The organism is Streptantibioticus ferralitis, assembly GCF_029223525.1.
Taxonomy (GTDB): Bacteria; Actinomycetota; Actinomycetes; order Streptomycetales; family Streptomycetaceae; genus Streptantibioticus_A; species Streptantibioticus_A ferralitis.
In genome coordinates, this window is record NZ_JARHTQ010000004.1 from 1 (window position 1) to 57,114 (window position 57,114).

At 69.8% G+C, this 57,114-nt stretch carries 49 protein-coding genes and 3 pseudogenes (1 of these 52 only partly in view); 29 read left to right on the top strand and 23 right to left on the bottom strand.

The window, feature by feature from the left end; translation table 11 throughout:
- Positions 1-128: 128 nt before the first annotated feature.
- Together P2L57_RS07280 and P2L57_RS07285 are read right to left on the bottom strand one after the other, a co-directional pair.
- Positions 129-284, bottom strand: a pseudogene (locus P2L57_RS07280) (3-oxoacyl-ACP reductase); the annotation flags it as partial.
- Positions 281-1,177 (bottom strand): NAD(P)H-binding protein, encoded by an 897-nt coding sequence (locus P2L57_RS07285; RefSeq protein ID WP_275811125.1) that lies wholly within the window; start codon positions 1,175-1,177, stop codon positions 281-283. The pseudogene P2L57_RS07280 and the gene P2L57_RS07285, both read right to left, overlap by 4 nt.
- A gap of 69 nt (positions 1,178-1,246) precedes the next feature.
- Here P2L57_RS07285 and P2L57_RS07290 point away from each other — a divergent pair, with 69 nt between their 5' ends.
- From P2L57_RS07290 to P2L57_RS07315, 6 genes and pseudogenes are all read left to right on the top strand, one after another.
- Positions 1,247-2,056 carry a LysR family transcriptional regulator gene (locus P2L57_RS07290; RefSeq protein WP_275810172.1) on the top strand — a complete coding sequence of 270 codons (810 nt, stop codon included), beginning with the start codon at positions 1,247-1,249 and terminating at the stop codon, positions 2,054-2,056.
- Positions 2,057-2,317: 261 nt separating this feature from the next.
- Positions 2,318-2,587 carry a hypothetical protein gene (locus tag P2L57_RS07295; protein WP_275810176.1) on the top strand — a complete coding sequence of 90 codons (270 nt, stop codon included), beginning with the start codon at positions 2,318-2,320 and terminating at the stop codon, positions 2,585-2,587.
- A 124-nt stretch (positions 2,588-2,711) separates the two neighbouring features.
- Positions 2,712-3,971: an MFS transporter gene (locus P2L57_RS07300; protein WP_275810179.1), complete on the top strand. Its 1,260-nt coding sequence runs from the start codon at positions 2,712-2,714 to the stop codon at positions 3,969-3,971.
- Positions 3,972-4,021: 50 nt separating this feature from the next.
- Entirely contained in the window at positions 4,022-4,849 is an 828-nt protein-coding gene (locus P2L57_RS07305; RefSeq protein WP_275810182.1) for an SDR family oxidoreductase, read from the top strand.
- Between the two features lie 197 nt (positions 4,850-5,046).
- On the top strand, positions 5,047-6,006 hold the full coding sequence (locus P2L57_RS07310; protein WP_275810185.1) for an SMP-30/gluconolactonase/LRE family protein: 960 nt from the start codon (positions 5,047-5,049) through the stop codon (positions 6,004-6,006).
- Positions 6,007-6,068: 62 nt separating this feature from the next.
- Positions 6,069-6,203 (top strand): annotated as a pseudogene (locus tag P2L57_RS07315) (hypothetical protein); the annotation flags it as partial.
- On the opposite strand, the gene P2L57_RS07320 reads toward P2L57_RS07315, so the two are convergent.
- The gene (locus tag P2L57_RS07320; RefSeq protein ID WP_504986851.1) at positions 6,175-6,756 is read right to left on the bottom strand and encodes an MmyB family transcriptional regulator; all 582 of its coding nucleotides are present in this window, start codon (positions 6,754-6,756) and stop codon (positions 6,175-6,177) included. The pseudogene P2L57_RS07315 and the gene P2L57_RS07320 sit on opposite strands and share 29 nt — an antisense overlap.
- Before the next feature lie 140 nt (positions 6,757-6,896).
- Here P2L57_RS07320 and P2L57_RS07325 point away from each other — a divergent pair, with 140 nt between their 5' ends.
- Genes P2L57_RS07325 through P2L57_RS07335 form a run of 3 tightly spaced genes read left to right on the top strand, consistent with a single transcriptional unit; the run spans position 6,897 to position 9,242 of the window.
- Positions 6,897-7,805, top strand: a complete 909-nt coding sequence (locus tag P2L57_RS07325) for an NAD(P)-dependent oxidoreductase (protein ID WP_275810188.1) — start codon at positions 6,897-6,899, stop codon at positions 7,803-7,805.
- A 31-nt stretch (positions 7,806-7,836) separates the two neighbouring features.
- The gene (locus P2L57_RS07330) at positions 7,837-8,466 is read left to right on the top strand and encodes a nuclear transport factor 2 family protein (RefSeq protein ID WP_275810191.1); all 630 of its coding nucleotides are present in this window, start codon (positions 7,837-7,839) and stop codon (positions 8,464-8,466) included.
- Positions 8,463-9,242: an SDR family NAD(P)-dependent oxidoreductase gene (locus P2L57_RS07335; protein ID WP_275810194.1), complete on the top strand. Its 780-nt coding sequence runs from the start codon at positions 8,463-8,465 to the stop codon at positions 9,240-9,242. Before P2L57_RS07330 ends, P2L57_RS07335 begins: the two co-directional genes overlap by 4 nt.
- Before the next feature lie 317 nt (positions 9,243-9,559).
- On the opposite strand, the gene P2L57_RS07340 is transcribed toward P2L57_RS07335, so the two are convergent.
- A complete protein-coding gene (locus P2L57_RS07340; protein WP_275810197.1) occupies positions 9,560-10,735 on the bottom strand; it encodes an alkaline phosphatase family protein in 1,176 nt (391 codons plus the stop codon).
- A gap of 625 nt (positions 10,736-11,360) precedes the next feature.
- On the opposite strand from P2L57_RS07340, the gene P2L57_RS07345 reads away from it, so the two are divergent.
- Positions 11,361-13,421, top strand: a complete 2,061-nt coding sequence (locus tag P2L57_RS07345) for a phosphocholine-specific phospholipase C (protein WP_275810200.1) — start codon at positions 11,361-11,363, stop codon at positions 13,419-13,421.
- A 1,287-nt stretch (positions 13,422-14,708) separates the two neighbouring features.
- Positions 14,709-15,542 carry a class II glutamine amidotransferase gene (locus P2L57_RS07350; RefSeq protein ID WP_275810203.1) on the top strand — a complete coding sequence of 278 codons (834 nt, stop codon included), beginning with the start codon at positions 14,709-14,711 and terminating at the stop codon, positions 15,540-15,542.
- Positions 15,543-15,853: 311 nt separating this feature from the next.
- Here the strand turns inward: P2L57_RS07350 and P2L57_RS07355 are convergent, their stop codons facing one another.
- The 3 genes and pseudogenes from P2L57_RS07355 to P2L57_RS07365 all read right to left on the bottom strand — a co-directional run bounded on the left by P2L57_RS07355 (position 15,854) and on the right by P2L57_RS07365 (position 19,909).
- Entirely contained in the window at positions 15,854-16,930 is a 1,077-nt protein-coding gene (locus P2L57_RS07355; protein WP_275811128.1) for a glutamate--cysteine ligase 2, read from the bottom strand.
- A 336-nt stretch (positions 16,931-17,266) separates the two neighbouring features.
- Positions 17,267-17,431: pseudogene (locus tag P2L57_RS07360) on the bottom strand (family 2 encapsulin nanocompartment cargo protein terpene cyclase); the annotation flags it as partial.
- 321 nt (positions 17,432-17,752) lie between these two features.
- Positions 17,753-19,909, bottom strand: a complete 2,157-nt coding sequence (locus P2L57_RS07365) for an FUSC family protein (protein WP_275810206.1) — start codon at positions 19,907-19,909, stop codon at positions 17,753-17,755.
- Between the two features lie 317 nt (positions 19,910-20,226).
- On the opposite strand from P2L57_RS07365, the gene P2L57_RS07370 reads away from it, so the two are divergent.
- Complete coding sequence (locus P2L57_RS07370) at positions 20,227-21,078, top strand: LLM class flavin-dependent oxidoreductase (RefSeq protein ID WP_275810210.1); 852 nt, start codon at positions 20,227-20,229, stop codon at positions 21,076-21,078.
- A gap of 485 nt (positions 21,079-21,563) precedes the next feature.
- Here the strand turns inward: P2L57_RS07370 and P2L57_RS07375 are convergent, their stop codons facing one another.
- From P2L57_RS07375 to P2L57_RS40135, 3 genes are all read right to left on the bottom strand, one after another.
- Entirely contained in the window at positions 21,564-22,001 is a 438-nt protein-coding gene (locus P2L57_RS07375) for a hypothetical protein (protein WP_275810213.1), read from the bottom strand.
- A 128-nt stretch (positions 22,002-22,129) separates the two neighbouring features.
- Entirely contained in the window at positions 22,130-23,110 is a 981-nt protein-coding gene (locus P2L57_RS07380; protein ID WP_275810215.1) for a hypothetical protein, read from the bottom strand.
- Positions 23,111-23,417: 307 nt separating this feature from the next.
- On the bottom strand, positions 23,418-23,771 hold the full coding sequence (locus P2L57_RS40135; protein WP_308292440.1) for a hypothetical protein: 354 nt from the start codon (positions 23,769-23,771) through the stop codon (positions 23,418-23,420).
- Between the two features lie 325 nt (positions 23,772-24,096).
- Between P2L57_RS40135 and P2L57_RS07390 the strand changes: the two genes are divergently transcribed.
- Both P2L57_RS07390 and P2L57_RS07395 read left to right on the top strand, forming a co-directional pair.
- Positions 24,097-26,523, top strand: a complete 2,427-nt coding sequence (locus tag P2L57_RS07390; protein ID WP_275810218.1) for an acyltransferase family protein — start codon at positions 24,097-24,099, stop codon at positions 26,521-26,523.
- Positions 26,524-26,573: 50 nt separating this feature from the next.
- Complete coding sequence (locus P2L57_RS07395) at positions 26,574-27,821, top strand: glycosyltransferase (protein ID WP_275810221.1); 1,248 nt, start codon at positions 26,574-26,576, stop codon at positions 27,819-27,821.
- Here the strand turns inward: P2L57_RS07395 and P2L57_RS07400 are convergent.
- Both P2L57_RS07400 and P2L57_RS07405 read right to left on the bottom strand, forming a co-directional pair.
- Positions 27,748-28,563, bottom strand: a complete 816-nt coding sequence (locus P2L57_RS07400; RefSeq protein WP_275810224.1) for a hypothetical protein — start codon at positions 28,561-28,563, stop codon at positions 27,748-27,750. The two genes, P2L57_RS07395 and P2L57_RS07400, sit on opposite strands and share 74 nt — an antisense overlap.
- Before the next feature lie 9 nt (positions 28,564-28,572).
- Positions 28,573-29,028: an Lrp/AsnC family transcriptional regulator gene (locus P2L57_RS07405; protein WP_275810227.1), complete on the bottom strand. Its 456-nt coding sequence runs from the start codon at positions 29,026-29,028 to the stop codon at positions 28,573-28,575.
- Positions 29,029-29,245: 217 nt separating this feature from the next.
- Here P2L57_RS07405 and P2L57_RS07410 point away from each other — a divergent pair, with 217 nt between their 5' ends.
- Positions 29,246-30,262 (top strand): asparaginase, encoded by a 1,017-nt coding sequence (locus tag P2L57_RS07410; RefSeq protein ID WP_275810230.1) that lies wholly within the window; start codon positions 29,246-29,248, stop codon positions 30,260-30,262.
- A gap of 55 nt (positions 30,263-30,317) precedes the next feature.
- A complete protein-coding gene (aspA, locus tag P2L57_RS07415; RefSeq protein ID WP_275810233.1) occupies positions 30,318-31,847 on the top strand; it encodes an aspartate ammonia-lyase in 1,530 nt (509 codons plus the stop codon).
- A 214-nt stretch (positions 31,848-32,061) separates the two neighbouring features.
- On the opposite strand, the gene P2L57_RS07420 is transcribed toward aspA, so the two are convergent.
- The gene (locus P2L57_RS07420) at positions 32,062-33,012 is read right to left on the bottom strand and encodes an LLM class flavin-dependent oxidoreductase (RefSeq protein WP_275810236.1); all 951 of its coding nucleotides are present in this window, start codon (positions 33,010-33,012) and stop codon (positions 32,062-32,064) included.
- A 361-nt stretch (positions 33,013-33,373) separates the two neighbouring features.
- On the opposite strand from P2L57_RS07420, the gene P2L57_RS07425 reads away from it, so the two are divergent.
- Both P2L57_RS07425 and P2L57_RS07430 read left to right on the top strand, forming a co-directional pair.
- On the top strand, positions 33,374-33,610 hold the full coding sequence (locus tag P2L57_RS07425) for an ATP-binding protein (RefSeq protein WP_275811187.1): 237 nt from the start codon (positions 33,374-33,376) through the stop codon (positions 33,608-33,610).
- Positions 33,611-33,779: 169 nt separating this feature from the next.
- Positions 33,780-34,082 carry a DUF5994 family protein gene (locus P2L57_RS07430; RefSeq protein ID WP_275811131.1) on the top strand — a complete coding sequence of 101 codons (303 nt, stop codon included), beginning with the start codon at positions 33,780-33,782 and terminating at the stop codon, positions 34,080-34,082.
- A 96-nt stretch (positions 34,083-34,178) separates the two neighbouring features.
- On the opposite strand, the gene P2L57_RS07435 is transcribed toward P2L57_RS07430, so the two are convergent.
- Positions 34,179-34,433 (bottom strand): SCO5918 family protein, encoded by a 255-nt coding sequence (locus P2L57_RS07435; RefSeq protein ID WP_275810239.1) that lies wholly within the window; start codon positions 34,431-34,433, stop codon positions 34,179-34,181.
- A gap of 284 nt (positions 34,434-34,717) precedes the next feature.
- On the opposite strand from P2L57_RS07435, the gene P2L57_RS07440 reads away from it, so the two are divergent.
- On the top strand, positions 34,718-34,921 hold the full coding sequence (locus tag P2L57_RS07440) for a cold-shock protein (RefSeq protein ID WP_275810242.1): 204 nt from the start codon (positions 34,718-34,720) through the stop codon (positions 34,919-34,921).
- Between the two features lie 185 nt (positions 34,922-35,106).
- Here P2L57_RS07440 and P2L57_RS07445 read toward each other — a convergent pair whose 3' ends face one another.
- Entirely contained in the window at positions 35,107-36,297 is a 1,191-nt protein-coding gene (locus tag P2L57_RS07445) for an SPFH domain-containing protein (protein ID WP_275810245.1), read from the bottom strand.
- Positions 36,298-36,325: 28 nt separating this feature from the next.
- Positions 36,326-36,544, bottom strand: a complete 219-nt coding sequence (locus P2L57_RS07450) for an NfeD C-terminal domain-containing protein (protein WP_275810248.1) — start codon at positions 36,542-36,544, stop codon at positions 36,326-36,328.
- A gap of 940 nt (positions 36,545-37,484) precedes the next feature.
- Between P2L57_RS07450 and P2L57_RS07455 the strand changes: the two genes are divergently transcribed.
- Complete coding sequence (locus P2L57_RS07455; protein ID WP_275810252.1) at positions 37,485-38,393, top strand: glycoside hydrolase family 19 protein; 909 nt, start codon at positions 37,485-37,487, stop codon at positions 38,391-38,393.
- A gap of 246 nt (positions 38,394-38,639) precedes the next feature.
- Positions 38,640-38,861 carry a hypothetical protein gene (locus P2L57_RS07460; RefSeq protein ID WP_275810255.1) on the top strand — a complete coding sequence of 74 codons (222 nt, stop codon included), beginning with the start codon at positions 38,640-38,642 and terminating at the stop codon, positions 38,859-38,861.
- A gap of 128 nt (positions 38,862-38,989) precedes the next feature.
- Here P2L57_RS07460 and P2L57_RS07465 read toward each other — a convergent pair whose 3' ends face one another.
- Positions 38,990-39,379, bottom strand: coding sequence for a hypothetical protein (locus tag P2L57_RS07465; RefSeq protein ID WP_275810258.1), 390 nt, complete (start codon positions 39,377-39,379; stop codon positions 38,990-38,992).
- A 189-nt stretch (positions 39,380-39,568) separates the two neighbouring features.
- Here P2L57_RS07465 and P2L57_RS07470 point away from each other — a divergent pair, with 189 nt between their 5' ends.
- The 6 genes from P2L57_RS07470 to P2L57_RS07495 all read left to right on the top strand — a co-directional run bounded on the left by P2L57_RS07470 (position 39,569) and on the right by P2L57_RS07495 (position 48,834).
- Positions 39,569-41,947: a HAMP domain-containing protein gene (locus tag P2L57_RS07470; RefSeq protein ID WP_275810261.1), complete on the top strand. Its 2,379-nt coding sequence runs from the start codon at positions 39,569-39,571 to the stop codon at positions 41,945-41,947.
- A gap of 15 nt (positions 41,948-41,962) precedes the next feature.
- Entirely contained in the window at positions 41,963-43,405 is a 1,443-nt protein-coding gene (gene pgsB / locus P2L57_RS07475; protein WP_275810263.1) for a poly-gamma-glutamate synthase PgsB, read from the top strand.
- Positions 43,406-43,888, top strand: coding sequence for a poly-gamma-glutamate biosynthesis protein PgsC/CapC (locus P2L57_RS07480; RefSeq protein ID WP_275810267.1), 483 nt, complete (start codon positions 43,406-43,408; stop codon positions 43,886-43,888).
- Between the two features lie 113 nt (positions 43,889-44,001).
- Positions 44,002-45,015 carry an NlpC/P60 family protein gene (locus P2L57_RS07485; protein WP_275810270.1) on the top strand — a complete coding sequence of 338 codons (1,014 nt, stop codon included), beginning with the start codon at positions 44,002-44,004 and terminating at the stop codon, positions 45,013-45,015.
- Between the two features lie 54 nt (positions 45,016-45,069).
- Positions 45,070-46,974 carry an ArnT family glycosyltransferase gene (locus tag P2L57_RS07490; protein ID WP_275810273.1) on the top strand — a complete coding sequence of 635 codons (1,905 nt, stop codon included), beginning with the start codon at positions 45,070-45,072 and terminating at the stop codon, positions 46,972-46,974.
- Positions 46,975-47,499: 525 nt separating this feature from the next.
- The gene (locus P2L57_RS07495) at positions 47,500-48,834 is read left to right on the top strand and encodes an alpha/beta hydrolase family protein (protein WP_275810276.1); all 1,335 of its coding nucleotides are present in this window, start codon (positions 47,500-47,502) and stop codon (positions 48,832-48,834) included.
- A gap of 134 nt (positions 48,835-48,968) precedes the next feature.
- On the opposite strand, the gene P2L57_RS40610 is transcribed toward P2L57_RS07495, so the two are convergent.
- From P2L57_RS40610 to P2L57_RS07510, 3 genes are all read right to left on the bottom strand, one after another.
- Positions 48,969-51,023 carry an eCIS core domain-containing protein gene (locus P2L57_RS40610; protein WP_372515641.1) on the bottom strand — a complete coding sequence of 685 codons (2,055 nt, stop codon included), beginning with the start codon at positions 51,021-51,023 and terminating at the stop codon, positions 48,969-48,971.
- A 184-nt stretch (positions 51,024-51,207) separates the two neighbouring features.
- Positions 51,208-52,473: an RNA polymerase sigma factor gene (locus P2L57_RS07505; RefSeq protein WP_275810279.1), complete on the bottom strand. Its 1,266-nt coding sequence runs from the start codon at positions 52,471-52,473 to the stop codon at positions 51,208-51,210.
- A 10-nt stretch (positions 52,474-52,483) separates the two neighbouring features.
- The gene (locus P2L57_RS07510) at positions 52,484-52,876 is read right to left on the bottom strand and encodes a YciI family protein (protein WP_275811134.1); all 393 of its coding nucleotides are present in this window, start codon (positions 52,874-52,876) and stop codon (positions 52,484-52,486) included.
- A gap of 253 nt (positions 52,877-53,129) precedes the next feature.
- On the opposite strand from P2L57_RS07510, the gene P2L57_RS07515 reads away from it, so the two are divergent.
- Positions 53,130-53,327 (top strand): hypothetical protein, encoded by a 198-nt coding sequence (locus P2L57_RS07515; protein WP_275810282.1) that lies wholly within the window; start codon positions 53,130-53,132, stop codon positions 53,325-53,327.
- Between the two features lie 198 nt (positions 53,328-53,525).
- Positions 53,526-53,933 carry a VOC family protein gene (locus tag P2L57_RS07520; RefSeq protein WP_275810284.1) on the top strand — a complete coding sequence of 136 codons (408 nt, stop codon included), beginning with the start codon at positions 53,526-53,528 and terminating at the stop codon, positions 53,931-53,933.
- Positions 53,934-53,942: 9 nt separating this feature from the next.
- On the opposite strand, the gene P2L57_RS07525 is transcribed toward P2L57_RS07520, so the two are convergent.
- From P2L57_RS07525 to P2L57_RS07535, 3 genes are all read right to left on the bottom strand, one after another.
- A complete protein-coding gene (locus tag P2L57_RS07525; protein WP_275810287.1) occupies positions 53,943-54,779 on the bottom strand; it encodes a helix-turn-helix transcriptional regulator in 837 nt (278 codons plus the stop codon).
- A 17-nt stretch (positions 54,780-54,796) separates the two neighbouring features.
- A complete protein-coding gene (locus P2L57_RS07530) occupies positions 54,797-55,690 on the bottom strand; it encodes an oxidoreductase (protein WP_275810288.1) in 894 nt (297 codons plus the stop codon).
- Between the two features lie 529 nt (positions 55,691-56,219).
- A protein-coding gene (locus P2L57_RS07535; RefSeq protein WP_275810291.1) for an NAD-dependent epimerase/dehydratase family protein crosses the window boundary here: on the bottom strand, positions 56,220-57,114 show its 3' portion. The gene runs 47 nt beyond the window's last position; only the last 895 of its 942 coding nucleotides appear in the window; its start codon lies off the right edge, out of view — the gene reads right to left on this strand; its stop codon occupies positions 56,220-56,222.

Below are 57,114 nucleotides of genomic sequence, written 5' to 3' on the forward strand. Positions count from 1 at the left end.
GTCAAACGCCTGAAACTCAAGTACGCCGACCCGCCGAAAGGTTGGAGACGTCAACCGACTCGACGCATCCAACCCAAGATCGTCAGACTCCTCCCCAGATTGGTTTAGAGGTCAAGCAACGGCATTGCCCGGCCCCCGGACGCCTCGGCCAGGTCGTGGAGACCGGTGCGGCGACTGCCCCGGACGGTCCCGATGACGTCCCAGCCGCGGTGCACGTACTCGGTGGCGAGGCTGAGCCCGAGGGTGCGGGATGCCCCGACGATGAGAGCGGTCCTGGCGTTCATGCCTGGACCGCCGGCTTCAGGACCTCTTCACACCATTCGCGGAAGGTTGTCAGGCTCGCGGTCTGAGGGGTGCGTTGCACGCCGTCGTCGAGGCCGTCGTCCTTGGCGCGCATCATGTCGACGTAGCCTTCAACGAGCGCGTCCCCGACGCTGTATCCGGTGAGTGCGGCGCGGAAGTCGTCGAGCGACTGCCGCTCGTAGCGGACCGGCCGGCCGAGCACGTCGGACATGATGCGCGCCATATCGTTCGCCGAAAGGTCCTCGGGTCCCAGCACCGGGACCTCGCCCGTCCCCGTCCACGAGCGGTCGAGCAGCAGGCCGGCGGCGGCCTCGGCGATGTCCCGGGTGGCGGCCGTCGGTGCTTTGCGGTCGGCGGCGACGGTGTCGGTGAACACGCCGTCGTCGCGGATCGAAGCCACCTGCCGTAGCAGGTTGTCCATGAAAGTCGGGTTCGCGAGCGCCCGGTAGGCCACGCCCGTATTCGCGATGAGGTCGTCCATGGCCAGCGACGCCGTGACCAGTCCGGCGCGGCCGGCGACGGGTGTGCCGCGGCCGAGCGCCGAGACGCCGACGACGTGCTCCACTCCGTGGGCCGTGAACGCCTTCGCGGCGGCGCGGGTGAACCCGGAGTACGCGGCGTCCAGGCTCGGTGCCTGCGGGTCCGGCGGGACCAGCCAGAAGACGGCGTCCGCGCCGGCGAAGGCCCGGTCGACCACCTCGGCGTCGCCGTGCGAGCCGGTGACGACGTCGACGCGGGCGCGGACCGCGTCGGGGAGTTTCCCGGGGTCGCGCACGATGACGCGCAGCTCTTCGCCGCGAGTGAGGGTTTCGTTGAGCAGGATGTCCAGGAGTCGGCTGCCGATCTGGCCGGTGGGGGCGGTGATGACGATCATGTTTCGAGTCTCGGGGCGGGCCACCTGCGGCGTCCAATACCCTTCCTGGGTAATTGATACCTTGAGGGCATGGATCTCGATCTGCGCAAGCTCCGCTACTTCGTCGCAGTGGCCGAGCACCGGCACTTCGGCCGAGCGGCGGAGCAGCTCTACATCGCACAGCCGGTTCTCAGCCGCCAGATCAGGGCCTTCGAGCAGGAGCTGGAGTGCACTCTGCTGATGCGGACCACCCGCAGCGTGGAGCTGACCGCCGCCGGGAAGCAGCTCTACGAGGAGGCGCAGGGGATCCTCGCGGCCGTCGCCGCGGCGGGGCGGCGCGTGCGCGACGTCGATCGGGGCGTCCAACGGCTCGTTGTCGCCTTCTCCCCCGGGCTGCGTGTGTCGGAGGCGATCCGGGCGTTCGCGTCGCGCCACCCGGACGTCGTGACCGACCTCGTCCCGGCGCGCTGGTGGGAGCAGGACGCGCCGCTCCGGGACGGCCGGGCCCAGGTCGGGTACCTGCGGCGACCGTTCGACGACTCGGGGTTGCGCACCATCCCCGTCGGCCGTGAGCCCAGGGTCGCCTGCATGTCCGCGGCGCACCCGCTCGCGTGCCGTCAGGAGCTCACGTCCGCGGACCTCGACGGCGAGCCGATGCTCGACAAACCGACGCGGCGGACGTCTTCACTTGAAGAGAAGTTCGAGCTCATCGCCTCCGGGCACGGCATCGCGCTCGTCCCGCTGAGTGTCGCGCGCTCCTACTCCCGCCCCGACCTCGCCTACCTCCCCGTCACGGACGCTCCAGGGACAGAGACGTGCCTGGCCGTCCTCGCGGACCGGCGCGAGAAGCTGCTGCGCGACTTCCTGGAGATCGCCACCGCGACGCTGCGGCACACCTGAGCGATCAGCGGGCGAGGCCGCGGACGGCGCCGCGCCGGCACAGCCGCCGTCGGCCGCTCCCGGGCTACCGGCGCACACACCAGCACGACCAACAGCACCGCGGCTGGGGACGCAGTTCACCGCCCGCGCCACGTCACCGGCGACGGCACCGACCACGCCAGCCACAAGAGCAGGGCAGCACCAGCCGCCGCTACAAAACGGCCTCAACGCGTCCACGGCGCTCTTGGTGCCGCTGGTGCTCGCCCTGGCGAGCGGTGCGGTGTGCGTCGTGCGCGAGCTGCGCGGCGCCGCCCCCTGATCGACCTGCGTCTCTTCGGCCACCGCGGCTACCGACTGGCCACGGTCAACGTGTTCTGCCTGGTCGCCAACCGGCGGTGCCACCGCATGATCGTGTCGGGGGACGCGGAGGACCGGCCGGGGCTGGGCCAACCGGAACAGGTATGCGGCGGTATCGCCGTCGAGGCGCAGGTCACGGCGGGTGCGCAGGAGGTCGCCGAGTTCGTTTCCGCTCGTCGTGCGCCTCGACGGTAACGGCGCGCCGCCTGATCAGCCTGGGTGCGTCGCACCCTGCCTGGGAGGGGGTGCGGCACACCCTTCTTCGCCCAGCGCCGCCCTTCTAGCGTCGATGTCGCAACAACGCCAGGAAGGTGAAGACATGAGTCAGATAGCGGGTGTGCCCGTGACGGACGCTCCGCGGCGGACGAACCGCGCCATGACCCTCGTGTTGGCCGTGGCCTGCGGGCTGACCGTGGCCAACCTCTACTACTCGCAACCCCTGCTCGACCTCATCGCCGGTTCCTTCGGCGTCAGCCAGGGCGCCGCCACCGTGGTGGTGACGCTGACCCAGGCAGGTTACGCCGTCGGCCTGCTGTTTCTGCTGACGCTCGGGGACCTCGTGGAGAACCGCACTCTGGCCACCCGGACGCTGGTCGCGACGGCGATCGCCCTGCTGCTCACCGCGGTGTCCCCGGTCTTCGGGATGTTCCTGGCGGTCTCGGTGCTGGTCGGGGTCACGTCGGTGGTCGCGCAGGTGCTCGTCCCGCTCGCGGCTCATCTGGCCCCGGCGGACCAGCGCGGCAAGTTCGTCGGCCGCGTGATGAGCGGTCTGCTGCTCGGCATCCTGCTCGCCCGCACTATCTCCAGCCTGGTCGCCGACCTCCTGGGCTGGCGGGCGATCTACTTCGTCTCCGCGGCACTGATGATCGTGCTCAGCGCCGTTCTGCACCGGATGCTGCCGAAGCGCCGACCGGACCACACCGCGAGCTACCGCTCGCTGCTGGCGAGCGTCGGCGAGTTGGTACGGAACGAGCCCGTGCTGCGTCGCCGTGCCCTGTGCCAGGCGATGATGTTCGGCGCGTTCACCGCGTTCTGGACGGCCATCGCCTACGAGCTGATCGGCGAGCACGGTTTCGGCCAGGCCCAGATCGCGCTCTTCGCGTTGGTGGGGGCTGGTGGCGCGGCCGCGGCGCCGATCGGCGGCTGGGTCGCCGACCGCGGTCACGGTCGCGCCGCCAGCGGCGGGGCGCTGCTGCTCGCCTCACTGACCTTCGTGCTCGCCGCCCTCGGGCACCGCAGCGTGCTGCTGCTCGCCCTCGCCGCGGTGCTCCTGGACTTCGCCGTGCAGTGCCACCAGGTGATGAGCCAGCACGAGATATACGGGCTGCGCGCCGATGCCCGCGCCCGGATCAACACCGTCTACATGACCACCGTCTTCGTCGGCGGCGCGGTGTCGTCGGCCGTCACCGGCGTGCTGTACAGCGCCTACGCCTGGACCGGCACCTGCCTGTTCGCGATGGTCCTGCCGCTGGTCGGCCTGCTGGTGTGGGCCTACGGCTGGTGGACGACGCGACGCGCTCGGCCGTCGGTAGACGTCGAGCGTCTGGTCGGAGTCCGCCACACCGCTGACGTCGCGTGACACAGGGAAATCGCGCCCGCGAGGGCGTGCCGCGCACATTTGGAGTTCACATGTCCAAGGTCTGGTTCGTCACCGGTGCTTCGAAGGGCTTCGGACGCGAGTGGGCGATCGCGGCCCTGGAGCGCGGGGACAAGGTGGCCGCCACCGCTCGCGACACATCCACCCTCGACGACCTCGTTGCGAAGTACGGCGACCTGATCTTCCCCCAACGCCTCGACGTGACCGACCGTGGCTCGGCCTTCGCGACCGTAGGGGCGGCGCACGAGCACTTCGGTCGACTCGACGTCATCGTCAACAACGCAGGCTACGGGCAGTTCGGCATGATCGAGGAGATCAGCGAGTCCGAGGCACGCGACCAGATGGAGACCAACCTGTTCGGTGCGCTCTGGGTGACGCAGGCGGCGCTGCCGTTCCTGCGCGAACAAGGCTCCGGGCACATCCTTCAGGTCAGCTCGATCAGCGGGGTCTGCGGCTTCCCCAACGTCGGCATGTACGCGGCGTCGAAGTGGGCACTTGAGGGATTCAGCCAGTCGCTCGCGCAGGAAGTCGCACGGTTCGGCATCAAGGTCACACTCATCGAGCCGACCGGCTACTCAACCGACTGGCCCGGACCGTCGTCGCGTACGGCCACCCCGAACCCCGCATACGCCGACCACCTGAAGCAAGTGCAGGAGGCGCGGCGCAAGCGCAACGGGACACTGGGCGACCCGGTCGCGACCCGAGCCGCCGTACTCAAGGTTGTCGACGCGGACGAGCCGCCGCTGCGGATCTTCCTCGGCGACGGGCCGCTCGCCGTCGCGACCGCCGACTACGAGTCGCGGCTGTCGACCTGGCGCAAGTGGGAGCCGGTCTCCGTCGAGGCACACGGCAGGAAGTAGCCGCCAGATCTGCCGGCCAGTACGAGCGTGTGCACCTGGCACGGCGTCAGATGCGCCGCAAAAGGCGTCGGTCTGCCGTGCTTTGAGGCCAGACGCCGCACGAGCGCAGAACCGGCAGTGCGTGCAGGCACCCGACAGTGCCGCTCACCTCATACGCCCGCACCGCTGTGGCGCGGGATGAATCAGGAGAATCGCCAATGCAATGGGGCGAAAAGATACCTCTCGTCGCGACGGTCGCGGCCACTTCGTTCGCCGTCTTCGCCACACAGGCGTCCGCGGTGACTCCTCCGCTCAGTGACCCGCAGATCGTCAGGCACCTTGACCTGGCGGCTGGCCAGCAGCCGGAGAACCTGACGACCGAAGCGGACGGTTTCATCGATATGACGATGTCCTTCGCGCACCAGATCGATCGGCTCACCCCGGACGGCGAGCTGCACGTCCTGGCCACCCTCCCGGCCCCGCCGGACGGAACCCACGCGCCGTTGACCGGTCGCGCCTTCATCGGCGGCATCGTCCGAGTCCCGGACGGCACGCTCTACGTCCTCTATTCGACGGGCACCGACGACCTTACGGGGCTGTGGAAACTCCCGCCGGGCGGCACCGCGAGCCGCGTCGCCGCCATGCCGGGCAGCAGCGTACCCAACGGCCTGGCCCTGCATGACGGATCCCTGTACGCCACCGACTCCTCGCTGGGCGCCATCTGGCGCATTCCGCTGGGCGGCGGAGCAGCGGCGATCTGGAAGGCGGCGCCCGAGCTGGCAGCAGCCACACCGGGCGGCTTCGGCGCCAACGGGCTGAAGATCCGTGACAACGCCGTCTGGGTCACCAACATGGACCGGGGAACACTCCTGCGCGTCCCGATCGGCTGTCACGGTGCGCCCGGTGCCGTACACACCGTCGCAACCGGCCTGGGAACGGTGGACGACTTCGCCTTCACCGGCGACGGCGACAACGTCCTGGCCGCCAACAACCAAGGCAGCGAAGTCGAGTTGGTCCGCACCGACGGCTCGCACACCGTGGTGCTCACCGCTGCCGACGGACTGCAGAACCCCACATCCATCACGCGCCGCGGCGATACGGTGTACATCGCCAACGCGGCCTACTTCACGGCCACCGACCCCAACCTGCTCTCCGCACGGATCCTGCGCCAGCGGTAGGCACGAGAACCGGGCGCTCGGATCCGGGCTCCACGCTTCGGACCCGACCGCCCGCTCACCGAATGTGGACCACAGCCGAATCCCGGCTGGCGCTGTCAACGTGGGAATACCGATCGACGGGGAGCGACGCCCGGGCGGAGCTACGTGATCTCCAGTACTTCATCGTCGTCAGCGAGGAGTCGCACTTCGCGCGATCCGCCGAACGGCTGCACATCGGGCCAGCGGCGGTGAGCCAGCGGATCCACCGGATTCCCACAGTTCGGCGACGAGAGCGGCCTCCAGGTCGCGCCGGGACCTGGGCGTGTGCCGCACCCGTTCGCTCGGGCCGAGGAAGTCGCGCCACGCCCCGTCGCGCTGGTTGCCGCGCCAGCCGGAGGGGGCACCCATCAGGGCCGCGTACGGCGGGTTGGCCAGGAGCGGTGTCCAGGTGGCGTCGTAGACCGCGACGGGGGTGGCGGTCAGCCTGTCCAGTACGCGCTGGACGCTCGGAGTGAGGTGCGCGGGCACTGTTTCGGGGTCCGGCGGTGTGAGCCCGGCCAGCCGGGACAGGTGGCCGCGCCTGGTTCCCGACGGCTGCAGGGCCCTGGTCAGGGCTTCGACGACCTGGCTCGACGGATGGGAAGCCCGGCCCTGTTCGAGGCGGGTGACATGGTCCACGGGGATCCCGGCCAGCAAAGCCAGCTCCTCACGGCGCAAACCGGCCGCCCGCCGGGCCCGCCGACCGGCCGCCCGCGCCGCCTCGGGTGTGATCCGGTCACGTCATCGGCGCACCGCCTGCCCGAATTCCGCTGTCGTCATGGCCACCAGTGCGCCCCGCCGGTCTTGGACCTGCCTGGTACCAGCAGTCCCAGGAAGACCGGACTACTGGCTGGTCACGCTGCCACACCGGAATGTTGCGGCATGAGCACAACGAGGTCATCTCGCGGAGGAACGGTCATCTCGGCCGGTGTCGGGCGATGAGCGCGGCCACCGAGCGGCCCGCGGTCGGGTTCATCGGCCTGGGTGATCAGGGTCTTCCCATGGCGACCGCTGTCGCCGAGGCCGGCTTCTCGCTGCATGCCTGGGCCCGGCGCCCCACTTCCCTGGACGGCCTGAGCGGTGTGCCGCACGTCCGCCACGACGACGCCGAGGACATGGCCGCCGCGTGCGACATCGTCGCCTTGTGCGTCAGCACCGACGAGGATGTCCTGCAGTTGGTCACCGGCGGGCTGCTGGAGGGCCTGCGGCCGGGCTCGGTGGTGGTCAACCACGGCACCGGCGTCCCCGGCAACGCCGTGCGGCTCACCGAGGTGTGCGCGCCGCACGGCGTCGAGGTCCTGGACGCCCCGGTCAGCGGGGGACGGCCGGCCGCCGAGGCACGGAGGCTGACCACGCTGGTCGGTGGACCGCAGCCGGTCGCTGAACGCTGCGGGGCGGTCTTCGCCTCGTTCTCCCGGCACGTCGTCCATCTGGGCGGCGCTGGAGCGGGACAGACCGCGAAGCTGTTCAACAACGCGCTGCTGATGATGAACCAGGCCAACATCTCCGAGATCGTCGAGCTGGCCGCCCCGCTGGGGCTGGACCCCGCCCGAATGGTGGAGGTACTGAAGCTGGGCAGCGCCTCCAGCGCAGCTCTGACGCTGCTGAACACCATGGTGACCCTTGAGAACGTCGAGCACCCCTCGGGTGTCGAGGCGCTGGACATGGAGCTGTTCGACACCGCCATGCGTGACGTCGGCGTCGCCGCCGAGGCCATCACCGCACGCGGGCTGGCAGGCGCCCACCGGCTGCCCGAACTGCTGCGCCGCCTGAATCCATGACACCCCACCCCATGAAGAAGGGAGGTCCGCCATGAGCGCAGACGACGTCACACAGCTGGTGCTGGGTGAGCGGCAGAGCCGTGACCGCGGCCGGTACGACCAGACGGCCGAGTGCTTCGCCGAGGAATCCGTCGTCGAGATGAGCTGGTTTCAGGGCAGCGGAGCGGACTTCGTGCGCGAAACGCGTGGCATGGCCGGGCGCGGCGATCACGCGGTGCACCGGCTGGGCCCGCCGACCGTGCACGTCCTCGGGGACCGTGCGCTGGCAGAACTGCCGCTGATCATCGAGTGGCGGGTCGACATCAGCGGCGTCGCGGCCGATCTCGCCACCTCCTGCCGGTCGCAGTACCGGGCCCAGCGCGGCGCCGACGACGTCTGGCGCATTGTGCGGATCACGTCGATCTACGAGAAGGACACCCTCACCCCGGCACTGCCCCATACCCGCCTCGACATCGACCCGTTGGAGCTCACGGCCTACCGACCGTCCTACCGATGCCTGGCCTGGTACATGAACCGCAACGGCTACCGAATAGGACCCAACCACCTCGGCGACGACCAACCAGAAGCCGTCGCACGCCAGTACCAGGCGGAAATGACCTGGCTCCACGAGAGCCGCACTCCGGCCGCAACGGCCAACGTTCGAAGGGAACAGCAGTCATGAGCAAGCTCGCACTCGTCACCGGCGCCACCTCCGGGATCGGCAAGGCATTCGCCGAGCGCCTGGCCGCCGACGGCTACGACCTGGTGATCGTGGGCCGCCGGCAGGACCGCCTGGAAGAGTTCGCCACCTCTCACCCGAACATCAAGGTCCGCAGCCTGGCCGCCGACCTGTCCACCAACGACGGAGTGGACGCGGTCGCCGAGGTGTGCGCGACGGAGCCGCTGACCATGCTCGTGAACAACGCCGGCGTGGCGCACTACATGCCGCTCGCGGAACTCCCTGCCGACAAGGCCAGGGAACTCGTCCACGTCAAGGTCGTCGCCCCGACGATGCTCACCCGCGCCGCGGTCGCGGGCATGCAGGAGCGAGGCGAAGGCACGATCATCAACGTGGCCGGCATGATCGCCTTCAGCGGTCCTGCCCCGCACTCCCAGCTGCCCCGACGTGCCGTCTACGCCGGCACCCTGGCCCACCTGGTCGCCATGTCCCAGACTCTGCACGCGGAACTCCAAGGCACGGGCGTCAGCGTGCAGGTTCTCTGCCCCGGCGTGGTAGCCACCGAGTTTCACGAGCGTCAGGGCCTCGACATGAGCGTGGTGCCCCGCATGACGGCCGACGACGTCGTCACCGCCGGCCTGCGCGGCCTCGAACTGGGCGAAGTCGTCTGCGCCCCCGGCGTCGAAGACGCCAGCCTGCTGGACGCCGTCTTCAAGGCCGACCTCGCCGCCTTCGGGGCTCAGAGCCCCGAACTCGCCACGCGCTACCAGACCAGCTGACCCCGCGTGCCCATGCGGCCCGGGCTCCGTACGGCGCGCCGCCTGGTCGGCCAGCTCGAAGCTCTCGGCTACGACGTCCACGCCGAGCCGGCGTCAGCCGCTTCCTGAAGGCCGTCAACCAACCTGATCCAACCCGTTTTCTCTTCAGTCCAGCTCGATCGGGAGTAACACGGAGACCGGACGCGGACGGCGTGGCCGTCCGCGTCCGGCAGTGAATTCTCGCTTTGACCGCCGCTTGCTGGCACATCGGGCTGACTGACCAACCCGTCAGACGCTCACTGACTGCCTGCGATCACTGATTCCTTGGAATCGGTGATCTAGCGGGCGAACAGGTCCCGCAGCGAGCCGGAGGTGCGGGGCGAGCAGGTGTTCTTCAAGCAGCCGAGGTGCCACATGCGCTCGATCGTCGCGAGCACGGTGTAGTGGTCGGCGGAGACGCTGGAGTCCTTGTGCGGGCCGCGGTGGGAGTTGATCACGATCAGCGGCGCGTCCCCGCCGCCGAGTACGGTGCCGTTCGCGCCTACCGGGCTGCCGGGCCCTCCGGAGTAACCCGAGTAGTCGTTCTCGTCCCAGTTGATGACGATGCTGGAATTACTCGACCGCCACGTCGGGGAGTTCATGATCTTGTTCACCGTCTCGCGGAGGAACTGGTCGCCGAGCCGGATCGCCCCGTGGTCGAGGCCCGAGCTGGGGGAGCCGCAGTCGGGAAGACCGACCATCGCCGCCGCGTTCGGGGCGATCCCGTGCATGTCGTGGCACTGGTCGGGGCTGATCCAGGAGAAGTTGGGGACCGTGCCCGCGGCCAGGTCGGCGTCGAAGTTCTTCTCCAACGGCACAACCTGCTTCAGCCGAGGATTGCCGGGCGAGTTGATGTCCGAGAAGTACATGAACGGGTTGTGCTTCTGCGCGTACAGCTTCACCGTGGTGCCGTTGACGTTCCCCGGCGCGTACTCACCCTCGAAGCCCGCCTGCGGCATTGACTGCATGTACGCCTTCCAGGTCAGCCCCTTCGCCTCCAGCTGGTCGACGAGGTTGCGGCCGGAGAACATGTGCGGTGTCTTGCTCGCACTGGCCACCTGGGCGGGCGTCAGCGACGCGGTGTCGGTCGCGTCACCCGAACCCGGGACGAACTCCTCCGGAGGACAGGTCACCTTCGCTCCGGCCTTGCAGTCGTCCCATATGCCCTGGAAGGACCCGGAGAAGGCGGACAGGTAGTTGGGCAGGCTGGGGTGGGTGACCCCGTGGAAATCGGACGCCGTGTTGTAGCGGGTGGCGAGCTGGTTGATGTAGGGGGCGTCGGCGGTGTTGCCGATGATCTGGGACTTCCCGTGGTTCTCCATCATGATGTAGAAGATGTGCTGCGGCACACCCTCGCTCTGCCGAGGCTCCACGGGAGACGCGGCGGCCATCCCCATGAAGGCACCACCCATCACCAGCGCCGCCGCCGCGGCACCCGCCGCGGTCTTCTTCCAGCCGAAGGCCGTTCCGCGCATGCTCCACACTCCAGTCAGCGAAAGTTGTACGCAGGAAGATTGGCAGCGAGCACCAAACCGTTCGAGGCGCTCCCGGTGAGCAGTGGGTGAGGCACACGTGAACAGGGTTCGAAACCAGTCGACACGTCGCTGGGCTGGTACTCCTGGCGAGGAGGCCGGTACCTCTGGCTGAACACCCAGTTGCCGAGGACGGTGCCGACTGGGGGCAAAGGGGCGCAGGTTCGAATCCGGCCGACGACCTCGCAGTGGCCGATCTCGCCCGGCATGCGCATCTGAGCACGCTCGTCACGGGCGGCGGCTCGGGCATCGGCGCCGCCACCGCTCATCGTTCAACGTCGCGTTCGAGGGTCCCGACCATCACACCCGAACGCTCCGCCGCGGCCTCGTCTGCATCCAACGGCGTCCGCACCTGATCGACGGCTGCCTTGCCGAGACCGGACCAGAGATCACCACACCCGCCCCGACGCCACCCCGAAACGGTAACGAGTCCGGGCCGGACGTTCGCATTACTTCATCTCGCCGCCACTTTGTTACCCGGCGGTAGACACCTGACGGCCCGACAGTGCCTTGCTTGGGGTCGCACCTCGTCCCTTCACCGTCCCGACCGCCATTACGGAGGCCTCACGTGGCGCCCGTCACCCGCCGTACCTTCCTCGGATCCGCCGCCGCCCTCGGCGCGGTCCTCGGCCTGGACCCGCTACCCGGAACCGCACCCAAGGCGGCTGCGGCGACCACCGGTACGATCGCCGATGTCAAGCACGTGGTCGTGCTGATGCAGGAGAACCGTAGCTTCGACCACTACTTCGGCTGCCTCAAGGGCGTGCGCGGGTTCGGCGACCGCGCGACGATCGAGTTGTCCGGCGGCTACAGCGTCTTCGACCAGCCCAACGGCAGCGGCCGGCAGTACCCCTGGCAGCTCAGCGCGACCGACACGTGGTGGTGGGGAGCGAGCGGGGAGCAACTGGCGCAGTGCGACGGCTCGCTCGATCACTCCTGGTCCACGCAGCACTCGGCGTGGAACAACGGGAAGATGGACAACTGGGTCTCCGCCAAGGCTTCGGTCCGGACGCTGGGCTTCATGAACCGCTCGGACATCCCGTTCCACTACGCGCTGGCGGACGCCTACACGATCTGCGACGCGTACCACTGTTCGATCCTGTCCGCGACCGGCCCCAACCGCACCTACCTGTGGTCCGGCATGATCGACCCCTCCGGCACCGCCGGCGGCCCGGCCTACGACGGCGGTTCCGAGTCCGGCCTGCACTGGCAGACCTACGCCGAGGCCCTGCAGAACGCCGGAGTGACCTGGAAGGTCTACCAGAACGCCAACGACAATTATGGCGACAACGCCCTCGCATACTTCAACCAGTTCACCGGTGCGCCGAGTTCAAGCCCCCTCTACCAGCGCGGCATGAGCTCGGTGCCCTCAACGGGCTCCACCCCCGACGACATCGCCGCGGCGATCAAAGCCGACTCGCTCGCCAACACGCTGCCCCAAGTCTCCTGGGTGGTCTCCAACCAGCTCTTCTCCGAGCACCCGGACGGCCCGCCGGAGAACGGCGCGCACTTCGTCAACCTCGTCATCCAGGCCCTGGCGGCCAACCCGGACGTGTTCAACTCCACCGCCCTGTTCCTCAACTACGACGAGAACGACGGCTTCTTCGACCATGTACCGCCGCCCGCCGCGCCCTCGGGCACCACCGGCGAGTTCTACAACGGCACCAACATCGGCCTCGGCTTCCGCGTCCCGATGATCATCGTCTCGCCCTGGACGCGAGGCGGCTGGGTCGACTCCCGCGTCTACGACCACACCTCCGTCCTCCGCTTCCTGGAGACCTGGACCGCCGCCATCGGGACCCCGGCGGTATGCCCCAACATCTCCACCTGGCGCCGCCAGGTATGCGGCGACCTGACCGGCGCCTTCGACTTCGCCAACCCCGTCTACGGTCTGCCGTCACTCCCCGACACCAGCGCCACCATCAGCCAGGCCACCGCCAACACCATGATCAACCCGAGCCCGGGCACCAACGCCATGCCCACCCAGGAGCCCGGCACCCGCCCCGCCCGCGCCCTGCCGTACCAGCCCAACGCCTGGCTCGACCACATCGAGTACGACGCCGAAGGCAAGACCCTGGTCTGGATAAAGATGGCCAACCAGGGCCCGCAGGCCACCACTCACGCCCATTACTCCATCTACGCCAACGCCTACCGCACCGGCGGCCCGTGGCAGTACACCGTGGCCCCCTACAGCAACGGCACCGACGGCAACACCATCGACTTCTTCAACGTCGGCACCAACTACGGCAACAGCCAGTACGACCTCACCTGCGTCGGCCCCAACCGCTTCCTCCGCCGCTTCACCGGCAACACCACCACAGCAGGCAAGAGCTGCGAGGCCACCACCTTCTACGCTCCGGCGCCCGACACCGGCAAGGAGGCGCTCTGGTTCACGATGACCAACACCGGCACCAGCACGGTCACCTTCACCATCACCTCCACCAACTACCGCACCGACGGACCGTGGACCTACCAAGTCGCCCCGGGCACCACCGCCTCGGACCACTTCAACGCCGTCGCGTACACCAACGGCTGGTATGACTTCACGGTCACCGTCAGCGGCGACTCCAGCTGGAGCCGCCGGGCCACCGGCCACATCGAGGCCGGCTCCGCCAGCGTCAGCGGCTGACACCCGCCTCCACCGGTGCGTCCCCCTGCGCGGGGCGGAGGCGGCACCAGACCCACCCTCCAAACACCCTGGGGCCGACGCGGACAGATACCACTCTGCTCCTGATCGACGGCTGCCTTGCCGAGACCAGACGAGAGATCACCACACCCACCCCGACGCCACCCCGAACAGGTAATTGCGGCATCGGCGACCGAATCGGTCTCCGCCCACTGCGGCTACGCTCCGGCGGTCTCCGACACGCTCGGGTCTTGCGGGGCGAGGTGTTCTTCGGGTGCCACGGGGTGGTTGGCGGCGCGGCGGTCCAGGAGGTGCCGATCAGGACGAGGGCGGCGCCAAGGTCACCGAGTGCAGAAGGGCGCCTTTCGTTCGCCCTGGTCATCGGCCCCACAGGCGTCGGCCTTGGCCACGATGGCACGCTCTACGTGGCCGACACCATCAACAGCCGCATCGCGGCCATCCCGCAGGCACTGAACCGCCACTCCAGCGCGGGCACCGGCAAGAACGTCAGCGTCGGTGGACTGCTCGATGGCCCTCTAGGGCTGGCCATCGCGCCAAACGGCCACATCCTCACCGCTAACGGTGGAGACGGCAAAATCGTCGAAACCACCCCGCGAGGTGAACAGTTGACGTTCCGTCAACTTGACTCGAGCGGCACACCACCGGGCGCGGGCGCTGTTCGGGCTCTCGGTGGGACCGGACCGCCACTCGGTGTACTTCGTCGACAACGCCACCAACTTCCTGGACGTGCTGCACTGACCGCTCACCGTGAGACTTGCACCGAACGACGGCACACCGGAAAGGGGAGATGCCCGAAGCCTCCCAGCACACCCAGCTCCAGCCCTCCGGTGAGGTGCGCGATGCTCCCAAGCGTCGCGCACCTGTCGACGCCCTGAAGTCGACTCATCCATCAACAGCACGGCAGTACTTCACACGACCAGTTGCACCCTGTGCCGCTGGAAAGGTCGTCGCCGCAGGTGGGCAGGGTAGGGTCGGTCCACTGGGATCATGGCCGCGCGATCGTGCACCAGGTGCCTGCTACAAGCCCGGCCAACGCTCTCGCCTGATCTACCGCCCGCTCGTCCATCCCGATCAAAAAGAAGGCAGGGCGGGGGAAGGCCGAGCGCGACTGCCAGCGTGATGGTCTTACCGAGACCGAGACCGAGACCGAGACCGAGGCCGAGGGTGTCAGCGGTGTGCGGCTCAGCGCCGGTCCAGTGGATCGCTGGGCTGGGGTGCGGCGATACTGGTCATGAGGGCGGTGCTCATCCAAGGTGAGGAGCGCGCGTCATGTGCCGATGGCTCGCCTACTCCGGGTCGCCGGTCCGTCTCGAGGATGTGGTCTACAAGCCGGATCACTCGCTCATCGACCAGAGCCTGCGCGCCCGTATGGGTGTGGAGACCACCAACGGCGACGGATTCGGAATGGGCTGGTACACGGAAGATCGCCACGTGCCGTCGATCTACCGCGACATCGGCCCGGCCTGGAGCAACCGCAACCTGCGCGAGCTGGCCGCAGCGGTGAGCTCGGGTCTGTTCTGCGCCCACATCCGAGCCTCCACCGGGACCCCGGTCCAGCAGACCAACTGCCACCCGTTCCGGTACCGGCAGTGGCTGTGGATGCACAACGGCCTGATCAACGGCTACGCGAGCGTCCGGCGCGACCTGCTCCTGGCCGTTGATCCGGAGCTGTTCTCCGGTATCGAGGGCACGACCGACTCGGAACTGATGTTCTTCCTCGCGCTCAGCCTCGGGCTGGAAGAGGACCCGCCGGGTGCGGTGGAGCGCATGGTGGGTCTGGTGGAGCGCACCGCGCGCTGCCACCGCATCGAGTACCCGGTGCAGATGACCATCGCGCTGAGCAACGGCGAGTGTCTGTGGGCTTTCCGCTACTCCACTGAGCGCCAGTCCCGTTCACTGTTCCACAGCCTCGACGTGCAGTGCCTGCGCGATCTCCACCCCGACCACGAACTGATCCAGCAAGCATCGGCGGACGCCCGCCTGGTCGTCTCCGAGCCGCTCGGGGATCTACTGGAGGCGTGGCAGGAAGTCCCCGAGTCCAGCTACACCGTGGTACGCCGTGGTGGGAATGAGATCCGCACCTTCACTCCGCAGTCGGCGTGAAGGTGCGGACGGAGCACCTCGGTGGGCCCTCGGCGGCGCCGAGTCGGGCCCAGGATGACCCCTGTACCTCGGAGCGAGGTCTGCCTCCCGGCCGTCATTCCCGTCCGGCGAAGGCTGGTCGCCAACGTGCTGCGCACGCCTTCACGCCGCTCAGCGGATCCGCCGTGCCACTCGTGTGGGTGAGGGGCTGCCGGAGCGGGCGGCCCGGGCCAAGGTCGTCGGCTCCGGCAGCCTTCAGGCGGTGCGGCGCGGGAACCGGAGGCGAGGTGGATGTCGCGCGCGGTTCGGCGCGGGTGCGCGGGACGGGCGGCTCACCATGACGTCGTACGGTCGATCGCGGTCAGCACCACGTCGGTGAGCGAGCCGCGCTCGGCGTACGCGGCACGCTGCGCCTGGACACCGCTGCCCCGGCAGAGCAACTGGCTCAGCAGCTCCTCGGCCGGGTCCAGGTCCCCCAGGTCGCGCAGCGCGGGTGTGACGTACCGCAGCAGGTGGCGCACGACATCGGCGGCCGGGGCCGGAGTGTGTGACCTGGGGTGCAGCAGCCGTCCGGCGAGCCCGGACCGGCTGGCCCGCCAGGCCGCCAGGCGCAGTACCGGGGCGGGCACGGGGTCGGGGGGACGGCCCGCGCGCCAGTCCCGAGCCGCTGTCTCCACCAGCCCCCGCACCAAACACGCCAGCAGCACGGTGTCGTCGGCGTACAGGCACACGTCCGCCACCCGCACCTCGACCGTGGGGTATCGGTGGGAGAGCCGGGCGTCGAAGTAGATCATGCCCTCGTCGAGGGTGGTCTGCGTCGCCAGCAGCGCCCGTACGAGGGACTGGTAGGCGGCGCCCGACCCGAACAACTCGGTCGGGCCGGCTGTCGGCCAGCGGCCCCACGCCTGGTAGCGGTAGCTGGCGTAGCTGCTGTCCCGGCCCCGCCAGAACGGGGAGTTCCCGCTCAGCGCGATCAGTGGGGCCAGCCAGGGCCGGATACGGTCGATGACCGCGACCCCTTCGTCGGTGGAGCCCACCTCGACGTGGATGTGACAGCCACAGGTGAGCTGCTCGTGGGCGGTGAGCCCGAACGCCTCGGCCATACGCCGGTAGCGCGGTGTCAGGGTGAGTGTGGGATCGGCCGGCAGCGGTGAAGTGGCGAGCGCGACGGCCTCGGCGCCCACGCTGCGGGCCTTCTGGGCGAGGTGGGTCCGTCCCTCACGGATCTGCTTGGCGAGCTCCTCCAGCCGCGTGCACGGGCGGGTGGCGAACTCCAGCTGCTCGCGTTGCAGCTCCGCCTGCAGCGCGTCGTTCCCCCTGTGGGCCAGCACCTGGCCCGCGACGGCCTTGACCGTCCCGGTGCCGGGATCGACCAGCAGGAGCTCCTCCTCAACGCCCACCAGGCGCACGGACACCGCCTCTCCGGCCGGTCACGTCCCGGCCGCCGTACGCCGGCGGTCCTCGGCCGACCACGTCACCAGCGGCGTGTCCGGGTCCCGGACGTCTCGCTCTGACCCACGCACCGAAAAACTACACCTCGCGGGGTTCGCGATCGGGGACCCGGAGGAGTCGGGTCCGTGCCGCACGCAACGGTTCTGGCCGCGCCCACCAGTTCGTCCGCAAAGCCCACGACCTCAGCGTGGCGTCACCTCGGGCCGCTCCCGGATGAGGTCCATCCCGGTGAGGGCATGATGAACGGCACGTGGGACGGGCGGATGGGGCCCCGGAGGCGATCGCGAACGCATGCGGTCGACCTCCTTGACCTTCTCGGGGTCGGCGGGGGCGGCGGGCCGGTACCTGAGCCCGGGGATCGCCCCACCACGCCGGGTGCGCACGGTGCGGGCGAGGTTCGGCGGCCCGCGCAGCGGGTGCGTGGCACCAGCGTTCGGGGGAGCGCTGGCCTCGAACAGGACCTGGCCGGCCCGCACCTCGACCGGCGAGCTCCGATGCCGGTGGGCAAAGCGGCGCTGAAGGCCTGTTCGAGGCCGGAACGATGACGGAACAGAAGGCCTGGCTCCCTGGACGATCTCGCAGCGTCGGGCTTGCTTTCTCTCGACGAAGCGTCACTTTGCCCAAGGCGAACGAGCAGTGGAGAAGTTGCCTCTCCAACGATTGAGGAGGACGGGTAACAGCCGGGCTTCGAGTCCGGAGTTGCTCGGCCTCAGCCGATGGGGAAGGCGATCACGACACCACCTGTCGCCGCGGCCGGCTCGTCCGGCTGGGACGGTGTCTCATGGCGGTGTGGGATCGCGGCGCAGGACGGCCTCCAGCGTGTCGACTGCGTTGACCATGCCGTCCGTGATGTGCACGAGACGGGAGTCGGGCGTTGGCGACTGGTCGCGCACGGCCGCCTGGAGCTGGCGCAGCGAGGGGAGCCCGTCGGGTGGCCGCAGTGATCTGACCGCCTCGGCCAGCGAAGTCATCGCGATGCCGAAGGCGGTGCCCAGGGCATCGAGTCGCTTGGTGTCGGCGTCGGTGCTTCGGCTGCCTTCCTTGCCGGGGGCCGGAGCGGGAGTGGTGACGAGGGCGTGAAGCGACAGCTCGGCGTGGGCCAGCCGGGTGACGGCAGCGACCAGCGTCCGTGCCACAGCTGGGGTCAGTGGCGGGTTCGGCGGCTCGTCGGTCAGCCGGGCAGTGGATGCCTCGGCTTCGGTGCGGGCGCGGCGGGCGGCGGCTTGAAGGCCGCGCAGTCGCGCCGACGTGACCTGTCCGGGATGTGCGCACTCGTCGAGCAGGGCCGTTGCGTACTGGCCGTGGGCCTCCATGAGGCGGGCGAACTTCTCCTGCGCCGTCAGACCTTCCCAGGTCGGCCACACTGCGTAGGCGACGAGTGCGAGCACGGCCCCGATCGCGGTGCAGATCAGGCGGGATGTGGCGGTGGTTGCCGCGGGGAATCCGAGGATCTCGAGAAGGACCACGATGTAGACGGTGAGGGAGGTGCTGAAGAGTAGGTAGTTCACGTCAAACAGGGCGTAGGCGGCCGCCACGGCGATTGCGGCCGCACTCACAAGGCCTTCCGTGGCCGAGTGGGCCAGCAAGGCTGCCGCCGCGCCGAGCCCGGCTCCGACGGCCGTGCCGACCGCCCGGTAGATGCTCCGGTGCACCGTTGAGTTGTAGTCAGGTTTGAGCACCAGGAAGATCGTCAGCACGATCCAGCGGCCCTCGAACAGGCCGGTGGCCAGCACGATCACCTCGGCGAGCCCCGCGACCACGGCAAGGCGCACAGCGTGCCGCCCGGCCTCACCGGCGGGGGTGAGGTTGGCGCGCAGAGTGAGGGCCGTCCATTTCCCCAACTCCTGTGCCGGCGCAACGTGTGCGCTCAGCGCGTCACCCGCCGTCCCTGCCGAAGGCACCGTGTCGAGGTAGGCCAGGACGCGGGTCACGGCTCGCAGTTGCCCAAGGAGCGCCTCGGCCACCCAGTGCCAGTCGGTGCCAGAGGGCATCTCCAGGCTCGCCACGAGACCGTCCAGCGTGCGGACTCGTGTGGCACGGTCTGGTCGCCTGGCGGTCAGCGCGCCCGCGATGGCCTCCAGCCCCTGGGCGGCGTCAGCGGCGAAACGCGAGGCGGCGGCCTGCGCGGGGTCATCGGCTGCGTGCTCGGCCAGCGCGGCGAGGCAGGCACGGACGCGTTCGGCCTGCTCCAGCAGGTCGAGGTAGGCCAGCCGTACCACCTGGGGCAACAGTGGATTGGGGTCGGCGAGACGGTCAGCGGCAGGGAAGGCAGTGGGCGGTGGCGGGCCGACCGGCCCAGCGGCCAGTTCGTTGGCGTACGCGGCCAGGCTCCGGTAGGACGCGGCCAGCGCCGCGCGCTCCGGATCACCTCGCCGGAGCGCCCAGGAGACGGTGACAAGGACCCCTTGGAACAGCCCCCCGGCGAGCACCAGCCCGGCTCGCAGCGCGGCCTGCGTCGGCCCCAGTGGGACACCGACCGCGATCAGCAGCGCGACGGGCCACTGAAGGACTGCCACGCTCAACCGCGGCCCCATGCACACGGCCAGTCCGGTGACATACCCCCAGACGATGACAACGAGGACCAGCAGCCAGGGAGCGGCGGCCGCGGTGGTGCTGCCGACAAAGGCTGACACCGCCATCCCGACACTGGCCGCCGCCACGGCCGCCACCCGGGTGCGGGTCACGCCCTGAAACGAGGCGAACCCGGCAGGCAACGCCCCCAGCGACGCGAAGGCACCATAGTCCACATGCCCGCTGGCCGCCCCCACCAGGAGCGGAGCCACCACACCCACGGCCACCCGCACCGCGCGCCAGGGTGCGACATCACCCCATCGGAACGGCCCGAACTGCAGCAGTCCCTGCCACTGGAACCGGCCCAGATAGCGGCCAGTCGCCCGCAGATCGCCGCGCGTTCGTCCAGGCTCATGATCGGCCATACTCGATCCCTATCGTAGGGCGACGGAGCGACGCACCCGTACGGTTCGCCCGACCCGACCCGACCCGACCCGACCCGACATCGACGGCGACGGCGACGGCGACGAGGCCGCCGAGAACATGGCGGAGATGGTCCTGCGCATGCTGGGCGCCCCCGCACAGGACGCCCGGGAGGTGGCAGCGCCCCCTGCCCCCTTCCGACTGACCTCGTGATGCCGCAGCGGATGCGGCCCTCGACGTGTGCGTGCGCGCGGTGGCTGCGGGGGAATACGTGCATTACGTGACGGACGCGTGCCCGCGTGGGAAGGAGCACGACACCATGGACATCGGCATCGGACTGCCGGCCCTGCGCCCCGACCCGGACCTGTCGATCGCGGCCTGGGCGAGACGCGCCGAGGAGCGCGGCTTCGCCACGCTCGCCACCATCGACCGCGTGGTCTACGACAACTACGAGTCACTGACCGCACTGGCCGTCGCGGCCGGAGCCACCTCCCGCATCCGGCTGACCACCGCCATCCTGCTGGCCCCACTGCGGTCGAACCACGCGCTGTTCGCCAAGTCCGCCGCCACGCTCGACCGCCTCTCCGGCGGCCGACTCGTCCTGGGGCTCGCCCCCGGCTTCCGCGAGGACGACTACAACGCCGGCGGGGTCGACTACCAGCACCGCGGCAAGCTGTTCGAGGCACTGCTGGAGCGGGCCACCCGGCAGTGGCAGGACCCCGATGACAGCATCGGACCACGCCCGGCCACGGCCGGCGGCCCCCCACTGCTGTTCGGCGGGTTCACCAAGCCCACGCTGCGCCGCATGGCCGCCCACGGTGTCGGCTGGATCGGCGGAGCCCAGGGCGTGGCGAGCTTCCGTGCCTTCTTGCCGCAGGTCTGGCAGGCGTGGCACGACGCGGGCAGGGCGGGCGCGCCCCGGCTGATGGGCACCGCGAACTTCGCGCTGGGACCGGACGGCGAGCAGCGCCTGCGCACCCGTCTCCTGGACTACTACGCCTCCGCCGGAGCCTATGCCGAGCAAAGCGTCGAAGCCGGCCTGACCACGCCCGAACAAGTGGCCCGCGAGGTCGCTGCCTACGCCGAGGCGGGCTGCGACGAACTCATCCTCTTTCCCAACGGCGGCGGCCTGGAACAGGTGGACCTGCTCGCCGACGCGGTGGGGCTGTAACCGCCCATCGGAAAGCGCCACGGAAACGTGGGGCCGATGCCCGTTGGGGAAGCCTCCGGGCAGGGCGTAGACGGGCGGCCCCCGGGCGAGTTGCCTTCGGCCTTGGTGGGGGCGACGATCGAGGTCTTCTTGAGCGGGTGGCGATGCCGCATCGCGCTTCGACGCCGTCTTCGTCTGGTCCGCACGATGATGAGGGCCATGCCCTGACACCGCTGACTGCGGCTCAGCAACTCGTATGCGCGGCGGCAGCCCGGCTCATCTGCTCAGCGACGCGCCCAGCCGGTTCGATGCCACCCTTCCGGTCACTCGGGGAGGCGGGAACGGTGATGCATACGGCCAGTGCCATCGGCCTTCCGTCTCCCGAGCGGGTAGAAGGAAACCAACCACGCGGCTCCCTCGCTGCGGTAAAGCACTTCTGGCCGCCAGCGCCCATCCGGCCTGACCACCGACCACGGGTGGGGCTGAGTTTTCCAGAGCACGGGCGTCTACTTGATCCGCACGGTCGCCTGCCAGTGCCTGCCGTCGGCCGTGCGGCTGCTGAGCCGGACGGTACCGGGTGCGGTGCCCACGAAGACCGCGGGCGTGACGCCGACGGGCGGCGTGAGCGCGCCGCCGTTGGTCGGGGCGAGGAGTTGCGGGGCGGAGCTGGCGACGGGACTCCACCGGGCGGACATCTGGGCGCTCTTGGCGGTGAGGAAGACATCGAGCTGCCCACCGACGGGAAGGCAGTACGTACCCGAGTCGGCCTGGGTGAGCGTGCCCGCGGAGTGCGGTAGTTGGGCGGGCGGCAGCGTGCTGCAGGGCGCGGGGCTCTGGGCGACGGCCTGATGACCGCATCCGGACACCGACGCGGTCAACGCCGCCAGTCCACCCAGCACGCACGGTATGCGCAGCCACCCGCGCTGCCTTCGTTCCGTAACCATTCGCCGCACACCATCACCATCCTTGCCTGTTGCCCACTGCCACCCCTAGGCACGCCTCGTACGGCCGTCGCTGCCCCGGCGTGAACGCAGTGGACAGCGACGGCACTTCACCGACCTCGCTACGGAACTCAGCCCTGGTTGCCCGAGCTGGTGTAGTGGGTCACACAACCGCCCGCGCCGCCGTTGAAGTTGTTGCTCCACAGCGACTGGACGGCGAAGGGGGCACCGTTCAGCGCGACGATGGACGATGCGCCCTGTCCACTGGAGATCCAGGCGCACTTGTCGCCGGTCTCGGACCCGCTCGAGTCGACCCAACCGCTGCTGGGTGCCGGGTCGGTGAGGGTCTCGGCGTACTCGTGGCCGCCGACGATGGTCACACCCTCGGTCGCGCCGTTGACCCCGCTGCTACCGGTCGGCACGAAGTTGGCACCGCACCCGCTGCCCGCGTCAGGGACGTAGGGCATGTTGGTGTAGGGCAGGTCGGCGCCGTTCGACGCGGTGGTGTGGTCGTGCCAGGCGCAGTAACTCGTCTTGAAGCCTTGCGGGACGACACCGTGTGGTGCGTCGACGATGATCTCGACGTTGTCGCCCGATACGCCGAAGTGGGAGGCCGCCTTGACCGCTTCGGCGGCGATCTGTGATGAACCGGGCTTCGACGGCGCCTTGGTGGAGCTGTCCAGCCAGGTGCCGGCCACGGGGTTGGACGCCGGGTGCCCGACTGCGGTACCCGCACCGCCGCACTGGGTGGTTCCGACGGCGACGCCCTCGCAGTACTGGGTCTGGCTGTTGGACCAGGTGTCGCCGCTGCCGTAGGTGCGCTGGAAGAACGACAGCTGCAGCGGGACCTCACCTGATGGGTCGTTGGTCACCGTGGAACCGCTGCCCCACTGGTTTCCCCAATAGACGATGTAGATCGTGGGGTTGGTGACGACGGAACCGCCGCCGTAAGCGAGGTTGCCTCCGGAAGCCGCGCGCTGGGCGGCGGCGGGGGAGTGGGGGGACATCGCATGGGCGGCCTTCGGGGCAGCGCCCGCGGGTGCGGCCCAGAGCAGGGCGGTTGCCGCCAGCGAGGCGGCGACGGCGGCGAGACCGGCGTGGCGCGACAGCATGTGTCTGGTGCGAGGTGTGCTCAGCAACATGGTGTCCTTCTGTGAGGATGCCAGCAGGGGGCGATCGGGTCCGTCCGCTATGGCGGGCGGGCCCCACGGCCATCGGACGACGAGCACAGGACGCGACGCCGATATGTAGTGCTCATGACATTACGAACGGCGACCTGTGGCGCGGGCGGGAACGGCCGTGGAATCCGGCGCTGAAGGGAGATGGGGGGATGGCCGGACGGCTGTGATGGTTGCTGATGGCTCTGCCACCACGGGGAGTGGTGTTCGGCTGAGAAGGTAGCGACTTGTCAGACGTCGGTCAATAGTTCAACAAAGAAGGGTGCCGCTCTCGCGAACAACGGGCGAACTCAGCCCTGTTCGGCGACTCGGCCGCGACGGCGATCGCCCGCGATCCGCCACCGTCGAACCGGTCGGCAGCGTAGTCCCGCATCCAACTGCTGGTGCTGCGGCACAAGGTCGCGGTGCTGCGTCGCGCGAACCCAAGGCCATGCTTCACCTGGGCCGATCGCGTCTTCCTTGCCGGAGGAGTTCCGGGAAAGGCGCAATGCCACTTGCTGGAGGTGCCGTGCGGCCGGTGCTTGTTGTAGAACCTCTCGAACTCGCGGAGTTCGTAAGAGCTCTCTCGGGCCAGGCGTGGGACCAGGGCGCGCATCGACCGGATGGTGGGCGGGTGGCCAGGGCGCTTGGGTACGCACATTGCGGCGTGGCGTCGCTTGAGCGGGTTCCGGTGCTGCTCGGCATGGAGCGGGCGCGGTGCGATAAGACACCCGCGTTGATCCGTACGGGTGAATTCGGAGCGCCCCTCTGGGGCGCGGCCCCTCGTTCGGGTCAATCTGGTTGTCCGCGCTGACGGGCTGCCCATACCTCCGCACGGAATCGGATCAGTCATACCCACCGATCCCGGCGACCGGTCCGCGCATCCCATGCGTGAGTGGTGGCGATGCCCTGCCGGGATGTTTTCCCGCAGGAGGCCTGCCATGTGCCAAACTCCCGGTCAGGCGGCTCGCCCTCCCACCGTGGCAGGCGGAGATTCCGCCCCTGTCAAGGCCGTTGCGCCGCCGAAGCGCGAGACGCGCTCCGGTGCCAGACGCCTGCCGTCCCTGAGCGGCCTTCGTTTCGCAGCCTCCTGCGCCGTGGTCTACACGCACAGCATGCTGCTGATCGAGCCCCGCCTCGCCGACACCCCCGGCCCCGAGGTATGGGCGGGCGGAAGCGCGGTGTCGCTGTTCTTCATGCTCAGCGGTTTTGTGCTGACCCACGCCGCCCGCCCGGGAGACACCACGGCCGCGTTCTGGTGGCGGCGCGCCGCCAAGATCCTTCCGAACCATGTGCTCACCTGGTGCGTGGCGGTGGCCGCACTCGCGGGCACGGGGGCGCTGGCAGCGAGTGTCCCCGCCATCGCCGCGGAACTGTCCAGTTTGCTCCTTGTCCAAACTTGGGTGCCCAGCCAGCGGTTCGTATCCGCGGGCAACCCGGTTTCCTGGACGCTGGCCGCTGAGGTCTTCTTCTACCTGCTCTTCCCTGTCCTGCTGCGCTGGGTCCGGAGGCTGTCAGGCCGTGGTCTGGTGGTCGGCGCGGCAACGGCCGTCGCCGTTGTCTGGGCACTGCCGGTGCTCTGTGAGGTTGTCGTGAACCCCGGCAGATCGTTCTTCATGGACTACTGGTTTTTGTACATGTTGCCGATCAGCAGACTGCCCGAGTTCGTCCTCGGCATGTTGGCGGCCCGTATCTGCAGGATGGGGGTCCGGCTCCCGCGCTCGGGTGTGCTGCTGGCCGCGTTGAGCGTCATCAGCACCATTGTGGTGAGCAGTTCGTACCTTCCGCACCCCTTCATGTTCGCCGCCGCGACCGTGGTTCCGATGGTCGTGCTGGTCCATGCGACCGCCGAGCTGGATCTGCGGGGCAAACCGTCGCTGCTGCGTTGGCGGCCTGTGGTGTTCCTCGGCGAGATGTCCTACGCGGTGTACCTCGTCCACCTCATGGTGCTGGGGGTGGCGTACGTGTCTTTGACCAGCCGGGGGTGGAGCGGGCTGCAAGCGGTCCTGGCTGCCCTTCCCATGGCACTGCTGGCCTCGTACCTGCTGTACGTGGGGGTGGAGCGGCCGTGCATGCGGCGCTTGCTGGCGCTTAGCGGCCGTGCGGTACGTCGGACCGAACCGGTCGACTCCACCCACCCGGGTAGGTCCGACACTCCGCACGGGCCGATTCCCGAGACGGCGGAGGACCGCAGCCGGGCCGATGCCGGGCACCGGCGGCGCGGGGAACGGACCACACACCGCACCCGCGCGAATGACGAGCCACCTGACGCAACCCCCCCAACGGCCAGGCGAAAGGGACCTGCCGGGATGACCACGCGAAGCAAGCGGGTCGCCGACGGCAGGCCCCGTTACCAGCAGGACCTGGCGCAGGGCCTGGAACGGTTCTTTGAGCCCCGGCAGGCCGCATGCCCCTGGTGCGGCTCGAGGTGTGTGTACCGACGGCTGCGTACTGTCGACTGTCTGCAGCGCAAGCCGGGCACCTTCGTACTCGACCAGTGCGGCAGTTGCCGGCACGTGTTCCAAAACCCTCGACTGAACGCGGCCGGGCTGGAGTTCTACTATCGCGACTGCTACGACGGCCTGGGCGAAGCGACGATGGCGCGCCTGGCTTCCTCACCCATCGCCGTCCGGCTCCACCGGGCCCGTGCCAGGGCACTGCTCCCACTGAGCCGCCCGGACCGCTGGCTGGACGTGGGTACCGGCCACGGCCACTTCTGCGCCATCGCGCGGAAGATCCACCCGGACACCGAATTCGACGGGCTCGACATCGGCGAGGGTGTCGAGATCGCAGCGCGTCGTGGTCGCATCACCCGGGCCTACCGTGGCGCCTTCCCCGATCTGTCCGGCCAACTGTCCGGACGTTATGACGTGGTGAGCATGTACCACTACCTGGAACATACCGTTGCGCCACGGAAGGAGCTGACGGCCGCGCACACCGCCTTGCGGCCAGGCGGCCACCTGCTGGTCGAGGTCCCCGACCCACAGTCCGCCGCCGCCCGGCTCTTCGGCCGATGGTGGGGCCCGTGGCTGCAACCCCAGCACCTGCACTTCATACCGATGGAGAACCTGTGCAGCGCCCTGACCGCGCAAGGGTTCACCGTCGTGGCCACCGACCGGCGCGAGCCGCACATTCCCACGGACCTCACCTCCGCGGCGGTCAATGCACTCACCTGCGTACTCCCCAGCGCCGATGTGCCCTGGCTGCCCGAGAAGCCCGGCCTCCTCAGCCGCGCGGTCCGGCCTGTGGCCCTGCTGGTCAGCGCGCCCATGCTCGCAGCCCTCTTCGGACTTGACCTGCTGCTGACACCCCTGGTGCGCGGTACCCGGTTCGCCAACGCCTACCGGGTGGTCGCGCGCCGCGACTGACCCATGCGCCGCCGAACCGTCACACCTCGGGAAGCGAGGCGCAGCCGACCATGCGCGTACTGATCGCCACCGCAGGATCGCACGGGGACGTCGTTCCCTACACCGGCCTGGGGCTGCGTCTGCGGGCAGCCGGACACGAGGTGTCGGTCGCCACCCACACGCGCTCCGCCGAACTGGTTCGTCGCTGTGGCCTGTGCTTCCATCCGCTGCCGCTGGACGATCAGGCCATGGGTGAACCGGGGCGGGGATCGGGGGATGGCGGCCGTGGCGTTCTCCTCTCCCCGGTCCAGCAGATGCGGCTGGCGCGCCAATTGGCACCGAAGATGGCCGATGCGGTGGCCGGCGCCTGCGCTTCCGGTGCCGAAGTCCTGCTGGTCTCCGGCAGCCTGGCGCCCCTGGGGTTGGTGGCGGCAGTTGGTCTGTGCCTGCCCAGCATCGGCGTCTTCCTCCAACCGCTGGCTCCCACCCGGGAGTTCCCGCCGGTCGTCCTCGGCACGCCGTCGCTGGGGAGGCTCGGCAACCTGACCGCGGGATACTGCGCCCAGTCCTTGCTGGCGTGTGCGTTCGGACCGGGAGTGCGTCATCTGCGGTGTCGGTTCGGTGTGACACGGCAGGCCCTGCGGCGCCGGTGGGCGACCTGGCAGGTGTACCACGGATTCAGTCCGGTGGTGGTCCCCAGACCCGTCGACTGGCGGCCGGGCATGGAGGTGGCTGGTTACTGGTGGCCGTCGCAGACCCTGGACTGGGAGCCCGAGCCCAGGCTGGCGGACTTCCTGCGGTCCGGCCCACCGCCGGTGTACGTGGGATTGGGCAGCATGGCGGTCGGTGACCCGGAATCGGTCGGGCGATGTGTGGCACGGGCTCTCAAACTCGCCAAGGTACGCGGCGTCGTGCAGGCAGGCTGGGCCGGGCTGTCGATCGAGGGGGACGATGTGCTCACCGTCGGTGAGGTCCCGCACGCCGAGCTGTTTCCGCGCATGTCGGCGGTCGTCCACCATGCGGGCGCTGGAACCACAGCGGCCGGCTTACGCGCGGGGGTGCCGTCGGTCCAGGTGCCGGTGATGCTGGACCAGCCGTTCTGGGCGTCGCGTCTGGTTGCCCTCGACGTCAGTCCGGGCAGTATTCCCTTGCGGCGGCTGTCCGCCGAAGACCTCGCCGCGGCCATCCGGAAGGCGGTGTGCGACCCTCGCTACCACCGGCGCGCGCGGCAGTTGGCGGTATCGATCAGAGCGGAGGACGGCGCTGGTCGCGTCCTGGCTGCGGTGGAGCGTCTGGCCGACGGAGGACGATGCCGGTAACCTGTGCGGCTCGAATGATCACCGCTTCTGGGCGAGCGACATATGCGTACTCGTTGATGACGCCGCCGAGGACGCGGGTGTGCAGGAGTGTGCGGTTGGCCGACGCAGGGACCGATGGTGCCGTGGTCGGGTTCGATGCTCCGGTGGGTTTCGGCGCGTTCGGGGCGGTCATCGCGTACCGCCGTGTCGTAGAGCTCAGTTGGCCGCCGTCGAGGCCGCGGGGGCGGCGGTGCAGGTAGTAGATCGCGGACTGGGCCGTGGCCGGGTCGGGGATTTTGGTCGGGTCGGTGTGAATGCCGAAGTAGCCTTCCAGGCCGTGTGTGGTGAGGACCGCGGTGGTCCGGGACGGCCTGGTGTCCATGCCCAACACTTCTGTGACCAGGGGTAGGCAGTCGGCCAGGTGCTGGCTGAAGGCCGTGCTGTGGACCGGCAGCACCGGCGAGCGACGGCCCTTGCGTGACAGTCGGCCGGTCAGTGGGTCCATCACCGTCCCGGCGGTGAAGTCGGCTTGCCGGGAGAGTGCGTACGAGAGGAGCGCATCGGCTCGGCCTGCCGCGAGGAAGTTCTCGAACCGGCAGATCGGCGTCGGCACGACTTCTTTGCGACCAGGCGGCGGTGCCAGCGCAGGGGTGCCGGTGACCGGGTGCGGGTAGCAGCGCGCGATAGGTGTGGTCGTCCACAGGACGGTGATCGACTTGAACGGGCGCGCTCCCGCACGGTCGTGCTTTACGCGCTCCCGCACGGTCGTGCTTCAGCGGTCGACTGGCAGGACACGTGGTTCCTTGATGCGTTTCATGATGATTTGCGAGTTGACTTCCGTGACGCCGGGCAGGGCGGTGAGCCGTTCGATCCACAGCTGCTCGTAGGCGGTGATGTCGGCGACGGCGATACGCAGCAGGCAGCCGGGGCTGCCGAAGAGTCGGTACGCCTCGATGACGTCCGGGATCTCCTGCAGAGCGGCCTCGACCGCCTCGACCGCCTCCCGGTCCCGACTGACCTCGATCGACACGAGTACCTCGAAGCCCCGGCCGACGGATTCGGGATCGATCACGGCGCGGTAGCCCTGGATGACGCCGTCCTGTTCCAGCTGGCGCACCCTGCGCAGGCAGGGGGAGGCGGTGAGCCCAACGCGTTGAGCCAGTTCCTGGTTGGGCAGCCGGCCATCCTGCTGAAGCTCGCGCAAGATTCTGCGATCAATCTCGTCCATGGCGCAATTATCCACTCCAATCACGCCTGCGACCCCGAGAATGCGCCACCAAATTGCGCACAATTCATCCTATTATTGCGTGCTGGCAGGCCCGCTGACCGGCGGTGTCGTAGGGGCGTGCACCGGAGCTGCCGCACGAGCCGACGCGGGGGGCGCACGACCGTTTCCGGCCGCTGCCGCTCCGGGCGGCGTTCATCTGTATGAGGAGCATGGACACATGGGACGCGTCGTCGTCATCAGTACCGGCGGGACGATCGCCAGCCGCTGGCAGGGTTCCGGATACGCCGCCGAGGCGCACGGCCGCGAGGTGCTGGCCGCCGCCGCGGTGCCGGAAGGGATCGTGATGGAGGTCGTCGACCTGTTCACCGTGAACAGCTCGCGGCTGACGGCGGCACACCAACTCACCTTGTTGCGCACGGTGCATGATGTGCTTGCCGATCCGGAAGTGGACGGCATCGTGGTCACCCACGGCACGGACACCCTGGAGGAGTCGGCCTTCCTGGTGGATCTCCACCACGACGATCCGCGGCCCGTGGTGTTCACCGGCGCACAGCGCCCCCTTGAGTCGGTGGGCGGCGACGCGGCCGGCAACCTCCACGACGCGCTGGTCACCGCCGCGTCGGTCCGCGACCTCGGCGTGCTGGTCGTCTTCGACGGCTCGGTACACGCGGCTCGCGGCACCGTGAAGACGCACACGCTCGCCCCCGACGCGTTCGGCGACCCGTCAGGCGAGCGCGTCGCGGATGTCGGCTCCGGCACCGTCTCCGTGCGCCGACGCCCCGACCGCCCGACACCGCTGGCTCTGCCGGGCGTGAACGTGACCGCACCGCGCGTCGACATCGTCATGCACCACTGCGACGCCGACCCGCTGTTCTTGAAGGCGGCGGTGGGCGCCGGCGCCCAGGGCATCGTGCTGGTCGGCACCGGCGCGGGCAACACGACTCCCGAGATCGCCGAGGCCGTCACCGCGGCGGTCGCATCCGGTGTGCTCGTGGCCCTGACGACCCGCGTTCCGGCCGGGCCGGTGGCGGAAATCTACACCGGTGGCGGGGCGGTCGACCTTGCCGCGGCCGGGGCGGTACTGACCGGCACGCTGCGGGCCGGGCAGGCACGGATCGCCGTCGTCGCCGCGCTGCTGGCTGCCGACGCCCCCGCCGCGCGCGCGAAGACGCTCCGGCGGATAGTCCACCGTCGCGTCGCCGCCCCGGCAGTCGCAGCACTCGGTCGCACCTGATCTGCCGACGTCCTTCGAAGCCCGCAAGCCCCGCCCCGTCATGAACAGGAATGTGATGGCACTCGCCACCGGCCCCTCCGACACAGCTGCCGCCGATCCGACCAGCACGGCCGGCGCCGCCCCGTCCAGCACAGCGGTCGCCCGCACGGGCGCAGCCCCGCGCCACCGCAGTGAGCATGACCTGCTCGGCGACCGCGAGGTCCCCGCCGCCGCCTACTACGGCGTGCACACCCTTCGCGCGACGGAGAACTTCCCCATCACCGGTACGCCCATCTCGGCCTACCCGGACCTCGTGGTCGCGCTCGCCTGTGTCAAGCAAGCCGCCGCCTCGGCCAACCGCGATCTCGGCCTGTTGGACGACCGCAGGGCGGCCGCCATCCAGGCCGCTTGCGAGGAGATACGTACGGGACGGCTGCACGACCAGTTCGTCGTCGACGTCATCCAGGGCGGGGCCGGCACGTCGACCAACATGAACGCCAACGAGGTCATCGCCAACCGCGCGTTGGAGATCCTCGGCCACGACCGCGGCGAGTACCGGCACCTGCACCCTCTTGAACACGTCAACGCCGGACAGAGCACCAACGATGTGTACCCGACCGCCGTCAAGGTGGCCCTGCACTTCGTCGTCCACCGACTGCTGGATGCCATGGATGTGCTGCGGCAGGCCTTCGCGGCCAAGGCCGACGAGTTCGCGGACGTCCTCAAGATGGGCCGTACCCAGCTGCAGGACGCGGTCCCCATGACGCTCGGCCAGGAATTCGCCGCGTATGCCGTCATGCTCGGCGAGGACCGGATGCGTCTGGAGGAAGCCTGTGACCTGATCCATGAGATCAACCTCGGCGGAACCGCGATCGGCACCGGCCTCAACGCCCACCCGCGATACGCGGCTGTCGCCCGCGACCACCTCAGAGCCATCACCGGCATACCGCTTACGGTCGCCGGAGACCTCGTCGAAGCCACCCAGGATGCCGGGGCGTTCGTCCAACTGTCCGGAGTGCTCAAGCGCATCGCGGTGAAGCTCTCCAAGACCTGCAACGACCTGCGCCTGCTCTCCTGCGGCCCGCGGGCGGGCTTCGGTGAGATCAACCTGCCGCCCGTACAAGCCGGTTCCAGCATCATGCCCGGCAAGGTCAACCCGGTGATTCCCGAAGTCGTCAACCAGATCGCCTTCGAGGTCATCGGCAATGACGTCACCGTCACCCTCGCCGCCGAGGCGGGCCAGTTGCAGCTCAACGCCTTCGAGCCGATCATCGTGCACACCCTGCTCAAGAGCCTGGATCACCTGCGAGCCGGATGCCTGACCCTCGCCGACCGGTGCGTCACCGGGATCACGGCCAACCGCGAACACCTCGCCCAGGTCGTTGGGCGGTCGATCGGCCTTGCCACCGCGCTCAACCCGTACATCGGCTACGAGCAAGCCACCGCCGTCGCCCAGGAAGCGCTCGCCACCGGCGGCAGCGTCCAGGAGCTCGTCCTGGCCAAGGGCCTGCTCACCAAGGAACGGCTCCGGGAGATCCTGCGACCGAACAACCTGGCCCGACCCCCGGCCCCGGTCCGGGCCGACGCAGCCCCCAACGAGGCGTGAAGCCGACTTCGCATGCGAACCGCCGCGGGGTGACGGACGGACCACGAGGATCCGGCGTCACCCCGCCGCGGTTCGGGGACGCAGGACAGACCCCACATGGGGGTACCGGCGTCTCCACGGCGACCTGCGCCCGCCCTGGGCGTAACGGCGGCCGCGTCCGGCAAAGGGCAACATTGCGCGATTCGGGGCTGCTGCGCCATCGCCGCTACCCGAGCTACGACGTGTGCTCGCCTGGGACAACCGCGAACTCTGGCATGACCTCGGCAGCCAGCCGCTCGGCGTGTTCGCCGGGCGCGAACAGCGGCGTGAACAACACGAGTTCGGCGCCAGCAGCGACAACCTCACGCAGCTGGCGGACACAGTCCCCGGGCGTTCCCGCGATCGCAGCAGCCTCGATCTCGGGCGACTGCCTCATATAGAGCGCGGCCAACTCGGCGTTGATCCGGTCGCGCGCCCGCTGGGCGTCGTCGTCCACCGCGATGTAGACGCGCTTGGCGATCGCGAAGTCCCCCGTCGGCCTGCCGGACTCGGCCAGCGCCCGCCGCACGATCTGGACCTGGTCGGCGAACTTCGCGGTCGGGACCTGGCCCGCGCCGAAGAAGCCACTGAACAGGCCGGGGCTCAGCACGGCACGCCGCAACGCGGTGCGCCCACTGCCGCCGAACCACAACGGCGGACAGGGCTTCTGGAAGGGCTTCGGCTCCATGGCCGCGTCCGCCAACTGCCAGAACTCCCCGGCGAAGTCGACGCGGGAATCACGCCACAGGCGCGTCATCACCTCGATGCCCTCGGTGAAGCGCGCGACGTAGCGTTCCGGGTCGACGCCGAAGGCCGCGAAGGGCCGTCCCTTTCCGCCCGTGCCGAACCCGATCTCGATCCGGCCTCGGCTGATCTGGTCCAGCGAACTGATGCTTTTCGCGAGGTGGACCGGGCTGTGCAAGGTGGACACGAACACCGCACATCCCAGGCGTAGCCGCTGCGTGCACGCGGCCGCGCAGGTCATGATCTCGATCGGTCCGAGCAGCGGCTTCGACCCCAGTGTCTGTTCCTGCGCCCACGCGCTGTCGAAGCCCAACTGCTCCACACGCGTGAGGTAAGCGCGGAACGCGTTGGGGTCGAAATCGCCGTCGGCATAGAACTGTGGGATCGAGATCGCGAATCTCATGCGGTGCACCTTATTGTGCGTCACTTACCGTGTACCGGGGCGCCACGCCGCTCGCGGGCGCCCGTACAGTACCTCGCCCTCCACGGAGCTCAGCTTCGGCACCTTCGCCCGGCGCGGCGGCTCCTGGTCTTCGCCAGCGTGATGACGCTGGGGCTGAACGTGGCGGACCCGCTGATCACCGACCAGGTGGACAAGGCTGCGTTCGACGCGGTCGGGCCACTGCTGCTGATCGGATGGGCCGAGGTGGGCCCCGGGATGTTGCAACCCATCAGTGGAGGCCCTGTAGGGGAGCCGACTGCGGTGACGATGGATGGGGGAATCGGAGGATCGTTCCAGATGCTGTGCCGGCCACCGCATCGAGTTGAGCGACGTGCAGGTCAGCCCCAGAATCGTATTTTCGAGCGGGACGGTCTGCTGCGCTTTCGCCCGCCTCGACGAGGCCCGCAGCCGAGACACCGGCGGCGCTGGCCTCGGCCTGGCCATCGGCCGCGAGATCGCCGTACGGCACGGCGGCACACTGCACGCGGCGGACAGCCCACGCGGGGCGCGACTGGTCACCGGACTTTCCCGCGCTGTCGACAGCGGCCCCGGTGCGTAACACCGGGGCCGTCCCTTTCGGGCCGCCGCACGTGAGAATGAACGACCCTGTTTTCAACAGTAGTCCGGATAATCCGGAATAGCGGAAACAATATGCACTATTCGAAGAGTGTTTCGGCGCCTCCGGAGTGCGTTTGGGGTTACCGAAGGCATTTCGTGCGTCGGTGATCATGCTGTGGCCGGATCCGCCGCGCCGGATCACGGTCGCCGGGCAGGCGGTCGATGTGGGATGGTTCCCGGCCGGGCGGGACCGGTGCGAAGTGTGCGTACCGTCCAACGGCGCGGGCCGCTGGGGCCTGCTCGTCGTGCCCCGCGAACGCGAATTCGGCGAGCCCGAAATGCTGATGGCCGCCGCCGGTTCTGTGGACCGACCCGCTGCCGACGCCTGGATCGCCGCGGCCACCGCCGACTGGATGTCCGGGGGCGAGCAGTGCGCCAGGGAGGCGCTCTGCGGCTCACCCCTGGTGACCTGATCATCGTCCTCGGTCCGGTGGGAATCCTGGACCGCCTGACGGACTGCGGCGCCGGTGCGCACCGCTGCCGCACCTACACCGCTGCCCTCGGCGCCTTCAGCCCTCCGCGGGGGCGGCGGCCGCGGGATGGCAGGTGAAGCCGAGACGCCTCATCGCGCGGGTGACCTCCGCCGCGGTGAAGTCCCGCCGGTCCTGGCGGGTGATCACCGCGCCCACCTGTTTGACCGGGTAGGTCCGCCGTCCGATCCGGACGGATTCGCCCACGATGAGCTCGGGCTTGATGCCGCTCATCGCCTGTTGCACCTCGCTCGCGATCAGATCGAAGGGGTAGCCGGCGATGACGCAGCGCATAGGGCCTCCGCGGAGGAAGATGGGGATGGCTGTGGGCCACCAGCGTCGCACAGGAAGGCGCAACCGCCAACAGCAAATTCCGCAGCGAAATCCATCGCCGCCACTATTTCTGTGGTACGTTGACGCAGTTGCGGTTTTGGTACCCATGAACCCTGTGTGCACCGGACGGTTATGTGAACCTCTGGTGCATTTTGTTTTTCCGGTCTTTCCGGATGGGTCATTGCGGCGACAGAGGTCCGCACGGTGCGGACCTCGTGCACTGCTCCCGAAGGAGATCGGTCAACATGGCAACTGGCACTGTGAAGTGGTTCAACGCGGAAAAGGGCTTCGGCTTCATCGAGCAGGACGGTGGCGGCGCCGACGTCTTCGCCCACTACTCGAACATCGCCACCCAGGGCTTCCGTGAGCTCCAGGAAGGCCAGAAGGTGAGCTTCGACGTCGTGCAGGGCCAGAAGGGCCCGCAGGCCGAGAACATCCTCCCGGCCTGACGCCGAGGAAACCACGCGACCGAGGCCCGCACCCGAAGAGGTGCGGGCCTCGTCCCGCTTCGTAGCGCGTGCAGCAGGTGACGCTGCTTCCAGGCCAAGATGCGGTCCAGCGGCTCACGCCGGCAGGTCCGCACCCAGGTTCTGGAAATCCACAGTCCCGCAGGTGAGCTGCTCACCGGAGTTCTTCAGGCCTGCTCCGGGGTCGATGCGGGGGCCGCTCCGTTCATGCTTGGTGCCGGGGTCGAGTTCCGTAGCGTCTCCAGGAGCGCCAACCCCTGTGCGACAACCCCCGATGCGACCTCGTTGACACCCTCGGTGCCGTTGAGGATGGTCAGGCGGGATCCGGCGATGCCCTGGGCGGCCGCCTCGGCGAGTGCCGGCAGGTTCTCCACGACGCGGTTCGCGGCGATGAGTTCCTGGTTGCCGTCCCTGAGCGACGCCGCCCGGGCGGTGTTGGCGTCGGCTTGTGCCTGCGCGATGGTCCGCTCGGTGTAGGCCCGACCGTCCGCCTCGAACTTCGCCTGGTCACGTTGGGCCTCGGCCAGGGTGCGCTGCCGGTACGCTTCCGCGTCCGCGGGGCGGCGTACCTCGGCCTCCAATCGCTGTGCAGCGAGGCCCGCCTGACGTTGCGCCAAGGCGGTCTGCTCTTCGATGACTTCTTGGGACGCCCTGGCTTCGGCCAACGGACCCGCCTGCGCAGCACGGGCGTTGGACTGCTCGGTCTCGGCCAGGAATCCCGCCCGCTTGATCGCCGTGTCGCGCTCATACTCGGCCTTCAGAGCGGCGGCCTGCTGTTCGCGCTCGGCGGCCTCCTGGTCGGCCTTCGCCTGCGCGATCCGGGCCTGGCTGGCGACGGCCGCGGCGTGCGGGGCCGCCAGGTTGTCGATGTATCCGGTTGCGTCCGCGATCTCCTGGATCTGCAGGGCGTCCACGACGATGCCCAGCTTTTCCATCTCGGTGTGGCTGGCCTCCTTGACCTCCTGCGCTACCCTGTCCCGCTCCCGGATGATCTGCTCGACCGTCAAGCCGCCAACGATGGAACGCAGATGACCTGCGAAGATACGGCCGGAAAGTTCTTCCATGCGGTCCTGTTCGGTAAGGAAGCGACGGGCCGCGTTGGCGATGGACGTCGAATCGTCGCCCACCTTGAACACCGCAACGGCGCGGACGTTGAGCCGGATGCCCTGCTGGGTGACGCACTCCTCGACGATCTCCGCCTCCCGAAGCGCGAGAGACAGCATGCGGGCCTTCTGCTTGATGGGAAGGACGAAGCTGCCGTGTCCGGTGACAATCCGGAACTGCGTCTCCTGCGCCTGGCGCTTGGAACCGGAGATGAGCATGGCCTCGTTGGGCGCGGGAACGTGCCAGAACAACATATGAGGCCTCCTGTCGTGTCGATTGCGGCTACGGGAAGGGCGCGACAATCACAGAGCGGGCCGACGTACGGTCCACGACGATCACGAGGGTGTGCTTGCCGATCGGCTTCTCGGACCAGGCCGCGAACGCCTCGCTCCCGCCGCGCACGGCGACCAGTACTTCGCCCGGCCCGTCCGCTGGGATCGAAACGGTGACCCGCCCGATGGCTCCGATCGGACTTTGGTCTGCCTCCTCCAGTGGCTCCATACATTCATCATCCCGCCCTCTGCCCCGACGGGCCCCTGGCCTGCCCGGACGGGAACCACGACGCTTGGCGCTCGGTCCGCGGCCGCCCCGGATACGCCTGCGGACGGCTGCCGGACGGGCACCCATTACGCGGGACGTCCCGGACAGCTCCACCGTACTCCCGGCGACCTGCGCAGGCCCCTGTCTGCTGTCGGTATGCGGGCAACGGCCGTGGGGCGGCAGTGGTGTGCGCAGACGTCTCCTCGTTCACTGCCCGGAGGTGAGTTCACGGACGACCTAAAGGGGGCGACTCGTCCCCGCGGCTCTGATGCGGCTTGCTGCCCTTTCCCGAGATGAGGACGACGTCGGCCCCGCCCCCCGCGCGGGTCAGGGCGAACGGGACGCCTGGCGGCGGTCGGCAGTTCGCTCGAACGGTGTGCACACCGCCAAGGCCGGGGGAGACCTGGTCCATGATTGGGATTTGCTCTCCGGCGATCTGGTATGGCCGCATGCTGGGGTCGAACGACTTGTTACGGTTGCGAACCGTTCGGTTACAGAAAGTTGCCGTGCGATGGGGAACTAGCGGGCTTTGAGGGGACCGGGAGCCGGGGCGTGTGGACTCGGCGTGGTCGCAGCCAGCTGGGCCAATGGCGTCGGCCGAGATTGCGGTCGGCGGTCGTCAGGGACTGATCGATGGCGTCGACGGCGTCGCGTGCTGCCTGCTGGGTCCGATGGCTGGAGAAGTTCGCGGTCGTGGAGAGCGTGGAGTGCCGCAGCGTCTTGGAGGCGACGGGCGGCGTCAGCCGCGGTGAATCAGGCAGAGCGCCCACCAACTCCCGGTCATGGCAGGGGAACTGGAAAAGCTTTACTGGTCTCTACCTTGACTGGTCCAGACCAGTGCGGGTTGAGTGGTGCGCGCTCGTCGAGCCAGCATCCCCCCACGCCGCAAAGGAGTGATCACGTGCTGAAACGGCGCGTCACAGGCTTACTCGCCGCGCTCGCGGTGGCCGGCACCATGGCAGTCGCCCTTCCCGCGTCCGCGTCCACCGCCTCGGCGGCACCGCGCCAGGCGCTGAGCTGCGGCAACTACCCCGACTGGGTCGCCGGCAGGTCGTACGTCACCGGGGACATCGTCAGATACTCCAACGGCCAGTACTACCAGGCCAGCCACGACAATCCGGGCTATGACCCCACCATCAGCACCTGGTACTGGGACCCCTACAGCTGCAGCGGTTCAGGGCCCGGTACTTCGGGATTCGTGGTGAGCGAGGCCCAGTTCAACCAGATGTTCCCCAACCGGAACCCCTTCTATACCTACAGTGGACTGACCGCAGCCCTCAGCGCGTACCCCGGCTTCGCCACCACTGGCAGCGACACCGTCCAGAGGCAGGAGGCAGCGGCCTTCCTCGCCAACGTCGCCCACGAGACGGGAGGTTTGCAGTACGTGGTGGAACAGAACACTGCGAACTACTCCCACTACTGCGACTACAGCCAGCCCTACGGCTGTCCGGCCGGGCAGTCTGCCTACTACGGTCGCGGTCCGCTCCAACTGAGCTGGAACTTCAACTACAAGGCGGCCGGGGACGCCCTCGGCATCGACCTGCTCGACAACCCGTACCTGGTACAGAACGACTCCGCGGTGGCGTGGCAGACCGCCCTGTGGTTCTGGGACACCCAGAACGGCGCGGGCAGCATGACCGCCCACAACGCCATGGTCAACGGCGCCGGCTTCGGGGAGACCATCCGTAGCATCAACGGCAGTGTGGAGTGCAACGGCGGCAACCCCGCCGAGGTGCAGGATCGCATCAACTACTACCAGAGCTTCACCCAGATCCTCGGCACCACCACCGGCGGCAACCTGGGTTGCTGAACCGGCCGGAGGCGCCCACAAGCCGAGCGTGGCTGCCGCCGCACCCCCGGGCGCGGCGGCAGCCGCATGTCGGGTGCGCGGTGGGACCGCGGCCGGCCCGGGGCATCGCTGTCACGTCGCGCGTCCACCGCGCGGGGCATCGCCGGGTAATGACGGTGGCAGGGCGCTCCGTGGCACCCCGTGGGCCCGCGGACTGGTGTGCGGGGTAGGTTTGCCACTCCGTTGGTTCGTGGGGAAGGTGGGGGCGTGGCCAAGCCTGTGCGTGCGGCTGTCGGCGACAAGTGGATCCGGTGCAACTTCTGTCAGGGCGATCAGTTTCGGGACCGTGAGGTGAAACTCAACAGCTCGGGCATGGAGTTCCTGAACCTGGGCTGGGCGAACGAGTCGGCGACCGCGCTGATCTGCTGGACCTGCGGGTACGTGCATCTGTTCGCGAACAGGAATATCGAACTGTACAAAGTGAAATAGGGCGAGAGGTCACGCCGCCTGCCAGGGGCCAGTAGACGGCGGTTCCACGTCGCGCCGGTCACGGCATCCTGCTGAGTACACACGGGCACGCGTCGCGTGGCGCTCCTCGCGACGTCTGGCCTGAACCCTTACCTCCCGGCGGCCAGGAGCACCAGTGCGCCGCATATCAGGGCGTATCCGAAGAGTGCGAGCCAGGCGCCGCGGTAGCCGAGCCGTTCGGCCCGCGCCGGGGAGCCTCCCTTGGCGGTCCAGCGCCAGGAAAGCACGGTGCCGACCACCGCCGCGAGGAGGAAGTCCAAAGTCGTCAGGTGAACGTAGTCGATGAGCGTCAGGCCATCCGTACTGGTGATCACCGTGTTCGCCTGTTGCATGTTGAGCACTTCTTCGTGACCAACTGCCGGTGCCGGGCGAGAGGGGTCCGCGGTGCCGGCCGTGGAGGTCTCGGTGAGCGCGGCCAAGACCGGCCGCTCGTCGTCCAGGCCGCGGAAGGCCTCGGCGACCTCACCGATCAAAGCCACCGGTTCGCACCCCAAGGCGCCACGCAGGGCGTTCAGCGTGAGGACTTCCCGGGCCGCGACCTCGGAAGGCTGTACGACCCCAATGACCCTGCATCATATGTACAGCACAGGATCGAAAGTGTGATCGTTGTGTAATCGTCTGCCGCTAAAGTGTGGGCTGATCGAACATTCGGGCGCTAGGCGCCAATCGTGAGAGGACGGCCTGCCCTGCCCACGGTCTCCCGGGCGCCCCGTCGGCACCGCACACGCCGCCGCGCCGACATGCCGCTGCTCGGCGGCGTCCGTCCGCCCATCGCCTCGCTCATCGTGCTGCTGCTGGTGGTCGCCGCCCTCACTGTGGCCGGCCTCGGCAGCGTCCACGGCGAGCAGGTGCCACACGCCGTGCTGGACGGGGAGCAGCAGATCGCCGCCGACATCGCGGTCTCGGTGCGTACGGCGATCGACGCCGAATCGGCCACCGCACGCCGCACCGGCGATTCGTACACGGTGACGGGCAGGACCACCCCGGCGGCGGTGCTCAAGTCGCTGGCCTCCACGCGCAAAGCGGTGCTCGGCGGCGCGCTGCTGGACACACAGTCGGGCAGGACGCTGGCGACCGGCGGTGAGCGGGTGCCGCTGACCGGCGTGGACGCCAAGGCGCCGACCGGCGACCACGGCACGATCCCGCCGCGGCTGGTGACCTCGGGTGCCGGGCAGCGGGTGCTGTACTTCGCCAAGGTCACTCTGCCCGCGCAGAGCGTGGACGCCAACCAGGACCAGAACCCGGACGCCGCCCTGCCGCAGCGCAAGCAGTGGCTGCTGGTGTTCTCCGAGGCGCTGCCCACCCTCACGTCGTACGGCGACGGGCGCACCGCCCAAGTGCGGGACGCGAAGGGGAACGTGCTCGCCACCGCGGCCCGCGGTGCGGCGCAGCCGCTGGACGCGCCCGATCGCGGGCTCACCGCGGCGGCTGGCGCGGCGGTGTCAGCACACGGAACCGGCGCCTCCGGAAGCTTGCTGGGCGCCACCTCGGGCGACCGGAAGACGGTGGCCGGATGGGCGTCGGTCGCCTCCTCGTCCGGCAGCGGCGACGCCAACGGTCTCGGGCTGGTCGTGCTGACCTCCCGCCCGGTTCCCGTCATGGGGCACTCGGTCGACTACTCGCGGTTCGCGCTGGCCGCCGCCGGGGCCCTGGCCGGGATCGCGCTGCTGGTCGGCCTGTTCCTCCGGCTCACCGTGCAGCGGCCGTTGCTGCGGTTGTACCTGTCCGCCGATCGGCTGGCCAGGGGCGCGGGCGAGAGCGGGCCGCGATCCACGGAGGAGCTCGCCCGGCCGGTGCCGGTGCACGGGCTCGGCGAACTGGGCCGGATCGGGCGGGCGTTGGAGTCGCTGCGCCGCCAACTGCTGGGTGAGAGCGGTCCGGAGGAGATACCGGTACGGCGCGGCCCGGGCTGCAGGGCGCTGGCGGTCGTCGCGATGCTGCTGGTGGCCGTTTGGGCGGTGCCGCTCATCTTCCTGCTGAACCGCGCGGATACCGCGACCGCGGTGCCGTCGCTCGCCCTCGCCGATCAGCAGGCGCGCACCGAGATCGCGGCGAACCGGATCAGGCAGTCCCTCGGCGCGTCGTACACCGACCTGACGGACGTGGCGAAGAGCCTGCCCGGCAGGACGACGGCCGCCCAGACCGAGGCCCTGGGGCGCACCCTCGCCGGCCACCACCACTTCCGCTCGCTCTACTTGATCGGCCGCACCGGCGACATCGTGCTGCGGGTCGGCAAGACACCGCTGCGCACCATCGTCCACGTCCCCGACGGCAGCGGGATCACCACCGTCAACACCTCGGGCCGGATCCCGGCGATCGCGGCCTACGCCCAGATCCCGGCCGCCAATGGCAGGGCCCTCGCGGGCGGCGGGGTGGTGCTCTTCGGCGAGATCGACGTGAAGGCGCTCAACTTCGAGCTGCACAGACCGAAGCTGGGCAGCGTCTGGGTGACCGACGCGAAGTACAAGGTGCTGGCGGCGAGCATCGGCTACCGGGCCTTCGAGGCGCTGCCCGGCTCGGGCCTGACCCGGCTCGCCACCTCGACCCAGAGCGCCCCAGGGACCGCGGGCACCGCCACCTCGGCCGTGCTCGGCTCCTCCTCCGGCCCGTCCGTCGCCGCCGCCGCGCCGCTCGCCCAGGGCGGCCCCACCGCCGGGCTCGGCTGGCGGGTGGTGACCGCCGAGCCGGCGGTGGCGCTCCAACTCCCCGCGTTCCAGGCCGAGCAGCGCACCATGCTCGCCGGTGTCCTCGGCCTCACGGTCGGCGTGGCCTGCCTGGGCTGGCTGCACATCGTGGTGATCCGGCCGTTGCGCACCATGGCCGTGCTCGCCGAGCGGCTCGCCGGTGGGGACCGGCGCACCGTGCTGTACCCGGTCAACCACGATGAGGCGGGCTCGGTCACCCGCAACCTGGAGCTGATCCGGCAGGCGCTTGCGGAACGGGGCCGGGTGAGCAGATCCGGCCATGCCTCCGCCGCCCATCCTGGGGTAGCCGCTCAACCCGGCAGCCCCGTCCAGTCCCGGCACACGAGCGCACCCCAGCGGTAGAAGGACGGAATCGACGTGCTCTTCCTCTATCTCGTCCTGCTGTTGTGCTGCACCGGGCTGCTGGTCGCCGGAGTACTGGAGCAGAGGCGGCACTTCGCCTCGCTGGAGCAGATCCCGACGCGGGTGCTGGTCAACGGCATCCGCGGCAAGAGCTCGATCACCCGGCTGTGCGCGGGCGCGCTACGCGGCGGCGGCCTGGTCACCGTCGCCAAGACCACCGGTACGGCCGCCCGGTTCATCCACCCGGACGCCACCGAGGAGCCGGTCTACCGCAAGTTCGGGCTGTCCAACATCGTCGAGCAGATCGGCATCGTGCGGCGGGCAGCGGCGTACCGGCCGGACGCGCTGGTGATCGAGTGCATGGCGGTGATGCCGGCGTTGCAGGAGATCAACCAGGAGAAGCTGATCCGCTCCACCATCGGCGTGCTGTGCAACGTCCGCGAGGACCACCTCGAGGAGATGGGGCCGACCCTCGACGACGTCGCCCGCTCGCTCTCCCGCTCGATGCCGGTCGGCGGGGTCTGTATCACCGCGGAGAAGGAGCGGCTGCACATCCTCGAAGAGGAGGCCGCCAAGCGGAACTGCCGACTGGTCGCGGTCGATCCGGAGACGGTGACCGACGCCGAGTTGCGCGGCTTCAGCTGGTTCACCTTCAAGGAGAACGTGGCGATCGCGCTCGCGGTGGCCGAACTGCTCGGTGTGGAACGGCAGACCGCCCTGCAGGGCATGTGGGACGCCCCGCCGGACCCGGGCGTGCTGTCGGTGGAGCGCTACGCCACACCGGAGGGCAAGCGGCTGCGGTTCGCCAACGTCTTCGCCGCCAACGACCCCGAGTCCACGCTGATGAACGTCAAGCAGCTGGAGGATCTCGGCGCCATTCGGCGGCCGCTGAACGTGGTCATCAACTGCCGCCCGGACCGGGTCGAGCGCAACGGCCAGATGGGCGGGATCGTCTCCGACCTGGCCGCCGAGGTGGTCTTCCTGATCGGGCACCCGGCCAAGAGCGCCCGCGACGCGATTCCCGCGGGCTTCACCGGCCGGGTCGTCGACCTCGGCGGCGACCGTCGCGACCCGGAGGAGCTGACCGCCGCCATCCTCGCCGAACTCGCGCCGAACTCCTCGCTGGTGGCGATCGGCAACATCCACGGCCAGGGCGAGCTGTTCCTGGAGTGCCTCGCCGAGCTGCCGCTCGACGACTCCGACGAGCCGCTCACCTTCGCGTCCGACGGCCTGGACCAGGACACCGTGCAGATCGCGGTCTCCCGGCCGCCCGAGCCGGAGCCGTACAGCTGGGTGGCACCACTGGAGACCCCGGCGTACGGCCTGCATGTCCCCGGACAGCGCGAGCTGGCCCGCCGGTTCGCCGCCCGCCACGGCGACCCGGCCGAGGACGGCGGCGACGGCGAGGCCGACCTGCACCACCCCCACAGTCCGTACCAGCCGACGAGGAACCCGTAAGTGATCCCCGCCAATCTCACCGCACAGACCGCCGCGCTCGGGATCGCCCTGGGGCTGGTCTTCTCGCTGATCTGCTACCTGACCACCAACCTCTCGCCCGGCGGGATGATCACCCCGGGCTGGGTCGCCCTCACACTCGTCACCAATGTGCAGATGGCCGCGATGATGGTGGGCGTCGCGGTGCTGACGTTCTTCGCGACGAAGCTGCTGCAGCGCAACGTGATCCTCTACGGCAAGCGGCTGTTCGCCGCCGTGGTGCTGTGCGCAGTGCTGATGCAGACCACGGTGATGCTCGCGCTCAACCACCAGTTCCCGCTGCTGTACACCTCGCAGACGCTCGGCTTCATCGTGCCGGGCCTCATCTCCTACCAGTTGGTCCGCCAGCCGCTGGCAGCCACCCTCATCTCCACGACGGCGGTGACGCTGGCAACCTACGTGGTGCTGGTCGCCGGCCTGCTGCTCGGCGCCTTGCCGACCGGCTGACCCGCCACCACCCGCTCGCCCCCGCACCACCAGGAGGACGCGCCATGCACCACGACCCCGAACATCGCCCACGGCGCATGAGTCGCCGCACGGTTCTCGGGACGATCGCAGGCGTGGCGGCCGCTGGCGTGGCGGGCGGGTACGCCTGGGACCGCTTCGGCGGCGGCAGACACAGCGAGTCGAGCGGTGGTGCGCCGACCGCGGGCGGGGGCCCGAGCGCGCACCCCACCGACGGCTGCAGCTTCGAGCGGCTGTCCGCCCCGAACCGCACCGTGGTGCGGGCCGCCGACGGCGCCACGCTCGCCACCTTCACCGACGGCGCCCGCACCGCCGTGCTCACCGGGCCCACCCGCCGCTTCACCGAGCCGCGGACCACCACGGCCAAGGTGACCACCGACGCCTGGGTACGGGTGCTGCCCCATGGGTGGCGCCAAGGCATGGAGAAGTCCGCCTGGTTCACGGGCTGGTTCGCCAAGACGCTGCGCGACACCAGCCCCGACGTCTTCGCCGTGGCGTTCCAGTACAGCAGCGCCGGGGCCCCCGACAAGCACAACGCCTCCGGCGTGCGCTACGCGGGAACCGCGCATTTCGGCCCGCGCAACACCGACGTCAGTAACCCGCTGGACTTCGCCTACCACGATGAGAAGTCCGACTTCTATGACTATCTGGGCATTCCCTGGACCTTTCCGGACGGCACACGAGTCGACCCGCGGCAGCCCCGCTACGGCGACATCGACTGCTCCGGCTTTCAACGCCTGGTGTGGGGCTACCGGATGGGCATACCCCTGCACAACACCAACGCCGCGGGTGCGGGTCTGCCTCGCCGCGCCTTCGCCATCGCCGCCTACGGTCCCGGCCGCCTGCTGATCCCCGACACCGGGCGGCAGCCTACCGACATCACTGTCCTGCAACCCGGGGACTTGGTCTTCTTCGCCATCATCAAGTCCGATCCGAAGCTGATCGACCACTGCGGCATGTATCTGGGACTGGACGACAAGGGCCGCCACCGCTTCTACTCCAGCCGCTCCGCCGCCAACGGCCCGACCATGGGCGACCTGTCCGGCCACGCGCTCCTGGACGGCGGCGACTTCTACGCCCGCGGCTTCCGGACGGCCCGCCGCCTGTGACGTCCCGTCATATCCGCACCCGCTGACCCGATCCGTACCCCCGAGGGACCCGCCATGGCCACCATCCCCGCAGCCAAGCCCACCGGCGCGCACCGCCGCCACCGGGCGGCGCCCCGCCGCCCCGGCCGGCGGCAAGCCGCCCTGCGCTGGGAGCGCCCGGCACTCGCGGCGGTGCTCGCCCTCGCCACGGTGCTGTACGCGTGGGGCATCGGGCACGCCGCGATCCACCCCTACTACAGCGCGGCGGTACGGTCGATGGCCACCAGCTGGCGCGCCTTCCTCTTCGGCGGGCTCGACTCCAGCGGTGCGATAACCATCGACAAGCTTCCCGGCGCCTTCTGGCCCGACGCCGTTGCCGTCTGGCTCTTCGGCCCGCACAGTTGGGCGGCCGTGCTCCCGCAGGTCATCGAGGGCGTGCTCACCGTCTACCTGCTCCACCGCATCGTGCGCGCCTGGGCAGGGCCGCTCGCCGCGCTGATCGCCGCACTGGTGCTCACCCTCACCCCGGTCACCGTGGTCCTCAACCGGGCCACGATCCCGGACACCGCGCTCACCCTGCTGCTGGTGGCGGCCGCCGGCGCGCTGCAGAAGGCCGTGTGCACCGGGCGGCTGCTGCCGTTGATCACCTGCGGGGTCTGGGTCGGGCTCGCCTTCCAGACGAAGATGCTGCAAGCGTGGCTGGTGCTGCCGGTCTTCGCCGCGGTCTACCAACTCGCCGCGCCCGGCCCACCGTTGAAGCGGGCCCTGCGCGCCCTGCTGGGCGGTACGACGGCCCTGGCCGTCTCCTGCTTCTGGGTGCTCATCGCCTGGGCGACACCGATCGCCGACCGCCCGTACCTCGACGGAACGTCCAACAACAATCCGTTCAGCCTCGTCTTCGGCTACAACGGCCTGAGCCGCTTCGGCAGCAACCCCACCGCGTTCGGAGCTGTCCCAGGCACCGCGGCCAGCCGCACCACCGGCAACACCGGCTGGGGCATGCTCGTCAACCACGCCATCGGCCCGCAGGTCGCCTGGTTCCTGCCGCTCGCCGTGCTTTCCCTGGTGCTGGGCCTGATGTGGCGCGAGCGCCTGCCGCGCACTGACCTCCTACGCGCGGGATTCGTGCTGTGGGGCGGCTGGCTGGTGGTCCACGCCGTGGTGTTCAGTGCCTCCAACGGCAACCACGCCTACTACACCGCCGTCATCGCGCCGGCGCTCGCCGCGCTCGCCGGCGGCGGGCTCGCCGCCTTCTGGGCCGAGTACGACAGCGGCGGCCCCCGGCGGACCGTGCTGCCCGGCGCGATCGTGCTGACGGTGGTGTGGGCCCTGGTGATCGACTGGCCGACCCGGTTCGCCTCCCGGCTACTGCCGGTCGCCGTGATGCTCGCGCTCTGCGGCGTGCTGGGCCTGTGGACCCGGGGTCCGCGCACCTCCCGGCGGCTGGTGCACGGAGCGCTGGCGGCCGGGGTGGCGGCGACGCTGGTCGTACCGGCCGGGTGGGCCGCCTCCAGCCTCGACCCGCGCTACGCCGGTGCCTCCACCTCGCCGATGGCTGGTCCGGTCGGCACCGCCTACGCCGACCTCGTCCACCACCGCGCCAAGGTCAGCACCATCGGGCTCGACCAGCCGTCCGCCCGCGACACCGCGGTGCTCGGCTACCTCACGGCGCACCGCCACGGCGAGAGGTACCTGCTCGCCACCCAGGCCGCGTACACCGCCGAGCCGCTGCTGCGCGCCTCGGACCAGCCCATGCTCGTCATGGGCGGCTTCACCGGGCGCACCCCCTTCCCCACCGCCCAGCAGCTCGGCGATCTGGTCGCCACGCACCGGCTCCGCTACGCGATGCTCACCACCCAGCGCCCCACCACCCCGGCCACCAGCTGGATCAAGACCCACTGCAGCCGCGTTCCCCCCACCGCCTACGGCCGTACCACCAACGGCAGCTTCACCCTCTACGACTGCCAGCCCTGGGGGTGAACGGCGCCCGTTGTCCGGCACTCTTCGGGCTATCGCAACGACTGCCTCCGCATCGCAGTGCCTGCCGCGATCGCGGCAGCGACGAGCAGCCGGTCCGGCGCGGCGAGCTACGGCACGCCGTTTGCCGCCACGGAGAACTCATTGACCACCACGCCGTAGAAGTGAGCGCTCGGCGCGAACTCCCATACGTCCAGCCCGCGTTCACCGCATAGACAGCTGATGTCCCGTCAGGAGGACTTGGGCTGCGGCAGTTCCCGGTCATGGCGCCGATCGACCTCCCCTGGATGCTGGGCATCTGCGTCCTCCAGGGCACCCGGCAGCGGGCTGGTGCGACGCGCGGCGGGCGGCGTGAGCCGCCGGAACGCCCGCTTCGTACACGGCGGTTGGCTTCACGGCGGCCCGAGTGAGCGGCTGCGATGCGCCGCGGTGGGCAGGGCTGACGAATATGTGGAGGCGGAGTGGCGGTACGGTGTGCGATATCCGATCGCCGGTCGCACGATCGCGGATAACCAAGGGGGTTTCTCCATGCAGCACCGCCGACCGCCCCGCCGGAGCAGACTGCTCTCCAGAGCTGTCGGCACGGCAGGCGCGCTGGCAGTCGTCCTGGGCGCGGGGATAGCGCCCGCGTCGGCCGCCACGAAAGCACCCGGCGCGCCCGCCACCGGATTCTCACCCGACGAGGACGTGCCCTGGGCGCCCACCAAAGACGAGGCACCGCTGCAGCACAAGTCCGTCCACCCGGCGACCACTCACGGCCGCACCGAAGCCGATTCGGTCCAGCTCAACCTCCCTGCGCCGACCGGGCGTTACCCGGTCGGGACGGTCAGCCTCCATCTCGTCGACACGTCCCGTACGGACCCGTATGTGTCCGGCAACACGCCCCGCGAGCTGATGGTCTCCGTCTGGTACCCGGCCGCCGCCACCTCCGGCCACGCGCAGGCGCCGTGGATGCCGCCGGTCTCCGGCGCCAGCTTCCTCGCCTCCCGCGGCCTGTCTCCCGAGCAGGTCTCCCTGCCCGAGACGGCTGGCCATGTACTCGCCCCGGTCGACACCAAGCTCGGCAAGCTGCCCGTCCTGCTCTACTCCACCGGGTTGCACTCCGACCGTGCGATGGGCACCGCCCTCGTCGAGGACCTTGCCAGCCGCGGGTACATCGTCATCACCGTCGACCACACCCACGACGCCAACGAGGTCGAGTTCCCCGGCGGGCGGCTTGAGACCGACGCCATGCCGTCCAACGCGCACTCCTCCCACACGGTCGCCGTGCGCGCGGCGGACATCCACTTCGTCATCAACCAGCTCGCCAGGATCGCCAAGGGCGGTGACCCGGACGTCGACCACACCAAGCTCCCCGCGGGCCTGGCCGGCGCCGTCGACATGTCGCGCATCGGGATGTTCGGCTGGTCGCTGGGCGGCGCGGCGGTGCCGCCCTCCATGCAGCTCGACTCCCGCATCGCCGCCGGCGCCGACCTCGACGGCCAGTTCTTCGGCCCCGCGACCAGGGAGAACCTCAACCGCCCCGTCATGCTCTTCAGTTCGGGCACCCACAACCGCAACGACGACTCCTCGTGGCGCACGTTCTGGTCCCACCTGACCGGCTACCGGCTCGACATCCAACTGAAGGGCTCGGCCCACCTGTCGTTCAGCGACAACGAGACGATGGTCCCCCAGGAGGCGGGTCTCCTGGGACTCTCCCAGTCCGACCTCCAGCAGCAGTTCGGCACCATCGACCCCAACCGCGCCATCAACGTCCAGCGCGTCTACCTCGCCGCGTTCTTCGATCAGCAGCTGCGCGACAAGCACAGCACCCTGCTAGACGGCCCCAACAAGCGATACCCCGAAATCAACTTCGTCCGCTGAGCCCCACACCGCGAAACGGTCGGCCCCCGCCTTGCGAGCACACGCGAGCTGACGCAATGGATGGGGGCACTCGACCGTGCGGGCGGCTGTGATCTATCAGCACCTGGTCGGCGGCCGGGCGGCGAGCCCGCCGGTCAGGACGCGGTGGCTGGCACCTGCTGGCCGGAGTCCAGGACCATCCTGGCGGAGCTGAGGTTGACGGAGTTCGGCAGCATCGCCTGCGGCCGCAGGAGATCCTTGAGGAGGAACTTCATCAGGTCGTCGCCGGACATGGCCTTGAGCGCGGCGGCGAGCTGGGGGTTGACGTCCCCGAGGCGCTGGATCTCCACGATCGCCCGCTCCACCAGCCCCGGCACGATGTCGCTGCCCATCAGCGTGTTGGAACGCAGCCGCTCGGCATGGACCTGGGCCTGCGGGCCGGGGGCTCCATAGGTCATGGCGCTGTGCGGGTCCGACGCCGCCTGGGTCATGGCGTAGGGGATCTGCCCCCTGCGCTCCGGGTTCTGTTCGTTCTCCATCTCTTCCGCGAGCTTGCCGAAGTCCATCTCGGCGCCTCTCGCCCCGACGTCGAACTTCCGCACCGGCAGGGAGAATTCGGGCGAGAAGGTCTCCTCGCGCGTGGCCAGCTTGCTCTGCGTCTGCGCCGGGTCCTGGGGCTTCGCGCGCAGGGTGGGGTATTCGCGCTGGGCGAAGTCGCTGAGCATCAGCCAGCCCTGGGTCATCAGAGGGGACGCGGCCAGCGGAATCTCGATCCGGGCCGGCTCCTCGCCGCCGAACCGCGTCTCGCGGAACGGGCTCCCCGGCACCTCCAGGAAGAAGAACACGAAGCCCTCGTTGGCCAGGACGTGCTTGTCGTACGGCTCCGAGTTGTTCGGTGCGTAGGGGTTCTCGCTGAGCAGTTCGGTCTTCGACTTCATCTGTCCTTGGCCGAGCATCTGCTCGGCCCGGGACCTGGTCGTGTAGTGGCACAGCACGCTCTGCCCGAGCGCGGTCGTCAGCTTGGCCGTGACGTCAGGGACCCAGTTCTGCCCGCCCCGCCCGGTGATCTCCTTGGTCATCCCGGCCCGGTTGAGCTCCGACAGTTCGCGGAAGTAGCTGGGACCTCGCATGCCGAACGCGGCTGCGCTGTCGGCCCAGTCCTGGCGGTTCCACAGCATGCCGTTGTCGGTCATCGCACGGAACGGCCCCCGGGCATCCGGCGGGAGGCTGTCGTCGCGGGTGATCTGGCCCTTGACCAGGTCCAGTTCCGCCTCGACTGCCCCCCGGGCGGCCGTCAGGAAGGGCTGGGTGGCGCCGGTGGCAGTGTCCTCGGCCGGGGTGATCTCGACCTGGAGCCCCAGCAGCGCCACCAGACAGTGCATGGGGTCGCGGTTGGGATCGCTGTCGTAGGCGGCCATGGCGGTCCGCACCCGCGCCGCCAAGGCGTCATTCGGATCCGGTTGTGTACGGGTCAGCGCCTTCCACTTGCCCAACAGCCCTTCGGCACGCGGCGCTTCGGCCGGAAGGGACGAGCTGAGGGGTTCGGGGCCCTTGCGCTGGACGACGGTCCCCGCACCGGACACCGTCGACGGGGTGCCCTCCGTCTCCGAGGCAGCACGCTGTACGGGCGGATGCGCGGCCATGACCCGCGCCGCGGTGGCCTCGGCCTCGCGTTCGAAGCGGTCGCCGGGGTCGCTGACCCGCAGCCCGTCGCCCGTGTCCGTCCCCGCGACCGGCCCCTGCCGCTGCTGGATGACATGGGTCAGCTCATGGGCGAGGGTGTGCTTGTCGTTGGCGCCGTCCGTGATGATCACATGGTTGCCCGAGGTGTAGGCCCGGGCCCCGACCTCGGCGGCGGACCGCTGCGCGAGGGGATCCGTGTGGATCCGTACGTCGGAGAAATCGGCGCCGAGCCGGCTCTCCATCTCCGCACGCAGGGGCTCCTGGAGCGGCTGGCCGGGCGAGCGCAGCACCTGGAGGGCCGTCGAGCGCTGCACCAGCCGGTCCTCGTGGCCGTGGGAGGACCCGCGGCCCGATGCCAGCATGCGCGTCACCACCGCGTTGCCCATGGTCCGCTGGAGGGCGAGCAGCGCCGCTGACACGGGGGGAGCGGCCGAGGGCCGCTGCTGTCCCTCACGCGCCCGCCGGGAACGGGCGGAGGCGTCCGCCCGGGCGTCGGCCGCTGCCTTGTCGTGGGCGGGGATACGCATGAAACATGCCTCTCGGACAGACGCGGTGGGACTGGCACCTGGATACCCCCGAACGCCCGGTCGGTACATGTCCGTTCGGGCATTCCTGGGGGAAGGAATGACTGCACCCGGCTCAGTGCCGCCAGTTCAGTGGCCACCAGAAGAAAGGCGCCCACGCCGAAGTCGGTTCGTGCTGTCGCAGCCGCTACCCCTCGTCCGCCGCTTCCGCCCGCGCGGCCAGCCGGGCGGCGCGCAGGCTGAGGTGGTGCCGCTCCGGGAGACTGGCGGTGCGGCGCGCGGCAGTGCGGTAGTCGGCGACGGCGGACTCCCGATCCCCGGCGAGCTCGTACAGATGGGCGCGGACCGCGTACAGCCGGTGGTGGTCGGCGAGCGCGGGCGGTGGGTCGGCGAGTAGGGCGAGGCCGGCGGCGGGGCCGTGCACCATGGCGGTGGCGACCGCCCGGTTCAGGATGATCAGCGGGTTGTCGGAGATCCGGGCGAGCACCCCGTACAGGGCCAGGATCTGCGGCCAGTCCGTCTCGGCGGCGGTCGGCGCCTCGTCGTGGACGGCCGCGATCGCCGCCTGCACCTGGTACGGGCCGACCGGGCCACGCGGCAGGGCGGCGGTGATCAGTGTGACGCCCTCGGCGATCGCGGCCGTGTCCCAGCGGCCGCGGTCCTGCTCGGCGAGCGGGACGAGTTCGCCGTCCGGGCCGGTGCGGGCGGGCCCGCGCGCCTCGGTGAGCAGCATCAGCGCGAGCAGGCCGGCCACCTCGGCGTTGTCCGGCAGCAGCGTGTGGACGGCCCGGGTGAGGCGGATCGCCTCCTGGGAGAGTTCGACGCGCCGCAGCTCAGGGCCGGTGCTGCTGGCATAGCCCTCGTTGAAGATCAGGTAGAGGACGTGCAGGACTGCGTCCAGCCGGGCCGGCCACTCGGCGGCGTCCGGCATCCGGAACGGCACCCCGGAGGCCTTGATCCGCTGCTTGGCCCGGCTGATCCGCTGGCCCATGGTGGCTTCGGGGACAAGGAAGGCGCGGGCGATCTCGCCGGTGGTCAGGCCGCCCACCGAGCGAAGGGTGAGTGCGATCGCCGAGGCCGGCGACAGCACCGGGTGGCAGCACAGGAACAGCAGCGCGAGGGTGTCGTCGTGCGCGCCCTCGTCCCCGGCGTCGGCCCCGGGCTCGGACCGCCGGTCGGCCGGAACCTGCCCGGCCACCAACTCCTCGCGTCGGCGGCGGGCCTGCTCGCTGCGGACCTGCTCGGTCATCCGGCGGCTCGCGACCTGAACCAGCCAGCCGCGCGGGTTGCGCGGCGCACCCTCGGTCGGCCACTGCGTGGCGGCGTCCAGCAGGGCCTCCTGGACGGCGTCCTCGGCGGCGGCGAAGTCCCCGTAGCGTCGGGTGAGCACGCCGACGACCTGCGGCGCGAGCGTGCGCAGCAGGTCGTCGACCGTCGGTTCGGAGGTCGTCACCGGGGCGTGGTCACAGCTCGGTGGGCGGGGCCGCCATGACCTGGCGCACCTCGATCGGCATGTCGAGCGGCAGCCCGCCCGGGCCGGGAGCGGCGGAGACGGCGGCAGCGATCTCGATCGCCCGCTGCTCGGTGTCGCAGTCCACGATCCACCAGCCGGCCACCCACTCCTTGGTCTCCGGGAACGGGCCCTCGGTGACGACCGGCGCGCCGCCGCTGTGGGAGCGCACGATCCGCGCGGTCTCCGGCATGGCCAGGCCCTGGGCGTCGACCAGCTCGCCGGTGGCGGCGAGGCCGGCATTGGTCTGCTTCATGAACTGGATGTGGGCCTGGATCTCCTCGGGCTTCCACTCGTCGAGCTTGGGGAAGTCGACGTTCTTCTCGCTGAACTGCATCAGCAGCATGTACTTCACGGTTCTGCTCCTCGTTCGTCGTGCCCGCCCCCGGGCGGGGGCTCTCACGGGTAGGTAGAAGCACGCCCGGTGTTTTCGACATCCTCGGCGGGAATCCTCGAATAGAACTTAGCGGCCACCCCTGGGGCCGAGTCCGCAGCGACCACGCGACCCGCAGCGCCTCCGCGGCGGCAGCGGCTTTGCACGTCGGGCCGGGTGCGCCGACGGCCAGCCGTCCGCCGCCACCAACCCGGAGAGCGTGGTCGTGCGGCCGGGCACGAGCACCTTCTACGTCTCCAGCAGTGGCAACGGTTCGGTGCTGATGAGGCACGTCGACTCAGCACGTACCTCGATGTTCCCGCCTGCTGGCGGTGACGGCCGTACGCCGGTGCGGTCCGCATCTGTGGGCAAGGCGTTCCTCGACGATCTCAACTTCGACCGGACAGGCAACGCGCTCGCATAAGACGTCCATGAACTGTCGGTCGGCGAGATCGGCGATGGGGCGGGCACCGCCTGTCCGGAGGACTTCAAGGAGTGCGAGCACCACCCGAGCAAGAGGACTACTCAAGTCGACAAGGCCCTCCGGAATACCGGGCGGTTTCTGTCCAGTATCGACCGTACAGTCTGCCTCACGGCACATCAGATCTCACGGGAGCTTGCCATGCACTTTGCTTCGATCCGCATCATCACGGAGGACGTCGCCCGAACCGTCGAGTTCTACGAGAGGGCCACCGGTCTGGCGGCGAAGCGGTCTACGGACGACTTCGCCGAGATCATCACGCCGAGCGGAACCCTCGCCCTTGCGAGCACCCGCACGGTGCAGGGGCTCGGTGCGCAGGCGCCCCGCCCGGCAGCCAACCACAGTGTGATCGTCGAGTTCCGCGTCGCTGATGTCGACCGCGAGTACGAAAAGCTCAAGAAGTTCGACGTCGAGATCGTGAACGAGCCCACGACCCAGCCCTGGGGGAACCGTTCGCTGCTGTTCAGGGACCCGGACGGCAACCTGGTCAACTTCTTCGCACCGGTCACCTCGGACGCTGTCAAGCGGTACGAGCAGCAGGGCCACTGAGCTTGTCGTTCAACGGCGCTTCGCGCCCGTGTCCGCGATCAGCAGCGCCAGCTTCTCGTAGCTGTCGGTGCCGGGAGTGGCGGTGAAGACCAGCAGAGCCTGGGTGTGGTCCTCGGCAAGCAGGGCCTGGCACTGGAGGTCGAGCAGGCCGACTCGCGGGTGCAGGATGCGCTTGCTGTCGCCGTGCCGGTAGCCGATCTCGTGTCGGCTCCACAATTCGGCGAACTCCGCGCTGACGGGCAGCAGTCGGCGAATCAGCGCGGTGCTGCGTGGGCCCTGGGAACCGCGGACGTGGGCGGTGCGCAGTTGGGAGACGAAGATCCGGCTGTGCAGCTCGTGATCGCCCTCGGGGTAGATCGCGCGGGAGGCCGGATCGGTGAACCAGCGGTAGATCGCGCTGCGCTCCGGGCCGGTGAAGCAGGTCTGGTCACCCAGCAGCGCGACGGCCGGGCGGGTTTGGGCGAGGGTCTCGGAGAGATCGGTGACCACCTGCGCGGGGGTGTCCGCGAGCCGGTCCAGGACCCGCAGTACGGCGGGGCTGACGTGCTCGGCGGACGCGCCGCGCCCGGGGGTGGGGTGGCCGGCCAGCTGGAACAGATGGTCGCGTTCGTCCAGGGTCAGCCGCAGGCCGCGGGCCAGGGCCGCCGCCATCTGCTGGGAGGGCTGCGGGCCGCGTTCCTGTTCCAGCCGGATGTAGTAGTCCACCGACATACCGGCCAGCGTGGCGACGTCCTCGCGGCGCAGGCCGGGGGTGCGGCTGCGCGGGCCCTTGCGCAGCCCGACGTCCTCCGGTTGCAGGGCCTCCCGGCGGCGGCGCAGGAAGTCGGCCAGTTGGGCACGGTCCATGGCGCCATTGTTCCAGCTCAGCTGTTCCCGGCTGCGTGGTCGTAGCGGACACCGGTCAGATCCTCGGACAGCTCCCACAGGCGGCGGGCGGCGACGACGTCGCTGTCTCTCGCGGTGCGCCTCTCGACCCGGGGGCGTTCCCCGCTGCGGCCACCGGGCCCGATGTAGGAGTCGCCGGGCAGGTCCTGGGTGGCCGCGTACAGCGTGGGCAGTGCTCCGTACTCGGGCTGCCGCTGGGCGGTGAAGCGGTAGCCGGCCCGGGTCACCACGCCCTGCAGGCCGCCGATGTGCCGGTCCAGCGGGGTGGCCGCCACCCCCGGGTGTGCGCTCAACGCCCGTACGCGGCCGCCGGATTGAGTGAGGCGACGGTTGAGTTCGAGGGTGAACAACAGGTTGGCGAGCTTGGACTGCCCGTAGGCGCGCATCGGTTGGTAGCGGCGCTGCTGCCAGTTCAGGTCGGCCAGGTGGATCCGCCCGATCCGGGACAGGCCCGAGGAGACGGTGACGATCCGGTCGGTGATCCGGGGCAGCAGAAGGTTGGTGAGCGCGAAGTGGCCCAGGTGGTTGGTGCCGATGTGCAGTTCGAAACCGTCGGCGGTCCGGCCCGGCGGCACGGCCATGATCCCGGCGTTGTTGACCAGCAGGTCCAGCGGCCCGGACCAGGCCGCGGCGAAGTCCCGTACCGAGGCCAGGTTTGCCAGGTCCAGCTCGCGGACCTCGGTGTCGCCGGCGATGGCCGCGGCGACCGTCCGCCCCTTGGCCGGGTCGCGGACGGCCAGTACTACCCGCGCCCCGGCCCTGGCCAGTTCGCGGGCGGTGACCATGCCCAGCCCGCTGGAGGCTCCGGTGACCACGGCCGTACGTCCGGTCAGGTCTGGCAGCGGGGCGGGGGTCCAGGTCTCGGTGGCCATGGGATGTCCTTCGCGGTGGTGGAGCGTCCGGTTCAGCAGCCACTCTCCGCCCACCCCCGCGTCCGGTGGGAGAGGAGCGTTGATCCTTGGCACAGCAGTACATGGCAAGCCTCGCCCTTCTCGGAGCACGGACGCGCCCGATCGACGTCCGGTTGGGATCAGCGTTTCCCGGACGCTGGGCGTGGCGAACTCGAAGCCGATCCGGGCCGCAGCGTTCAGCGCGCCGGCCGCAGCCCGGGTCCGACGGGGTGCCCCGGTAGACGGCTCGGTTTGCAACACTCTCCGGAGCAGTCCTGCTGGTGGCCGCCTTGCGGCCTACTCGAAAAGCCACGGAGCCGGTACCGGATGACATCCTGGAGTCAGCCGCTCGGCGACCATGACGGACTTCCCCTGGAGCGCTGGATACCGACCCTCCCGTGAGAGGCCGACGTGGCGTAAGCCGGTCCAGGACGGGCCGGGCTGGACAGCCCCGGCCACGTCGCATCGTTTCGTTGTCAGACGGCCTGCACCGCGTCCGCTGCCGCAGATGTCACCCAGTGGTGGCCAGTCGCTCACGCCACCAGCCCACCGTCGCCTTGACCTGCTCATCGACGGGGGTGGCTCGTACCGCGAATTCGGCTTCGTAAGCGCTCGAGTCAACTACGAACGGACGGTCGAACTGGTAACGGATCTCCTTGAGTTCGCGGATCAGCGGGGAGAACACCGACGCGACACCCAGCACGGCGGGGGACATCCGCCGCACCGCGACCGGGCCCGTTTTCGACTGAGCGGCAAGGCGGTCGACCATTTCCCGGGTGGACAGTGCGGGCTCCGTCGGGACGTGCCAGGCCCGCCCCCAGGCCCGTTCCTCGCCCGTGATCTCGACCAGGGCCCTGGCCACATCGGGGAGATAGCTCCAGCTGTGCGGGGCGTCCGGGTCCCCGAGTGTGGAGACCGGCTTGCCGCGCAGCAGTCGTGGCATGACCCGCGCGGCCAGGTGTCCACCGTCGGTCACACCGGGCCCGAAGAAGTCCGAGGCCCGTACCTCGACCGCCCTGATACGGCCCTGCTCATGGAGTTTCCGCGCCCGCTCCCAAACGGTGGCGCGTACCCGCCCCTTGGGGCCGGTCGCCGCGAGCGGCAACTCCTCGGACATGGGACCGTCCACCGGACCGTAGCCGTAGAGGTTGCCCAACATGACCAGGACCGCCCCGGTCGCCTCGGCCGCCGCGCAGACCGACGAGGCCAGCGGCGGCCATTCACTCGCCCAGCGATGGTAGGGCGGTGCGGCACAGCTGTAGATCGCGGCCGCGCCCTGCACGGCCTCGATCAGCCGCCTGCTGTCCGTCGCGTCCAACGCGATGTGCTCGATGCCGGGCTCCGGGCTTCGGCCCGACTTGGTGACAACCCGTACCGAATGGCCCTTTTCGGCCAGCAGCCGAGCA

Excerpts from the sequence above, each read along its gene's own strand:
- P2L57_RS07365 (WP_275810206.1), bottom strand. The coding sequence starts at position 19,909 with ATGGCCGATCATGAGCCTGGACGAACGCGCGGCGATCTGCGGGCGACT.
- P2L57_RS07290 (WP_275810172.1), top strand. The coding sequence starts at position 1,247 with ATGGATCTCGATCTGCGCAAGCTCCGCTACTTCGTCGCAGTGGCCGAG.
- P2L57_RS07530 (WP_275810288.1), bottom strand. The coding sequence starts at position 55,690 with ATGGCCACCGAGACCTGGACCCCCGCCCCGCTGCCAGACCTGACCGGA.
- P2L57_RS07440 (WP_275810242.1), top strand. The coding sequence starts at position 34,718 with ATGGCAACTGGCACTGTGAAGTGGTTCAACGCGGAAAAGGGCTTCGGC.
- P2L57_RS07305 (WP_275810182.1), top strand. The coding sequence starts at position 4,022 with ATGTCCAAGGTCTGGTTCGTCACCGGTGCTTCGAAGGGCTTCGGACGC.
- P2L57_RS07325 (WP_275810188.1), top strand. The coding sequence starts at position 6,897 with ATGTTGCGGCATGAGCACAACGAGGTCATCTCGCGGAGGAACGGTCAT.
- P2L57_RS07450 (WP_275810248.1), bottom strand. The coding sequence starts at position 36,544 with ATGGAGCCACTGGAGGAGGCAGACCAAAGTCCGATCGGAGCCATCGGG.
- P2L57_RS07330 (WP_275810191.1), top strand. The coding sequence starts at position 7,837 with ATGAGCGCAGACGACGTCACACAGCTGGTGCTGGGTGAGCGGCAGAGC.
- P2L57_RS07395 (WP_275810221.1), top strand. The coding sequence starts at position 26,574 with ATGCGCGTACTGATCGCCACCGCAGGATCGCACGGGGACGTCGTTCCC.
- P2L57_RS07300 (WP_275810179.1), top strand. The coding sequence starts at position 2,712 with ATGAGTCAGATAGCGGGTGTGCCCGTGACGGACGCTCCGCGGCGGACG.
- P2L57_RS07405 (WP_275810227.1), bottom strand. The coding sequence starts at position 29,028 with ATGGACGAGATTGATCGCAGAATCTTGCGCGAGCTTCAGCAGGATGGC.
- P2L57_RS07340 (WP_275810197.1), bottom strand. The coding sequence starts at position 10,735 with ATGCGCGGAACGGCCTTCGGCTGGAAGAAGACCGCGGCGGGTGCCGCG.
- P2L57_RS40610 (WP_372515641.1), bottom strand. The coding sequence starts at position 51,023 with ATGCGTATCCCCGCCCACGACAAGGCAGCGGCCGACGCCCGGGCGGAC.
- P2L57_RS07435 (WP_275810239.1), bottom strand. The coding sequence starts at position 34,433 with ATGCGCTGCGTCATCGCCGGCTACCCCTTCGATCTGATCGCGAGCGAG.
- P2L57_RS07445 (WP_275810245.1), bottom strand. The coding sequence starts at position 36,297 with ATGTTGTTCTGGCACGTTCCCGCGCCCAACGAGGCCATGCTCATCTCC.
- P2L57_RS07390 (WP_275810218.1), top strand. The coding sequence starts at position 24,097 with ATGTGCCAAACTCCCGGTCAGGCGGCTCGCCCTCCCACCGTGGCAGGC.
- P2L57_RS07310 (WP_275810185.1), top strand. The coding sequence starts at position 5,047 with ATGCAATGGGGCGAAAAGATACCTCTCGTCGCGACGGTCGCGGCCACT.
- P2L57_RS07525 (WP_275810287.1), bottom strand. The coding sequence starts at position 54,779 with ATGGACCGTGCCCAACTGGCCGACTTCCTGCGCCGCCGCCGGGAGGCC.
- P2L57_RS07510 (WP_275811134.1), bottom strand. The coding sequence starts at position 52,876 with ATGCTGCTGATGCAGTTCAGCGAGAAGAACGTCGACTTCCCCAAGCTC.
- P2L57_RS07430 (WP_275811131.1), top strand. The coding sequence starts at position 33,780 with ATGCTGTGGCCGGATCCGCCGCGCCGGATCACGGTCGCCGGGCAGGCG.
- P2L57_RS07335 (WP_275810194.1), top strand. The coding sequence starts at position 8,463 with ATGAGCAAGCTCGCACTCGTCACCGGCGCCACCTCCGGGATCGGCAAG.
- aspA (WP_275810233.1), top strand. The coding sequence starts at position 30,318 with ATGGCACTCGCCACCGGCCCCTCCGACACAGCTGCCGCCGATCCGACC.
- P2L57_RS07285 (WP_275811125.1), bottom strand. The coding sequence starts at position 1,177 with ATGATCGTCATCACCGCCCCCACCGGCCAGATCGGCAGCCGACTCCTG.
- P2L57_RS07520 (WP_275810284.1), top strand. The coding sequence starts at position 53,526 with ATGCACTTTGCTTCGATCCGCATCATCACGGAGGACGTCGCCCGAACC.
- P2L57_RS07380 (WP_275810215.1), bottom strand. The coding sequence starts at position 23,110 with ATGCTGTCGCGCCACGCCGGTCTCGCCGCCGTCGCCGCCTCGCTGGCG.
- P2L57_RS07490 (WP_275810273.1), top strand. The coding sequence starts at position 45,070 with ATGGCCACCATCCCCGCAGCCAAGCCCACCGGCGCGCACCGCCGCCAC.
- P2L57_RS07350 (WP_275810203.1), top strand. The coding sequence starts at position 14,709 with ATGTGCCGATGGCTCGCCTACTCCGGGTCGCCGGTCCGTCTCGAGGAT.
- P2L57_RS07410 (WP_275810230.1), top strand. The coding sequence starts at position 29,246 with ATGGGACGCGTCGTCGTCATCAGTACCGGCGGGACGATCGCCAGCCGC.
- P2L57_RS07420 (WP_275810236.1), bottom strand. The coding sequence starts at position 33,012 with ATGAGATTCGCGATCTCGATCCCACAGTTCTATGCCGACGGCGATTTC.
- P2L57_RS07370 (WP_275810210.1), top strand. The coding sequence starts at position 20,227 with ATGGACATCGGCATCGGACTGCCGGCCCTGCGCCCCGACCCGGACCTG.
- P2L57_RS40135 (WP_308292440.1), bottom strand. The coding sequence starts at position 23,771 with ATGCGCGCCCTGGTCCCACGCCTGGCCCGAGAGAGCTCTTACGAACTC.
- P2L57_RS07495 (WP_275810276.1), top strand. The coding sequence starts at position 47,500 with ATGCAGCACCGCCGACCGCCCCGCCGGAGCAGACTGCTCTCCAGAGCT.
- P2L57_RS07375 (WP_275810213.1), bottom strand. The coding sequence starts at position 22,001 with ATGGTTACGGAACGAAGGCAGCGCGGGTGGCTGCGCATACCGTGCGTG.